This window comes from Tabrizicola sp. T74 (assembly GCF_057219935.1).
Genome location: NZ_JBXVVT010000008.1, coordinates 1 through 54,003 on the forward strand (window position 1 = coordinate 1; position 54,003 = coordinate 54,003).

The 54,003-nt window shown below is 67.1% G+C and carries 58 protein-coding genes, 1 tRNA gene and 2 riboswitches (1 of these 61 only partly in view); of the genes, 36 read left to right on the forward strand and 23 right to left on the reverse strand.

Annotated elements, in window-relative coordinates:
- Window positions 1-283 (forward strand): Hint domain-containing protein (locus tag AC2EAL_RS19985; protein WP_484725999.1); only part of this gene is annotated, 283 nt, incomplete at its 5' end.
- Window positions 284-316: 33 nt separating this feature from the next.
- Here the strand turns inward: AC2EAL_RS19985 and AC2EAL_RS19990 are convergent.
- Complete coding sequence (locus AC2EAL_RS19990; protein WP_484726000.1) at window positions 317-748, reverse strand: hypothetical protein; 432 nt, start codon at window positions 746-748, stop codon at window positions 317-319.
- A 112-nt stretch (window positions 749-860) separates the two neighbouring features.
- Window positions 861-951: riboswitch (glycine riboswitch) on the forward strand.
- Between the two features lie 158 nt (window positions 952-1,109).
- Here AC2EAL_RS19990 and gcvT point away from each other — a divergent pair.
- From gcvT to gcvP, 3 genes are all read left to right on the forward strand, one after another.
- Window positions 1,110-2,231: a glycine cleavage system aminomethyltransferase GcvT gene (gene gcvT, locus AC2EAL_RS19995; protein ID WP_484726001.1), complete on the forward strand. Its 1,122-nt coding sequence runs from the start codon at window positions 1,110-1,112 to the stop codon at window positions 2,229-2,231.
- A gap of 9 nt (window positions 2,232-2,240) precedes the next feature.
- Window positions 2,241-2,600: a glycine cleavage system protein GcvH gene (gene gcvH / locus AC2EAL_RS20000; RefSeq protein ID WP_484726002.1), complete on the forward strand. Its 360-nt coding sequence runs from the start codon at window positions 2,241-2,243 to the stop codon at window positions 2,598-2,600.
- A 103-nt stretch (window positions 2,601-2,703) separates the two neighbouring features.
- Window positions 2,704-5,571, forward strand: coding sequence for an aminomethyl-transferring glycine dehydrogenase (gene gcvP, locus AC2EAL_RS20005; protein WP_484726003.1), 2,868 nt, complete (start codon window positions 2,704-2,706; stop codon window positions 5,569-5,571).
- 3 nt (window positions 5,572-5,574) lie between these two features.
- Here the strand turns inward: gcvP and AC2EAL_RS20010 are convergent, their stop codons facing one another.
- Window positions 5,575-6,117 carry a hypothetical protein gene (locus AC2EAL_RS20010; protein ID WP_484726004.1) on the reverse strand — a complete coding sequence of 181 codons (543 nt, stop codon included), beginning with the start codon at window positions 6,115-6,117 and terminating at the stop codon, window positions 5,575-5,577.
- A gap of 112 nt (window positions 6,118-6,229) precedes the next feature.
- Window positions 6,230-6,904 (reverse strand): hypothetical protein, encoded by a 675-nt coding sequence (locus AC2EAL_RS20015; RefSeq protein ID WP_484726005.1) that lies wholly within the window; start codon window positions 6,902-6,904, stop codon window positions 6,230-6,232.
- Between the two features lie 171 nt (window positions 6,905-7,075).
- On the opposite strand from AC2EAL_RS20015, the gene AC2EAL_RS20020 reads away from it, so the two are divergent.
- The 6 genes from AC2EAL_RS20020 to AC2EAL_RS20045 all read left to right on the forward strand — a co-directional run bounded on the left by AC2EAL_RS20020 (window position 7,076) and on the right by AC2EAL_RS20045 (window position 9,999).
- Entirely contained in the window at window positions 7,076-7,738 is a 663-nt protein-coding gene (locus AC2EAL_RS20020) for an AzlC family ABC transporter permease (RefSeq protein ID WP_484726006.1), read from the forward strand.
- Complete coding sequence (locus AC2EAL_RS20025; RefSeq protein WP_484726007.1) at window positions 7,735-8,058, forward strand: AzlD domain-containing protein; 324 nt, start codon at window positions 7,735-7,737, stop codon at window positions 8,056-8,058. Before AC2EAL_RS20020 ends, AC2EAL_RS20025 begins: the two co-directional genes overlap by 4 nt.
- A 65-nt stretch (window positions 8,059-8,123) precedes the next feature.
- Entirely contained in the window at window positions 8,124-8,441 is a 318-nt protein-coding gene (locus tag AC2EAL_RS20030; RefSeq protein ID WP_484726008.1) for a DUF3775 domain-containing protein, read from the forward strand.
- Between the two features lie 63 nt (window positions 8,442-8,504).
- Entirely contained in the window at window positions 8,505-8,948 is a 444-nt protein-coding gene (gene trxC, locus AC2EAL_RS20035; protein ID WP_484726009.1) for a thioredoxin TrxC, read from the forward strand.
- Window positions 8,949-9,007: 59 nt separating this feature from the next.
- Window positions 9,008-9,083: transfer RNA gene (locus tag AC2EAL_RS20040), tRNA-Ala, on the forward strand.
- Window positions 9,084-9,213: 130 nt separating this feature from the next.
- Complete coding sequence (locus tag AC2EAL_RS20045) at window positions 9,214-9,999, forward strand: FkbM family methyltransferase (RefSeq protein WP_484726010.1); 786 nt, start codon at window positions 9,214-9,216, stop codon at window positions 9,997-9,999.
- Window positions 10,000-10,001: 2 nt separating this feature from the next.
- Here the strand turns inward: AC2EAL_RS20045 and AC2EAL_RS20050 are convergent, their stop codons facing one another.
- Genes AC2EAL_RS20050 through AC2EAL_RS20075 form a run of 6 tightly spaced genes read right to left on the reverse strand, consistent with a single transcriptional unit; the run spans window position 10,002 to window position 16,683 of the window.
- Window positions 10,002-10,802, reverse strand: a complete 801-nt coding sequence (locus AC2EAL_RS20050) for an ATP-binding cassette domain-containing protein (RefSeq protein ID WP_484726011.1) — start codon at window positions 10,800-10,802, stop codon at window positions 10,002-10,004.
- Entirely contained in the window at window positions 10,795-11,661 is an 867-nt protein-coding gene (locus AC2EAL_RS20055) for an ABC transporter ATP-binding protein (protein ID WP_484726012.1), read from the reverse strand. The genes AC2EAL_RS20050 and AC2EAL_RS20055 overlap by 8 nt, the downstream gene beginning before the upstream one ends.
- On the reverse strand, window positions 11,658-12,518 hold the full coding sequence (locus tag AC2EAL_RS20060) for an ABC transporter permease (protein ID WP_484726013.1): 861 nt from the start codon (window positions 12,516-12,518) through the stop codon (window positions 11,658-11,660). Before AC2EAL_RS20060 ends, AC2EAL_RS20055 begins: the two co-directional genes overlap by 4 nt.
- Window positions 12,511-13,521 (reverse strand): ABC transporter permease, encoded by a 1,011-nt coding sequence (locus AC2EAL_RS20065; RefSeq protein WP_484726014.1) that lies wholly within the window; start codon window positions 13,519-13,521, stop codon window positions 12,511-12,513. The genes AC2EAL_RS20060 and AC2EAL_RS20065 overlap by 8 nt, the downstream gene beginning before the upstream one ends.
- Before the next feature lie 43 nt (window positions 13,522-13,564).
- Complete coding sequence (locus tag AC2EAL_RS20070; protein ID WP_484726015.1) at window positions 13,565-15,085, reverse strand: ABC transporter substrate-binding protein; 1,521 nt, start codon at window positions 15,083-15,085, stop codon at window positions 13,565-13,567.
- Between the two features lie 29 nt (window positions 15,086-15,114).
- Window positions 15,115-16,683, reverse strand: coding sequence for a phytoene desaturase family protein (locus AC2EAL_RS20075; RefSeq protein WP_484726016.1), 1,569 nt, complete (start codon window positions 16,681-16,683; stop codon window positions 15,115-15,117).
- 118 nt (window positions 16,684-16,801) lie between these two features.
- Here AC2EAL_RS20075 and AC2EAL_RS20080 point away from each other — a divergent pair, with 118 nt between their 5' ends.
- From AC2EAL_RS20080 to AC2EAL_RS20100, 5 genes are all read left to right on the forward strand, one after another.
- Window positions 16,802-17,590: a cyclase family protein gene (locus AC2EAL_RS20080; protein ID WP_484726017.1), complete on the forward strand. Its 789-nt coding sequence runs from the start codon at window positions 16,802-16,804 to the stop codon at window positions 17,588-17,590.
- Window positions 17,591-17,593: 3 nt separating this feature from the next.
- Window positions 17,594-19,153, forward strand: a complete 1,560-nt coding sequence (locus AC2EAL_RS20085; RefSeq protein WP_484726018.1) for a phytoene desaturase family protein — start codon at window positions 17,594-17,596, stop codon at window positions 19,151-19,153.
- A complete protein-coding gene (locus AC2EAL_RS20090; RefSeq protein ID WP_484726019.1) occupies window positions 19,150-19,620 on the forward strand; it encodes a MarR family winged helix-turn-helix transcriptional regulator in 471 nt (156 codons plus the stop codon). Before AC2EAL_RS20085 ends, AC2EAL_RS20090 begins: the two co-directional genes overlap by 4 nt.
- A gap of 86 nt (window positions 19,621-19,706) precedes the next feature.
- Window positions 19,707-21,854: a thiamine pyrophosphate-dependent enzyme gene (locus tag AC2EAL_RS20095; RefSeq protein WP_484726020.1), complete on the forward strand. Its 2,148-nt coding sequence runs from the start codon at window positions 19,707-19,709 to the stop codon at window positions 21,852-21,854.
- Window positions 21,851-23,377 (forward strand): indolepyruvate oxidoreductase subunit beta family protein, encoded by a 1,527-nt coding sequence (locus AC2EAL_RS20100; RefSeq protein ID WP_484726021.1) that lies wholly within the window; start codon window positions 21,851-21,853, stop codon window positions 23,375-23,377. Before AC2EAL_RS20095 ends, AC2EAL_RS20100 begins: the two co-directional genes overlap by 4 nt.
- Here AC2EAL_RS20100 and AC2EAL_RS20105 read toward each other — a convergent pair.
- Together AC2EAL_RS20105 and AC2EAL_RS20110 are read right to left on the reverse strand one after the other, a co-directional pair.
- The gene (locus AC2EAL_RS20105) at window positions 23,374-23,865 is read right to left on the reverse strand and encodes a flavin reductase family protein (protein WP_484726022.1); all 492 of its coding nucleotides are present in this window, start codon (window positions 23,863-23,865) and stop codon (window positions 23,374-23,376) included. The two genes, AC2EAL_RS20100 and AC2EAL_RS20105, sit on opposite strands and share 4 nt — an antisense overlap.
- 6 nt (window positions 23,866-23,871) lie before the next feature.
- Complete coding sequence (locus AC2EAL_RS20110; RefSeq protein WP_484726023.1) at window positions 23,872-24,963, reverse strand: LLM class flavin-dependent oxidoreductase; 1,092 nt, start codon at window positions 24,961-24,963, stop codon at window positions 23,872-23,874.
- Between the two features lie 114 nt (window positions 24,964-25,077).
- Here AC2EAL_RS20110 and AC2EAL_RS20115 point away from each other — a divergent pair, with 114 nt between their 5' ends.
- Window positions 25,078-25,641 (forward strand): winged helix DNA-binding protein, encoded by a 564-nt coding sequence (locus tag AC2EAL_RS20115; protein ID WP_484726024.1) that lies wholly within the window; start codon window positions 25,078-25,080, stop codon window positions 25,639-25,641.
- Here AC2EAL_RS20115 and AC2EAL_RS20120 read toward each other — a convergent pair.
- Window positions 25,638-27,149 (reverse strand): flavin-containing monooxygenase, encoded by a 1,512-nt coding sequence (locus AC2EAL_RS20120; protein ID WP_484726025.1) that lies wholly within the window; start codon window positions 27,147-27,149, stop codon window positions 25,638-25,640. The genes AC2EAL_RS20115 and AC2EAL_RS20120 overlap by 4 nt on opposite strands.
- Before the next feature lie 14 nt (window positions 27,150-27,163).
- Window positions 27,164-27,937 carry an SDR family oxidoreductase gene (locus AC2EAL_RS20125; RefSeq protein WP_484726026.1) on the reverse strand — a complete coding sequence of 258 codons (774 nt, stop codon included), beginning with the start codon at window positions 27,935-27,937 and terminating at the stop codon, window positions 27,164-27,166.
- Between the two features lie 167 nt (window positions 27,938-28,104).
- On the opposite strand from AC2EAL_RS20125, the gene AC2EAL_RS20130 reads away from it, so the two are divergent.
- The 7 genes from AC2EAL_RS20130 to AC2EAL_RS20160 all read left to right on the forward strand — a co-directional run bounded on the left by AC2EAL_RS20130 (window position 28,105) and on the right by AC2EAL_RS20160 (window position 35,561).
- The gene (locus AC2EAL_RS20130) at window positions 28,105-29,118 is read left to right on the forward strand and encodes an AraC family transcriptional regulator (protein WP_484726027.1); all 1,014 of its coding nucleotides are present in this window, start codon (window positions 28,105-28,107) and stop codon (window positions 29,116-29,118) included.
- A 75-nt stretch (window positions 29,119-29,193) separates the two neighbouring features.
- Window positions 29,194-29,411, forward strand: a riboswitch (cobalamin riboswitch).
- A 30-nt stretch (window positions 29,412-29,441) separates the two neighbouring features.
- Window positions 29,442-29,885 (forward strand): DUF1636 family protein, encoded by a 444-nt coding sequence (locus tag AC2EAL_RS20135; RefSeq protein ID WP_484726028.1) that lies wholly within the window; start codon window positions 29,442-29,444, stop codon window positions 29,883-29,885.
- Entirely contained in the window at window positions 29,882-30,646 is a 765-nt protein-coding gene (locus AC2EAL_RS20140; RefSeq protein ID WP_484726029.1) for an ABC transporter ATP-binding protein, read from the forward strand. Before AC2EAL_RS20135 ends, AC2EAL_RS20140 begins: the two co-directional genes overlap by 4 nt.
- Complete coding sequence (locus tag AC2EAL_RS20145) at window positions 30,647-31,573, forward strand: ABC transporter substrate-binding protein (protein ID WP_484726030.1); 927 nt, start codon at window positions 30,647-30,649, stop codon at window positions 31,571-31,573.
- 25 nt (window positions 31,574-31,598) lie between these two features.
- Window positions 31,599-32,921 carry a flavin monoamine oxidase family protein gene (locus AC2EAL_RS20150; protein ID WP_484726031.1) on the forward strand — a complete coding sequence of 441 codons (1,323 nt, stop codon included), beginning with the start codon at window positions 31,599-31,601 and terminating at the stop codon, window positions 32,919-32,921.
- Between the two features lie 145 nt (window positions 32,922-33,066).
- Window positions 33,067-34,122, forward strand: coding sequence for a FecCD family ABC transporter permease (locus AC2EAL_RS20155; protein ID WP_484726032.1), 1,056 nt, complete (start codon window positions 33,067-33,069; stop codon window positions 34,120-34,122).
- Window positions 34,119-35,561: a cobyric acid synthase gene (locus AC2EAL_RS20160; RefSeq protein WP_484726033.1), complete on the forward strand. Its 1,443-nt coding sequence runs from the start codon at window positions 34,119-34,121 to the stop codon at window positions 35,559-35,561. Before AC2EAL_RS20155 ends, AC2EAL_RS20160 begins: the two co-directional genes overlap by 4 nt.
- A gap of 95 nt (window positions 35,562-35,656) precedes the next feature.
- Here AC2EAL_RS20160 and AC2EAL_RS20165 read toward each other — a convergent pair whose 3' ends face one another.
- Window positions 35,657-36,637: a zinc ABC transporter substrate-binding protein gene (locus AC2EAL_RS20165; protein WP_484726034.1), complete on the reverse strand. Its 981-nt coding sequence runs from the start codon at window positions 36,635-36,637 to the stop codon at window positions 35,657-35,659.
- Between the two features lie 66 nt (window positions 36,638-36,703).
- Here AC2EAL_RS20165 and AC2EAL_RS20170 point away from each other — a divergent pair, with 66 nt between their 5' ends.
- The 4 genes from AC2EAL_RS20170 to AC2EAL_RS20185 all read left to right on the forward strand — a co-directional run bounded on the left by AC2EAL_RS20170 (window position 36,704) and on the right by AC2EAL_RS20185 (window position 40,078).
- Window positions 36,704-37,213, forward strand: a complete 510-nt coding sequence (locus AC2EAL_RS20170; protein ID WP_484726035.1) for a Fur family transcriptional regulator — start codon at window positions 36,704-36,706, stop codon at window positions 37,211-37,213.
- Complete coding sequence (locus tag AC2EAL_RS20175) at window positions 37,210-38,007, forward strand: metal ABC transporter ATP-binding protein (RefSeq protein WP_484726036.1); 798 nt, start codon at window positions 37,210-37,212, stop codon at window positions 38,005-38,007. Before AC2EAL_RS20170 ends, AC2EAL_RS20175 begins: the two co-directional genes overlap by 4 nt.
- Complete coding sequence (locus tag AC2EAL_RS20180) at window positions 38,000-38,782, forward strand: iron chelate uptake ABC transporter family permease subunit (RefSeq protein WP_484726143.1); 783 nt, start codon at window positions 38,000-38,002, stop codon at window positions 38,780-38,782. The genes AC2EAL_RS20175 and AC2EAL_RS20180 overlap by 8 nt, the downstream gene beginning before the upstream one ends.
- Window positions 38,783-38,863: 81 nt before the next feature.
- The gene (locus AC2EAL_RS20185; RefSeq protein WP_484726037.1) at window positions 38,864-40,078 is read left to right on the forward strand and encodes a hypothetical protein; all 1,215 of its coding nucleotides are present in this window, start codon (window positions 38,864-38,866) and stop codon (window positions 40,076-40,078) included.
- On the opposite strand, the gene speB is transcribed toward AC2EAL_RS20185, so the two are convergent.
- Entirely contained in the window at window positions 40,075-41,049 is a 975-nt protein-coding gene (speB, locus tag AC2EAL_RS20190; protein ID WP_484726038.1) for an agmatinase, read from the reverse strand. The genes AC2EAL_RS20185 and speB overlap by 4 nt on opposite strands.
- A 180-nt stretch (window positions 41,050-41,229) precedes the next feature.
- Window positions 41,230-42,519, reverse strand: a complete 1,290-nt coding sequence (locus AC2EAL_RS20195) for a C13 family peptidase (protein WP_484726039.1) — start codon at window positions 42,517-42,519, stop codon at window positions 41,230-41,232.
- 194 nt (window positions 42,520-42,713) lie between these two features.
- Here AC2EAL_RS20195 and AC2EAL_RS20200 point away from each other — a divergent pair, with 194 nt between their 5' ends.
- The 3 genes from AC2EAL_RS20200 (at window position 42,714) to AC2EAL_RS20210 (ending at window position 46,035) form a co-directional block, all read left to right on the forward strand.
- Window positions 42,714-45,212 (forward strand): GcvT family protein, encoded by a 2,499-nt coding sequence (locus AC2EAL_RS20200; protein ID WP_484726040.1) that lies wholly within the window; start codon window positions 42,714-42,716, stop codon window positions 45,210-45,212.
- Window positions 45,213-45,351: 139 nt separating this feature from the next.
- Entirely contained in the window at window positions 45,352-45,669 is a 318-nt protein-coding gene (locus tag AC2EAL_RS20205; protein WP_484726041.1) for a tryptophan synthase subunit beta, read from the forward strand.
- A 57-nt stretch (window positions 45,670-45,726) separates the two neighbouring features.
- On the forward strand, window positions 45,727-46,035 hold the full coding sequence (locus AC2EAL_RS20210) for a hypothetical protein (protein ID WP_484726042.1): 309 nt from the start codon (window positions 45,727-45,729) through the stop codon (window positions 46,033-46,035).
- On the opposite strand, the gene AC2EAL_RS20215 is transcribed toward AC2EAL_RS20210, so the two are convergent.
- The gene (locus tag AC2EAL_RS20215) at window positions 46,032-46,361 is read right to left on the reverse strand and encodes an ArsR/SmtB family transcription factor (RefSeq protein ID WP_484726043.1); all 330 of its coding nucleotides are present in this window, start codon (window positions 46,359-46,361) and stop codon (window positions 46,032-46,034) included. The genes AC2EAL_RS20210 and AC2EAL_RS20215 overlap by 4 nt on opposite strands.
- A 193-nt stretch (window positions 46,362-46,554) precedes the next feature.
- On the opposite strand from AC2EAL_RS20215, the gene AC2EAL_RS20220 reads away from it, so the two are divergent.
- The 5 genes from AC2EAL_RS20220 (at window position 46,555) to AC2EAL_RS20240 (ending at window position 49,068) form a co-directional block, all read left to right on the forward strand.
- Window positions 46,555-46,881: an AtpZ/AtpI family protein gene (locus tag AC2EAL_RS20220; protein WP_484726044.1), complete on the forward strand. Its 327-nt coding sequence runs from the start codon at window positions 46,555-46,557 to the stop codon at window positions 46,879-46,881.
- A gap of 2 nt (window positions 46,882-46,883) precedes the next feature.
- The gene (locus AC2EAL_RS20225; protein WP_484726045.1) at window positions 46,884-47,639 is read left to right on the forward strand and encodes a F0F1 ATP synthase subunit A; all 756 of its coding nucleotides are present in this window, start codon (window positions 46,884-46,886) and stop codon (window positions 47,637-47,639) included.
- Window positions 47,640-47,679: 40 nt separating this feature from the next.
- Entirely contained in the window at window positions 47,680-47,916 is a 237-nt protein-coding gene (locus AC2EAL_RS20230) for a F0F1 ATP synthase subunit C (protein WP_125325857.1), read from the forward strand.
- Window positions 47,917-47,984: 68 nt separating this feature from the next.
- On the forward strand, window positions 47,985-48,509 hold the full coding sequence (locus AC2EAL_RS20235; protein ID WP_484726046.1) for a F0F1 ATP synthase subunit B': 525 nt from the start codon (window positions 47,985-47,987) through the stop codon (window positions 48,507-48,509).
- Window positions 48,510-48,513: 4 nt separating this feature from the next.
- A complete protein-coding gene (locus AC2EAL_RS20240) occupies window positions 48,514-49,068 on the forward strand; it encodes a F0F1 ATP synthase subunit B (protein ID WP_484726047.1) in 555 nt (184 codons plus the stop codon).
- A 148-nt stretch (window positions 49,069-49,216) separates the two neighbouring features.
- On the opposite strand, the gene AC2EAL_RS20245 is transcribed toward AC2EAL_RS20240, so the two are convergent.
- The 5 genes from AC2EAL_RS20245 to dgcA all read right to left on the reverse strand — a co-directional run bounded on the left by AC2EAL_RS20245 (window position 49,217) and on the right by dgcA (window position 52,693).
- Entirely contained in the window at window positions 49,217-49,516 is a 300-nt protein-coding gene (locus tag AC2EAL_RS20245; protein ID WP_484726048.1) for an AzlD family protein, read from the reverse strand.
- Entirely contained in the window at window positions 49,513-50,241 is a 729-nt protein-coding gene (locus AC2EAL_RS20250; RefSeq protein WP_484726049.1) for an AzlC family ABC transporter permease, read from the reverse strand. Before AC2EAL_RS20250 ends, AC2EAL_RS20245 begins: the two co-directional genes overlap by 4 nt.
- Window positions 50,242-50,308: 67 nt before the next feature.
- On the reverse strand, window positions 50,309-50,761 hold the full coding sequence (locus AC2EAL_RS20255) for a YaiI/YqxD family protein (RefSeq protein WP_484726050.1): 453 nt from the start codon (window positions 50,759-50,761) through the stop codon (window positions 50,309-50,311).
- A 102-nt stretch (window positions 50,762-50,863) separates the two neighbouring features.
- Complete coding sequence (locus AC2EAL_RS20260; RefSeq protein ID WP_484726051.1) at window positions 50,864-51,727, reverse strand: D-amino-acid transaminase; 864 nt, start codon at window positions 51,725-51,727, stop codon at window positions 50,864-50,866.
- Window positions 51,728-51,730: 3 nt separating this feature from the next.
- On the reverse strand, window positions 51,731-52,693 hold the full coding sequence (gene dgcA, locus AC2EAL_RS20265) for an N-acetyl-D-Glu racemase DgcA (RefSeq protein WP_484726052.1): 963 nt from the start codon (window positions 52,691-52,693) through the stop codon (window positions 51,731-51,733).
- Between the two features lie 142 nt (window positions 52,694-52,835).
- Here dgcA and AC2EAL_RS20270 point away from each other — a divergent pair, with 142 nt between their 5' ends.
- Entirely contained in the window at window positions 52,836-53,792 is a 957-nt protein-coding gene (locus AC2EAL_RS20270) for an L-malyl-CoA/beta-methylmalyl-CoA lyase (protein WP_484726053.1), read from the forward strand.
- 3 nt (window positions 53,793-53,795) lie between these two features.
- Here AC2EAL_RS20270 and AC2EAL_RS20275 read toward each other — a convergent pair whose 3' ends face one another.
- Window positions 53,796-54,003: the 3' portion of a 2-hydroxyacid dehydrogenase gene (locus tag AC2EAL_RS20275; protein WP_484726144.1), read on the reverse strand. The gene runs 746 nt beyond the window's last position; 208 of the gene's 954 nt are visible here — the last part of the coding sequence; the start codon falls outside the window, past its right edge — the gene reads right to left on this strand; its stop codon occupies window positions 53,796-53,798.

Consider the following 54,003-nt stretch of genomic DNA (forward strand, 5'->3'; position numbering starts at 1 on the left):
GGTGCTGGTCCCCGCGATCCAGATGCTGGGGCGCCGCGGCTTCACCCAAGGGCCGCAGCCGGTGACCTATGTCCACATCATGTTCGACCGCCACCAGATCGTGCGGACCCATGGCATGTGGTCGGAAAGCTTCCAGCCCGGCCCGCGGGTCCTGGACGGCATGCCCGACCCCCAGCGCGACGAACTGCTCCGCCTCTTCCCCGAACTTGCCGCCCCGGATGCCTACCCAGCCGCACGGATGACCCTGAAGGGCTACGAGACGCAGGTTCTGGTGCAGGCCTGAGGGGAACCGCATCGGTCTGCCTTGCGCACCGGGTCAAGCCTCGCCGCGCAGGATCGCCAGCCGGTTCGGCGGGGCGTCGGGCGACAGGAATTCCGGGATCGTCCGGTCTGTGCGGCGGGGTCGCCTCAGGAAGTCGACCGGCCATTCGGTCACCCGTTCGCGGCGGACATGGACATACTGGCCTTCCGCAGGCTCGTCGATGAACTCGCGCTGTAGGATCAGGGCAAGCGGAGCCTCGGCGCCCGAGGTCTGACGGGCGAAGTCCCGAGCCGCGTCATGGTTTGCGAAGGCGTAGTAATAGTCGTTGCCATCGTCCAGGTCCTCGGCCCCGCGTTCAGGGTGACACCAGACCCGATATTCCAGGACCGCATCCCAGACGTAGCCGCCGCCCGACTTGACCGAGGCAGGGTAACTTCCGACCTGGTCAGGGTCGAGCACGGCAGGCGGAGTGAAGTCGAGCGTCATGGCGGAACGATAGCCCCGGGATAGTCCCCGGCCAAGCTGTCGTTCGCGGACGGCATACCGTCGTATTCCGAATTCCTCTTGCTCAACGGGGCGGCTTTGGAGTAGGAAGATTGCGTCAGGTTCGGGAGAATCCGGGTCACACCCCGGTGCCGAAGGAGCAACCGCCCCGGTAAACTCTCAGGCGCAAGGACCGTTTCTGACGACAGACTCTGGAGAGTTCCCGGGAAGCCGGGACGCCGAAGGGATAATGATCTCAGGCGCACGTCAGCGTGCAAGGACAGAGGGGGCATCGCAGGGTGGGGATTGGCCCGCCTGACGGTGCCGGTGCGTTTTCCGGCCAGAGACGATGGGAGGGACGGCGATGGCCGACCTGGAGGAGCCGGAGCTTCTTCATCTGGGGCTGGAGGCCCTGCATGAAGAACTGGGCGGCAAGATGGTGCCCTTCGCGGGCTACCGGATGCCGGTGCAGTATCCCGAAGGGGTGCTGAAGGAACACCTGCACACGCGCAGCGCGGCGGGCCTGTTCGACGTCAGCCACATGGGGCAGGTGATCCTGCGGCCCAGGGGACAGGTGGAAGAGCTGAAGCTTGCCTTCGAGGCACTGATGCCGGTGGATGTGCTGGGTCTGGCCGAGGGTCGGCAGCGCTATGGCCTCTTCACCAACGATGCAGGCGGAATCCTCGATGACCTGATGTTCACCAACCGGGGGGACCACCTGTATGTGGTGGTGAATGCGGCCTGCAAGGCGGCGGACATCGCCCATATGACCGCCGAGATGCCCGGCGTCTCGGTGGAACCGGTGACCGACCGCGCGCTTCTGGCGCTGCAGGGGCCGGGGGCCGAGGCGGCGCTGCAGGCGCTGGTGCCGGGCGTGGCCGCGATGCGGTTCATGGACCATCGGGTCTTCGGCGACATCTGGGTCAGCCGGTCCGGCTATACCGGCGAGGACGGGTTCGAGGTCTCGGTCCCCGAAGCGCAGGCGGACGGGTTCGCCCGGAAGCTCCTGGCGCAACCGGGGGTCGCCCCCATCGGCCTTGGCGCGCGAGATAGCCTGCGGCTGGAAACGGGGCTTTGCCTCTACGGCCATGACATCGACACCACCACAAGCCCGGTCGAGGCGAACCTGGTCTGGGCGATCCAGAAGGCCCGCAAGTCCGGCGGCGCGCGCGAGGGTGGCTTTCCTGGTGCGGCCCGCATCCTGAAGGAACTGGCCGAGGGGCCGGAACGCCTGCGCGTCGGCCTGCGCCCCGAGGGCCGCGCGCCCATGCGCGAGGGGGTGGAATTGTTCGCCGAGGACGGCACGCCCGTCGGCCGGGTGACCTCCGGCGGCTTTGGCCCTTCGGTCAATGCCCCCATCGCGATGGGTTACGTGGCCCGCGCCCATGCTACTGTCGGCACGACTCTGCTGGGCGCGGTGCGCGGCAAGCGCCTGCCCGTGACCGTCGCCGAGATGCCTTTCCAACCGACAACCTACAAGCGCTGAGGACTGACCATGAAATACACCAAGGAACACGAATGGCTGCGCGTCGAGGGTGACCTCGTGGTCGTCGGCATCACCGAACACGCCGCGACCCAGCTGGGCGACGTAGTTTTCGTGGAGCTTCCCGAGACAGACACGATGGTCGCCGAGGGCGACGAGGTATGCGTGATCGAAAGCGTCAAGGCCGCGTCCGACATCCTCGCCCCCATCGACGGCGAGATCGTCGCGGTCAACTCCAAGCTGGTCGACGCACCCGGTCTGGTCAACGAAGACCCGACGGGCGCCGCCTGGTTCTTCAAGCTGAAGGTCGATGACCTGAGCGTGCTCGACCAGTTCATGGACGAGGACGAGTATCAGGAACTCATCGGCTGACCCTCGCGCCCCGGAGTTTTCAAAAACTCCGGACAGTTTTCTTCGAAGAAAATTGCAAATCCCTTGGAAGGGATTTGTTTGCTCCATGCCAGAGGCTTTTGCCATGACCTTCACGCCCACCGACTACAACCCCTACGATTTCGCCAACCGCCGCCATATCGGCCCCTCTCCTTCCGAGATGGAGGAGATGCTGGCCGACGTCGGTGTCCGCTCTCTGGACGAGCTGATCGACCAGACCGTGCCCGCCTCGATCCGCCAGTCGAGGCCCCTGCCCTGGGCGCCCCTGGCCGAGCATGAACTGCTTGCCAAGATGAAGGAGGTCGGCGCGAAGAATTGCGTGATGACCTCGCTTATCGGGCAGGGCTACTACGGCACCGTCACCCCCCCGGCAATCCAGCGGAACATCCTGGAGAACCCGGCCTGGTATACCGCCTACACGCCTTATCAGCCGGAGATCGCGCAGGGTCGGCTGGAGGCCCTTCTGAACTTCCAGACGATGGTCTGCGACCTGACCGGCCTCGACGTGGCGAACGCCTCGCTGCTGGACGAAGCGACGGCGGCGGCGGAAGCCATGACGATGGCCGAACGCGTCGCGAAGTCGAAGGCGAAAGCCTTTTTCGTCGACCGCTTCTGCCACCCCCAGACCATCGCCGTGATCAAGACCCGCGCGCTGCCGCTGGGCATCGAGATCATCGAGGATGACGTCCGCAAGCTGGACCCGAAGACCGTCTTCGGCGCGATCTTCCAGTATCCCTCCAGCTACGGCCACGTGACCGACTTCACCCAGCGCATCGCCAGCCTGCACGCGGCGGGGGCCATTGCGATCATGGCGACGGACCTCCTGGCGCTCTGCATCCTGAAGGAACCGGGCGCGATGGGGGCGGATATTGCCGTCGGCTCCGCGCAGCGCTTCGGGGTGCCGATGGGCTACGGCGGGCCGCACGCCGCCTTCATGGCGGTGAAGGACGCCCACAAGCGGCAGATGCCGGGGCGGATCGTCGGCGTCTCGATCGACGCACAGGGCGGGAAGGCTTACCGGCTGTCGCTGCAGACCCGCGAGCAGCACATCCGGCGCGAGAAGGCGACCTCGAACGTCTGCACGGCGCAGGCCCTGCTGGCCGTCATGGCCTCTATGTACGCCGTCTTCCACGGCCCGAAGGGGCTGCGGGCGATTGCCGAGCGGGTGCATTTCCTGACCCAGCGCCTGGCGCGCGCGCTCAAGGCGGCGGGGGCCAAGGTCGACCCGCGGGCCTTCTTCGACACGATCACGGTCGAGGTCGGCGTGGGGCAGGCAGGTATCCTTGCGGCAGCCCGCAACGAAGGGCTGAACTTCCGCAAGATCGGCAACGACCGGGTCGGGATCAGCCTGGACGAGACGACGGACGAGCGGGTCCTCATCAAGGTCCTCCGCGCCTTCGGCATCGACGGGGTCCCCCCGCACCGCGCGACGCTGGGCTTCCCGGAGGAAATGCTGCGGACCAGTGACTACCTGACCCACCCGGTCTTCCACATGAACCGGGCCGAATCGGAAATGATGCGCTACATGCGCCGGTTGTCGGACCGCGACCTGGCGCTGGATCGGGCGATGATCCCCTTGGGGTCCTGCACGATGAAGCTCAATGCGGCCGCGGAGATGATGCCGATCACCTGGCCGGAGTTCGGCAGCCTTCACCCCTTCGCGCCGCGCGACCAGGCGGCGGGGTATCATGAGGCGATCAATGACCTGAGCCAGAAGCTGTGCGAGATCACCGGCTATGACGCCATGTCGATGCAGCCGAACTCGGGCGCGCAAGGCGAGTACGCGGGGCTTCTGACCATCCTCGCCTATCACCACGCCCGGGGCGACAAGCAGCGCACGGTCTGCCTGATCCCGACCAGCGCCCACGGCACCAACCCGGCCAGTGCCCAGATGGCGGGGATGGAGGTTGTGGTCGTGAAGGCCTCGGCCAACGGCGACGTGGATGTCGAGGACTTCCGCGCCAAGGCCGAAGCGGCTGGGAACCGTCTCGCGGCCTGCATGATCACCTATCCGTCCACGCATGGCGTCTTCGAGGAAACCGTGCGGACAATCTGCCAGATCACCCATGACCACGGGGGCCAGGTCTATATCGACGGGGCGAACATGAACGCTCTCGTCGGGCTGGTGAAACCCGGTGAGATCGGGGGCGACGTGAGCCACCTGAACCTGCACAAGACTTTCGCCATCCCGCATGGCGGTGGCGGGCCGGGCATGGGGCCGATTGGCGTGAAGGCGCACCTCGCACCCCATCTGCCGGGACATCCGGAGACGGACAACCCGGAAGGCGGCGGGCTGAAAAGCACCGATCAAGGGACCGTGTCAGCGGCACCCTACGGTTCAGCCAGCATCCTCCTGATCTCCTGGGCCTACTGCCTGATGATGGGCGGGCCCGGGCTGACGCAGGCGACGCGGGTGGCAATCCTGAACGCGAACTACATCGCGGCGCGCCTTAGCGGCCACTATCCGATCCTCTTCATGGGCAACAAGGGCCGCGTCGCGCATGAGTGCATCCTGGACACCCGGCCCTTCGCCGAAGCGGGAGTCACGGTCGATGACATCGCCAAGCGCCTGATCGACAACGGTTTCCACGCGCCCACGATGTCCTGGCCGGTGGCAGGGACGCTGATGGTGGAGCCGACGGAATCCGAGACCAAGGCCGAGATTGACCGTTTCATCACCGCGCTTCTGTCGATCCGCGAGGAGATCCGGGCGGTGGAGAAGGGCGAGATCACGGCCGAGGACTCGCCGCTCCGCCACGCGCCCCACACCGTTGCGGCGCTGGTCGGCGACTGGGACCGGAAGTATTCGCGCGAGACGGGTTGCTTCCCGCCGGGGTCTTTCCGGGTCGACAAGTACTGGCCGCCGGTGGGCCGGGTCGACAACGTCTATGGCGACCGCAACCTGGTCTGCACCTGCCCGCCGGTGGAAAGCTACATGGAAGCGGCGGAGTAGCGCTTACGGCGCGGGGGCCTGCGTCCCCGCGCCCATCGCAGAATAACGGTCATAGCACGCCAGCACGGCATCCATCGCCGCGCCAGCGTCGGGCGTGTGGAAGATGTCCGGCTGCCGCCCCCCAACTTCGATGCTGACCCGGCCATTCTCTCGAAGGATCGCGGCGATTCCGGCAATTCCGGGCATCGGGATCGCAATCGTGGTCGGGTTGACCACCCGAGCGCGAACCGTGTCGGGGCCGAAGGTCTCTCCCATCATGATCGCCTCGATGACCTCGCCGGTGGGGAAGCTGGCGCCGTCGAGGCTGGCGATCACCACGAAGGCATCATCCGACCGGAGGATGTAGCTGAGCGAGGTCGTCCCGCTATAGTCTATGTTCAGGCTGCAATAGTCGAACCGACCATCCGGCAGGACCGTCGCACCGCCCCACCAGTTGCCGGCAACGGTAAAGCCCGACCCCTCGACCGACGTCTCTTGCGCGGCCACGGGTGCCCAATGGGTGGATGCCCAGACCAGAAGGGCAGCGGTCATTGCCGAGTTTCGCATGGTTCGGTCCTCTCACACGGGTCCGAACATCAGGCGTCAAGATCACATGCCCGGCAAGGCAGGGTTCCCCCACCTCCTGCGGCTGCCACAGGCCGCTGAAGTCGGGCCGTCCCTAGGGCTGCGGCTTCGGTGCCGGGGTTCCAAGCGCCCCGCCCGGTCGCGTGCCAAGTCCGCCACCCGCGCCGATGCCGCTGGTCTTTGGCCGGGTCAGGTCCGGCACCTTGGGCGGCTCTTTCGTCCCGGGGGTGGACCCAAGCACCTTGCCGCCGCCACCGCCCGCACCACTGTGCCGGGCCAGGCAATCCTGCGCCTGCACCAGCGCGGGGCCGACGCCGTCGATGTCGAAGCCGTCGTCAATCCCCATGCCCAGCATCCGCAGGTAGCGCCCGCTGTTCAGGAAATCGACCGTCGCGCCAATGCCGGTGTAGGTGATGCCGGCATAGGCCTCGTCCCAGGCCTCGCCGTTGCCGATGGCGGGCAGCCCGGTTTCCATCATCACCCAGAGCTCGAACTTCTGGCCGGGCTGGAACTTGACGTCCGGCTGCGACAGAAGGATCGACAGGGTGTCATTCGGGTAAAGCCCCAGCCACAGGTTCTGGCCGTTCTGGTAGCCGACCGAGGTGTAGCAGTAGGAGAACGCACCCGAACTGTCGGTATAGGCCCCTCCAACCCAGTTGCCGGCCTCGAACTGGGACCCGGGGATTTCGGCGACCTGAGCGTTGGCGGCAGACAGGCCAGTCGACAGGGCGGTGACAAGCAAGGCAGCGGCAAGGGATGGAAGACGCATGGCTGATCCTGGGAAAGACATCTGGCAGATTTTCCCGGCCAACATGCCGGTCCGTCGCCCGCCGCGCAAGTCAGGCTTTCCACAGCAGCCACCCGGCATTGACCCGATGCGATACGCGGGTTAGCCCTGCCCGACATGACTCCCGCGACACCCCCGACTCCGCCCACCTTCTTGCACGGACTGGCCGCCAGCCTGCCCATCGTCATGGGCTATCTGCCCATCGCCTTTTCCTTCGGCGTCGCCGCAACCCGGGCCGGGTTCAGCGCGACCGAGGCTTTTGCCCTGTCCCTGATCATCTACGCCGGAGCCTCGCAGTTCCTGGCGCTGGCGCTGCTGTCGTCCGGCGCGCCGGTGCTCGTCTCGGCCTTCACCCTGATCGCGATGAACCTGCGCCATGTGCTGTACGGCCCTGCCCTTCTGCGTGAGGCCGGGGACAAAGCCAGCACGCGCCACGCCTGGGCCTGGGCCTGGGGTCTAACCGACGAAGTCTTCGGCCAGGCGCTTGGCGCATTGGCGCGCGGCCAGCGGTTTTCGGAACCCTACATGTTCGGCCTTGGCCTTGGCGCCTATGCCGCCTGGGTCTCGGGCACAGTGATCGGCGCGCTTGCCGGGGGCAGCGCATTGGAAGGCTGGCCCGCCCTCAGTGCCGGGCTGGGCTTCATGCTGCCCGCGCTGTTCCTGGCGCTGCTTCTGTCGATCCTCAGCCGCAGGCAGCTGCCGGTGATCGCGGTCGCGGGCCTGGTCACCGTGGTCGGGACGCTGGCGATCAGCGCGACCAGCGGGATCCTTCTGGGCATGCTGGCCGGGGCCGCGACCGGGCTGGTGCGGCGATGAATGCGGACCTTCTGACCGTGGCCCTTCTGGCCGGTGCGGCGAACTGGGCATTCCGGGCCCTGCCGGTCATCACCCGCAGCGACCGCATGGCCACCGGCGGCTGGCTGGAGCGCTTCCTTTCGGCCACCGGCCCCGCCGCCATCGCCACCCTGTTCGTCGCGGGGATCCTGCCCGCGCTGTCACCCGACATCCGGACGCTGCTGCCAGTGATCGCGGGTATCCTTGCGGTCCTTGCCACCTATGCCGCCCGCCGGTCCGTGGTGCTGGCCACCCTCGCCGGGGCCCTGGCGCACGGGTTGGCGGTCTGGGCGCTCGGCTAGCCGCAGACATCGCTTGCACCGGGGGGCAGCCTGCGCGACCATGAGCCCAGCGACGGAGGTGCGTCATGCTGGAGATCAATCCGCAAAAGGTCGTGCATGTGATCTATCTTGCCCGCGAAGCCGAGATGGGCTCGGCCGAACTGCACGCCTTCATCGACGCGCTGAACGATGACGAAAAGGCGCAGCTGACCGCGGTGGCCTGGGTCGGGCGTGGCGCCTTCGAGCCCGAGGATTTCGACGAAGCCGTCGCCACCGCCACCGCCGAGGCGACGACGCCCACCGCCGACTACCTGATGGGCATGCCGCATCTGGCCGAGAACCTGGAAGGCGGATTGGAAGCGCTGGGGGTGGATGTATCCGGCGAAGAGGAAGATTTCCTCTGACCCCCTCTTGCGGCGGCGCGGGCGGATTTACATCTTCAAGACTTGCTAGATGTGAGGCCCGCAATGCCAGTTGCCGAAGCTCTGAAACTGACCTGCGCCACCTGTGGCCAGGCCAATCGCGTGCCCGCTGCCCGGCTGGGTGACGCTCCGAAATGCGGCGTCTGCGGTGCCGTCCTTGTCGATGGCACCGCCGCCGAACTGGATGCCGCCACCCATGAAAAGGTGACGCGCAACGACGGCCTGCCGGTCCTGGTCGACTACTGGGCACCCTGGTGCGGCCCCTGCCGGATGATGGCCCCCGAATTCGCCAAGGCCGCCAAGACCCTGACCGGCCAGGCCCGGCTGATGAAGCTGAACACCGAGGACCACCCCCAGATCTCGGCCCGCGCCGGCATTCGCGGCATTCCTGCGCTGATCCTCTATCGCAACGGCCGCGAGATCGCCCGCCTCGCCGGTGCCCGCCCCGCGGCCGACATCGTGGCCTTTGTCCGCCAGCATCTCGGCTGACCGCGCGCCGCCCCGGCTTGACTCTCTGCCGGAATTCGGATGAATACAGCCGCGCGGATGGGGCAGTAGCTCAGTTGGGAGAGCGTATCGTTCGCAATGATAAGGTCAGGGGTTCGATCCCCCTCTGCTCCACCAATCCTTCCCGGTTCATCGAACGCCCCCGCGCCCTGCACATTATAGTCCGTGACGCTTGGCCCTTGCGGATGGCTTTGCGGATCGCCCACTATGTCGGGAAAGTCGCAAGACGTCAGGTGCAAGGCAGACGATGCTGACCACGATTACCCTTGGTGAACGGTCGTTCCAGGTCGACCCGCGCCCGCATCATCGTTTCTGGAAGCGGGTGAACAGCGGCGCGTGGGAGCCGGAGACCTATGCCATCTTCGACCGGCATATCGACGACCGGACGCTGTTTCTGGACATCGGCGCCTGGATCGGGTCGACCTCGCTCTACGGGGCGCAGCTGGCGCAGCGTTGCGTGGCGTTCGAACCGGACCCGGTGGCCTTCGCCGAACTGTCCCGCAACGTGGAACAGAACCGCCAGGCCGACTGGATCGGCAAGCTGCAGGTCCACGAACGCGCGATCAACAAGGACGGCCAGTCCTTCACCCTGGGCGGCGTGGGTGAGGGCGCGGATTCCACCTCAAGCGCGCTGTTTCCCGACCGCGACAGCCAGTGGACGGTGAAGGCCCTGCGCTTGCCCGATGTGCTGGCCGAATACCGGGCCGAGGGGCAACCCGTCTTCCTGAAGATCGACATCGAGGGCGGCGAGTATGACCTGATCCCGGCCATCCAGGACATCCTCGTCGACCCCCTGGTCACCGCCTACATCTCGTTCCACCCAAGGATGCTGCGCAAGTCGCTGGCGGCGGGCAGCGAGGATGAGGCCTGGCAGGCGGCCTATGTCGAGCGGCATCGCAGCGTGATGGACAGCCTGCCCTGGTCGCGCTGGATCGGCCTGCCGACCGGCGATCAAGTCACCCGCCCGCAGTTGGACCGCGCCCTGCGTCGGCGCCTGGGCTTCCCCGAGGAACTCCTGATCCGCTCCCCCTGAAGTCAGGGCCAGACCTGATCCGGGTCGGGCAAGGGGATCGCATCCAGGAGGCTACGGGTATACTCGGCCTGCGGTGCCGCGAACAGTTGCGCCGTCGGGGCGTTTTCCACGATCACCCCCTGGTGCAGCACCAGGGTCCGGCTGCACAGACGGCGGATCACCGACAGGTCGTGGCTGATGAAGGCCAGGGTCAGGCCGAGGTCCTTGACCAGCTGCTCCAACAGGCTGAGGACCTGCGCCTGTGAGGACACATCGAGGCCCGAGACGATCTCGTCGGCCAGGATGAAATCCGGCCGCAGCGCGATGGCGCGGGCGATGCCGACCCGCTGGCGCTGGCCACCCGACAGCTCGTGCGGATAGCGGCTGGCAAAGCTTTGCGGCAGGCCGACATGGTCCAAGGCCTCCAGCGCGCGGCGGGCGGGGTTGTCCAGCCGGTGCAGGGCCAGGGGGGCGGCGATCAGGTCCTTCACCCGGTGGCGCGGGTTCAGGGAACTCATCGGGTCCTGGAAGATCATCTGGAACCGGCGCCGCAAAGGGCGGAGCGTCGCCTCATCCAGATGAGTGATGTCGGTGCCGTCGAACCGCAGCACGCCCGACGAAGGCTCCAGCAGCCGCACCAGCGCCCTGCCCAGCGTCGACTTGCCCGACCCCGAGCCACCGACAATCCCCAGGATCTCACCCCGCGGAATGCTGAAGCTCAGACCCTTCAGGATCTCCAGCCGCGGCGCCGGGCCCAGAAGCGGCTTCTTCGTCATGTCGGCCAAGGACAGCCGCAGGTTTTCGACGGTGTAAAGGTCAGCCATGCGACCCCCGGTCAAAGGCCGCCACTTCGGCGCGGACGGCTTCGATTACTGCCTCGGGCACCGGCTTCAGGCTGGACTCCGGGTCGGTGTATTTCGGCGTCGCCGCCAGCAGCGCCCGGGAATAGGCGTGCGCAGGGTGCGAGAAGAACTGCCGGATGTCGGTATCCTCGACCACCATCCCGGCGTACAGCACCGAGAGGCTGCGGCAGACCTTGGACACCACACCAAGGTCATGCGTGACGAAGAGAAGCGCCGTGCCATGCCGGGCCTGCATTTCGGAGATCAGCCGCAGGATCTGTTTCTGCACTGTCACGTCCAGCGCCGTCGTCGGCTCGTCCGCCACGATCAGCTTCGGCTCGGCCGCGAAGGCACTGGCGATCAGGATGCGCTGCCGCATGCCGCCCGACAGCTCATGCGGATAGCTGCGCAACACGCGGTCGGGGTCGGGGATCTGCACCTCGGCCAACAGCTCGGCGGCGCGGGCATTGGCGCGGGTGCGGTCCCAGCCAAGGATGTCGACCAGCCGGTCGGTGATCTGCGGCGCGATCCGGCGCGAGGGGTTCAGCGCGGTCAGCGGGTCCTGCGGGATCAGCGCGCAACTCGCCCCGATCCGGGTGCGGCGGTCCTTCGGGGGCAGCGCCAGCAGATCGACCCCGTCCAAGAGGATGCGCCCACCTGTCACCTCGGCCGCACGGGGCAGGATGCCAAGGATCGCCTTGCCGATCATCGACTTTCCGGCCCCGCTTTCGCCCACCAGCCCGTGCACCTGGCCAGCAGCCACCTGCAGCGACACCCGCCGCAACAGGGGCGGGCCGTTCTTCAGCCGCACCGACAGGTTCTCGACGGTCAGAAAGCTCATCGCAGCACCGGGTCAAAGCGGTCCTTCAGCCCCTCGCCCAGCTGCGAGAACGACAGGACCGTCAGGAACAGCGTGATCAGCGGGAAGACGATCACCCACCAGGCCTGATGGATGCTGGTCCGCCCCTCGGCGATCATCCCGCCCCAGGTCGGATCGTCGGTCGAGATCGACAGGTTCACGAAGGACAGGATCGCCTCGACGATCACCGCGATGCCCATTTCCAGCGTCAGAAGGACGACGATGGTCGGCAGGACGTTGGGCAGGATCTCGCGGACCATGGTCGACAGCCGGGTGCGCCCCGCCACCTGGGCCGAGGCGACATAGTCCATCGCCCCCTGCGCCATGGCTTCGGCCCGGACGACGCGGGCAAAGCGGGTCCAGTCGATCACCACGATGGCCAGGATGATCGACCAGAGGCCCGGCCCAAGGACGGCGATCAAGAGGATGGAGAACAGGACCGGCGGGAAGGCCATCCAGATGTCGATCAGCCGCGAGATCACCACATCGACCCAGCCGCGCAGGAACCCGGCCAGCAGGCCCAGCGTCGCCCCGATCAGGCAGGTCGCCACGCCTGCGACCACCGCCACGAACAGGGCAATCCGCGCGCCATGCAGGATGCGGGACAGCACGTCTCGGCCCAGGCTGTCGGTGCCAAGGAAGTACCCCGGCTCGGCCCCCTGCACCCAGAACGGCGGCAGGCGGCCCAAGAACAGGTCCTGCGCCAAGGGGTCCTTGGGGGCGATCCAGGGGGCCAACAACGCGGCGAGCGTCAGAAGGACCAGCCAGCCCGCCGAGAGCCAAAGCCGCGCCCCGGCCCGGCGCCTGGTGTGCCCGCGGCCATCGGTCAGGTCAGCCATGGCGCAGCCTCGGGTTCAAGAGGGCATAGGTCAGGTCGACGACCAGGTTCACCGCCGTGAAGATCACCGCGAACAGGATCACGATGCCCTGGATCAAGGGCAGGTCGCGGTTGATGACCGCGTCGATGGCCATGTTCCCAAGGCCCTCGTAGGAAAAGAGCCGCTCGATGATGACCGTGCCGCCGATCAGGAAGGTGAACTGCACGCCGACCAGCGTCAGCGTCGGCAGGATAGCGTTCGGCAGCGCCTCGCGGGTGATGACGTGGTTCTCGCCATAGCCCTTGGTGCGGGACAGGGTCACATAGTCGAGGTGCATCGTTTCCTTCAGGCTCTGCTTCAAGAGCTGCCCGATGATCGCCGCCAGCGGGATGGCGAGCGCGAGCGCAGGCATGAACATGTGGCTGACGATGTCCGCCCAAAGGTCGAACCGCAGCCGCACTACGCTTTCGAACAGGTAGAAATCGGTGACGAAGGGCAGGTCCAGGCTGGGCGTCACCCGGCCCGAGATGTGGAAGACAGGCCACAGCACCCCGAACAAGAGGATCAGCACCAGCCCCCACAGGAAATCCGGCACCGACAGCGCCATGCCGTTCGCGATGTCGATCCCGGCTTCCACCTTGGTGCCCCGCGCCCGCGTCCCGGTCAGCGCCGCCGCGCCACCCAGGATCACCGCGATGACCAGCGCCATGATCGACAGCTCCAGCGTGGCGGGCAGGCGGCCCAGCACCAGGTCCAAGACCGGCTGCCGCGCGGTGATCGAGGTGCCGAAATCGCCCTGCAGCACGCCCCCGGCCCAGATCAGGAACTGCTCGGTGATCGACTTGTCCAACCCGTACTGAGCGGTCAGCCTGGCGATGTCGTCATCGGTCGCGCCCGGGGGCAGCATCATCGCGATCGGGTTGCCCGGAACGACGCGGATCACGACGAAGACGATCACCGCAACCCCGATCAGGGTGACGGCGGTGGTCAGTAACCGCAGAAGGAAGGTTCTAAGAAGCTGCATGATGGGACGGGCCACCCCACGGAAGGGGCGGCCCGATCTGTCTTCAGGCCCGCTTCATCAGATGCGGCAACAGCGCACCCGAGGCATGCGGGGTCACCACCACGCCCGGCGCCGACAGGATCGGCTGCACATACTGCAACAGCGGGATGACCAGCGCGTTGTCGGCGATATAGCGGTCGACGGCCTTCCAGCCCTCGATGCGCTTGGCCTCATCTTTCTCGCCCCAGAGGGGGCCGATCATGCCAATCAGGTCCTCGCCATCCCAGACCGAATGCGGGCTGGGGCCGAACATCGCAAACCCGGTCGAGGTCGTCGGATCGCCGACCGAATTGCCCCAGTTGTAGAACGCCGCCGGGGCCAGCGTGTCAGCCGCGCGCAGTTCGTAGTGCTTGGCGATCTCGTAGATCTCGATCTCGGCCTCGATCCCGACCTTGCGCCACAGGCCGACGATGGCCTGGATCATCTCGTAATCCTTGGGCTTGAAGCCCTTGGTGGTCTGGATCTTGAACTTCACCGGATTGTCCGGCCCGAAGCCCGAGGCCGCCAGCAGCTCGATCGCCTTCGCTTCGTCGTAAGGCACGCTGATCGAGGCGTCATAGGCGTCGTATTCCGGGGTCTGCAGCGTGTCAATCTTGACGCCATAGCCGCCCAGAAGCCGGTCGATGATCGCCTGCTTGTCGATGGCATGGGCGGCGGCCTTGCGGACGTTCGGATCGGTCATCACCTCGATGTCGTTCAGGAAGATCATTCCGATGTCGCTGATCGGCGCGGCGACCCCGGTCAGCGAGGCTTTCAGGCGGTCGTATTCCTCGTAGGGCACTTCCAGCGTGACATGGGACGAGCCCGATTCCACCTCGGCCACCCGGGCGGCGGCGTCGGTCACGAACTTGATCGTCACGGTCTTGAACTCGGGCGCGCCGCCCCAATAGCTTTCGTTGGCCTTCAGCCGGACAAAGGCGTTGCGCTCGAACTTCTCGACCATGTAGGGGCCGGTGCCGATGGGCGCGGCTTCAAAGCCCTCGGCCCCGACCTTTTCGTAATAGGCCTTGGGCAGGACATAGCCGGTCAGGAAGTACATCCACTTGAAGATAGTCGGGTCGAACTGCGCGACATCGGCGATCACCCTGTTGCCCTCGACCCGGTGGTTGGCCAGCGTGCCCCAGACGAACTGGATCGGGCTGCCGGTCTCGGGCTTGGCCACGCGGGCCAGCGACCAGGCGACGTCCTCGGCGGTGAAGGGCGACCCGTCGTGCCAGGTCACGCCCTCGCGCACGGTCATCCAGACCTGGGTCTTGTCCTCGTTCCAGCCCCATTCGGTCAAGAGGCCCGGCGCCGGCTTCAGGTCGGGCTGCTGCAGGATGTACTGGTCGAACACCGACTGGTAGATGCCCTGGATCGTCGGGTTCACCGCGCTGGGGCCCACGGTCGGGTCCCAGGCGGGCAGGTTCACGTTCGAGGCGATGACCAGTTCGTCGATCTCCTGGGCAAGGGCGGGAAGGCCCGTACCCGACAGCGCCGCCGAGGCGGCGCCAAGTTTCATGAGCGTGCGGCGTGAGATGTTCATGGTGCTTCCTGTTGGTTGGTCTTGTTCACTTATTTTCCTGCCAGCTTGCGTGCCAGCAGGGTTCCGGCCCCTGCCCCCGTGCCTGCGCCGGGCCAGACGGCCGCCCCGGTCAGGTGGAGGTTCTTCAACGGAGTCGACCCGTCCGCATGGCCGCGCACGGGTCGGAAAAGGAAATTCTGCGCCAGGTGGTGCGACCCGCACAGCTGGTCACCGCCGATGAGGTTCGGGTTGTCGGCTTCCAGCTCGGCCGGCGTGACGATGCGCTGGCCCAGGATCTTGCCCCTGATCCCCGGGGCGTAGCGGTCCAGGATGTCCAGCGCGCGGTTGGCCATGGGTTCGGCAGCCGAAGGCCAGTCGGTGGCCGCGATCTGACCCTTGGCGTCGCCGCGGATCGTGCCCGGCACCATGCGCACCTGCAGCCACAGGACATGCTTGCCCTCCGGCGCGCGACTGGGATCAAAGACCGTGGGCTGGCCCGCCACGATCACCGGCTCGGATGGCAACAGCCCCGCCTGCGCGTCGGCATAGGTGCGCGCCATCTGGTCTAGGCTCGGCGCCAGATGCACATAGGCAAAGCGCTGCAACTCGGGCGAGGCCGCCCAGTCCGGCAGCCCGTCCAGTGCCAGGTGGATCATCATCGTCCCCGGCGCGTGCGAGAACTGCGTCATCGCTCGGTCGAAGGCGGGCGTGGTGCCCCCCGTAAGCTTGGGCAGGGCCGACGGAGCAATCCCCGCGATCACCGCCCGGCTGGCCTCAATCTTGCGGCCATCGGCAAGCTCCACGCCATGGACCTGACGGCCATCATGCAGGATGCGCGCGACCGGAGCATTCGTCTCCACCACCCCGCCCCGCGCGCGGATCGCCCCGGTCAGGGCCTGCGCCAGCCCCGCCGCGCCGCCCTTGCCGATCACCATCCCGAAGGCCTGGCCCGCCATCCCCTCCAGATAGGGAAACAGCGCCCCACCTGTGACATCGGGGCCAAAGTCCAGGTGCAGCCCCCAGGCGCCGAGCATGGCCTGGACCTTGGGGCTCTCAAACGTCCGGCTTAGGAAACTGCGCGGTGATTCCAGCAGGAAGCGGGCAAAATCCAGCGTGCCCGCCGTGCCCTTGGCGCGCCAGGTGCGGAACAGGAAATATGCAAGCGCATTCAACTGCATCTTGCTGCCGAGAAGCCCGAACAGGTGCGGCGCCTCGGCCCCGAAGCCTGCGACCAGCGTGGCCCATGTCTCGGCATCCTTGGGCGAAAGCGCTGCGATCCGCGCCGTCGTCGCGGCCAGATCGGTTGACACGCCGCACCAGGTTCCGTCCGGAAAGGCGCTGGCGAAGGGGTTGGCGATCGGCACGAAGTCCAGCCCGTGCTGCGCCAGTTCCGCTCCATGCTCCTTGTTATGCGGGCCGCCCGCGAAGAGGGACAGGTTCATCGCGGCCCAGTCATGGGTGAAACCCGGCAGGGTGTAGGCTCCGCTTTTCACCGCGCCGCCCGCTTCGCCCGCCTGTTCGAACACCGCCACCCGCCAGCCGCGCGCCGCCAGATGATGCGCCGCCGCAAGGGTGTTCACCCCGGCGCCGACCAGCACGGCATCAAAGCTATCCCCCATGCGGTCAGCCCCCTTTGACGCGATGATATTTGCAAATGCATTTAAATCTGTCTAGGCTGATTCCATCAAAAACACAGGGACCCCGGTCGGGCGGGGCCATGGATCAGGGAGAGCTTGGATGACGACAAACGTGCTAGCCGCGCTTGCGGGTGCCTTGGCTTCGGGACAGGTCGAAGTGGTGGATTGTTCGGGCGTGCTGGGGCCGGAGACGCCGCTGCTGAAACTGCCCCCGGATTTCGCCAAGGACACCCCGCCGATCAAGATCCACCGGATCAGCGAATACGACAAGGACGGCCCGTTCTGGGCCTGGAACTGGCTGGAGCTCGGCGAACACTCCGGCACCCATTTCGACGCGCCGCACCATTGGATCACCGGCAAGGACTACGCCGACGGCTACACCGACACGCTGGATGTGGGTCGCCTGGTCGCCCCGGTGAACGTGCTGGACTTCGCCGCCGAATGCGCCGCGAACCCCGATTTCCTCCTCACCATCGACCATGTGAAGGCCTGGGAGGCCAAGCACGGCGAGATCAAGGCGGGCGAGTGGGTCGTCCTGCGGTCGGACTGGGACAAGCGCGTGCATGACGAGAACCTGTTCCTCAACGCCAACGAGACCGGCCCGCATACCCCCGGCCCGACTGCCGAGGTAATCGACTACCTGATCGCCAAGGGCATCGTCGGCTGGGGCAGCCAGTGCATCGGCACCGACGCGGGCCAGGCCGGCGGCATGAACCCGCCCTTCCCGGCGCACAACCTTTTGCACAAGCACAACCGCTTTGGCCTGGCGAGCCTTGCGAACCTCGACAAGCTGCCGCCGAAGGGGGCGATCCTGATTGCCGCACCCCTGAAGATCAAGAACGGCACGGGATCACCCATCCGCGCCCTGGCGCTGGTGCCCCGGGGGTAAGGGATGGCCGTCGATCACGTCATCATCGGGTCAGGGATCAACGGGCTGGTCGCGGCCAGCCTGTTGGCCCTGAAGGGTGACCGGGTTCTGGTCCTGGAACGCGAGGCGCGCGCTGGCGGCTGCCTGTACAGCGACGAAATCACCCTGCCCGGCTTTACCCATGACGTGATGGCGGCCACTTTCGTTCTGTTCATGACCTCTCCCGCGGGGGCGGCGCTTGGCCCGCACCTCGCGCGGCACGGGTTCGACTATTGCCACACCCCGCACCCGACCGCCGTGCTGCGCCCGGATGGCAGCGCGCTGGTGCTGACGATGGACGCCGCCCAGAACCGCGCGGCGTTCAACGCGCTGGCCCCGGGCGATGGCGACCAGCTCGCCCGCGACACCGGCGGGATCGCCGCCGATGCCCCGTTCCTGTTCGCGCTTCTCGGCGGCAGCCTCTGGTCGTGGCCCACGGCGAAGCTGATGTGGGGCCAGGTCCGCAAGCGCGGCCTGCGCGGTCTTGCGGCCTGGATGGGCACCGCCCTTGCCCCCGCGCGGGGCTGGCTGGAGGCGAACTACCAAAGCCCCCTCGCGCAGGCCTTGTTCGCGCCCTGGGTCCTGCACTGCGGCCTGACCCCCGAAAGCACCTATTCCGCCCAGATGGGCAAGGTCATCGCCTTCGCGCTTGAGGCCGCGGGCGCCCCCGTCGCCAAGGGTGGGGCGGGCAACATCGTCCGCGCCTTCCAGGGCCTGATCGCCGAAAAGGGCGGCGAGATCCGCTGCAACGCCGATGTCGCGCAGATCACCACGCGGGACAGCCGGGTGACCGGAGTCCGCCTTGCCTCGGGCGAAGAGATCGCGTGCAAATCCGTCCTCGCCTCGGTCGCGCCGGGGCAGCTGTACGGGCGGCTGCTGGACGGCGTGAACCTGCCCGACGACCAGGCGGCGACCCGGCAGTTCCGCCACGGGCGCGGCGATTTCCAGCTGCATTACGCGTTGGACAAGCACCCCGAATGGCTGACCCCGGGCCTTGACGACGTGGCGCTGATCCACCTGGCCGACGGGATCGACTCCGTCTCGAAATCCGCCAACGAGGCCGAACGCGGCATGCTACCCGCCACCCCGACGATCTGCGTCGGCCAACCGCACCGGCTCGACCCCTCGCGCTGCCCCGATGGCAAGGCGATCCTCTGGCTGCAGATCCCCGACGCCCCCCGCATGATCAAGGGCGACGCGGCGGGCGAGATCACGGGCACCGACTGGGACATGGTGAAAGAGGGCTTCGCCGACCGGTTAGAGCTGATCCTGTCGCGGCACATCAAGGGCTTTGACAAGATCAAGCTGAAGCGCGTGGCCTATTCGCCCCGCGACCTGGAGCGCATGAACTGCAACCTCGTCGGCGGCGACCCTTACGGCGGCCATTGCGGGATCGACCAATTCTTCATCTGGCGGCCCTTCGCCCATTCCACCAACGGCACCGGCCTTGTGCGCGGCCTGATCCACATCGGCGCCTCGACCCATCCCGGCCCCGGCCTTGGCGGCGGCTCGGGCTTCAACGCGGCAAAGAGGCTGGGCGCATGAAGGACGACGCCTCCGCCCAACCGCGCCTGGGGGAAATCGGGCTCGTGAACTTCGCGCCCTACCTGATGAACCGGATCATGGGCCGCTACAACGCGGGCTTCCGGGACGAGATGGCCAAGATGGGCCTGACCACGCCCAAGGCCCGCGCGCTGGCGGTGCTGACGGTGGTCGAAGGCCCGCTGATCCGCGAGCTGGCGGTCTACACGGTGGTCGAACAGTCGACGCTGTCCCGTGCGCTGGACCAGTTGCAGGCCGAAGGCCTGATCCGGCGCGAGGTCGATGCCGCCGACAGCCGCGCCGTGCGTGTGTTCATCACGGCAGAAGGGCGCGGGGTGTTCGAAGGCCTCTGGCCGCACATGGCGGCGGCGCAGGCGCGGATGTTCCGCGGCATCCCCGAGGACGAAAAGACGGCCTTCGTGGCCACGTTGCAGAAGATGCTGGCGAACATCCGCAAGCACGAAATCTAGGAACAGGCGCGAGGGCCTGGCGCCCCGGCTGGCTGAAGGCCTTTCGGCTGGACGCAGTGGCCCTTGCGACAGGCAGGACGAAGGCGATGGCAGAACGCAGCTTCAAGGCAGAGGTAGAGCACCTGAAACTCGGCGCTGGTGAGGTCTTCACCGGCGAAGGGATTCTGGCCATCACCAAGGCGCTTCTGGAAAGCGGCGTGGGCTATGTCGGCGGCTACCAGGGCGCACCGATCAGCCACCTGATGGACGTGCTGGCCGATGCCGAAGAGCTCTTGACCGAGCTTGGCGTCCGGTTCGAGGCCAACGCGAACGAGGCGGCGGCGGCGGCGATGCTGGCGGCCTCGGTCCACTACCCGATCCGGGGCGCGGTGACCTTCAAGGGGCCGGTCGGGGTGAACGTCGCCTCCGACGCGCTGGCGAACCTGTCGTCCTCGGGCGTCACCGGCGGCGCGCTGGTCATCGTGGGCGAGGATTACGGCGAGGGCTCCAGCATCATGCAGGAACGCAGCCACCCCTTCGCGATGAAGGCGCAGATGTGGCTTCTGGACCCGCGCCCGAACCTGCCGTCCATCGTGCGCGCGGTGAAGGACGGGTTCGACCTGTCCGAAGCCTCGAACACCCCGGTCATGCTGATGGTCCGCATCCGGTCTTGCCATGTGACCGGCAGCTTCGACTGCGCCGACAACCAGCGCCCAAGCCTTACGGTCCGCGACGCGCTTGCCCAACCGCGCAGCGATTTCAACCGGGTCGTCCTGCCACCGATGTCCTATGCGCATGAACAGGACAAGGTGAAAAACCGCTGGCCTGCCGCCGAAAAGTTCATCCGTGACAAGGGGATGAACGAATTCTTCGGCCCCGCGCAGGCCCCCTTGGGGATCGTGGTGCAGGGCGGCATGTTCAACGGCGTGATCCGCGCCCTGCAGCGGCTGGGGCTGGCCGACATCTACGGAAGGTCGGAGATTCCGATCTACGTCCTGAACGTGACCTACCCGCTGATCTCCAGCGAATTCCTCGACTTCTGCGCGGGCAAGGAAAACGTGCTGGTGGTCGAGGAAGGCCAGCCCGAATTCATCGAAACCCAGTTCGGCTCGTTCCTTTACCGCGCCGGATCGACGGTCAAGCTGCACGGCAAGGGCCTGTTCCCGATGGCGGGGGAATACACCGGCGCGGTGATGCTGGACGCGGTCGAAGGCTTCATCCGCCAGGCCGCCCCGGGCCTTTTGCCCGCCGCCGTCCGCGCGCCGAACATGGAACGCCCGGCGATCCCGGACCTGACCAAGACCGTCCCGATCCGCCCGCCTGGATTCTGCACCGGCTGCCCGGAACGCCCGATCTTCGCCGCGATGAAGCTGGTGGAGAAGGAGCTTGGCAAGCACCAGATCGCTGCCGACATCGGCTGCCACCTCTTCGCCTCGCTGCCCCCGTTCGAGATCGGGGGTGCGACCATGGGCTATGGCCTTGGCCCAGCGGCAAACGGCGCCTTTGACGGCGGCGGCGAAAAGCGCCCCGTCGCGATCATTGGCGACGGCGGGTTCTGGCACAACGGCCTCTCGTCCAGCTTCACCAACATGTCCTTCAACAAGTCGGACGGCGTGGCGATCATCGTCGACAACTACTATTCGGCCGCGACCGGCGGGCAGGACCTGATGTCCTCACGCGCCGACAATGCGACCAAGGCCACGAAGAACCCGATCTCGAAGGCCCTGCGCGGCATCGGCATCACCTGGGTCCGCCAGATCGACCGCACCTACGACGTGGCCCGGATGCGGGACACGATACGTGAGGCGCTGACCACCCCGGAGAAGGGGCCGAAGGTCATCGTCGCCTCGTCGGAATGCATGCTGAACAAGCAGCGCCGGGAAAAGCCGCTGGTGGCCCAGGCCATCAAGGATGGCCGCCGGGTCGAGGCCCCGCGCTTCGGCGTCGATGAGGACATCTGCACCGGCGACCATGCCTGCATCCGCCTGTCGGGCTGCCCCTCGCTGTCCCTGAAGCGGCTGGATGATCCCCTGCGCGATGACCCGGTCGCCAGCATCGACCAGTCCTGCGTCGGCTGCGGCAACTGTGGCGAGGTCGCGGATGCCGCCGTCCTTTGCCCCAGCTTCTACCGCGCCGATGTGGTGCATAACCCGGGCCGCCTCGAATCCCGCTGGGCCGCCTTCCGCGCCCGGGTGATCGGCTGGCTGATCCGCCGCCGCGCCGCCCGAAGCCTGTCGTTCGGAGAGACGGCATGACCATGCTCGACCCCCGCCAACCCGACCCCAAGCTTGGCGGCATCATCAAGCTGGCCTGTCTTGCCGTCGGCGGCCAGGGCGGCGGCGTCCTGACCGGCTGGATCGAGGACCTGGCCCGCGCCAATGGCTACGAGGCGCAGGCAACGAGCGTCGCGGGCGTCGCCCAGCGCACCGGCGCCACGGTCTACTATGTCGAGATGGCCCCGAAGGCCGAGGCCAAGCCGATCTTCTCCCTCATGCCCGCCGCGGGCGACGTCGACATCATGATCAGCGCCGAGCTGATGGAGGCAGGCCGCTCGATCATCCGTGGCTTCGTGACCCCGGACCGGACAACGCTCATCACCTCCACCCATCGCGCGCTGGCGGTCAGCGAAAAGATCGTTCCGGGCGACGGCATCGCCAGCAGCGCCGAGGTGATGGCCGCGGCAGAGGTCGCCGCCCGCCGCCTGATCGCCGCCGATTTCGACGCGCTGGCGGTGAACTCTGGCTCGGTGATCTCGGCCTCTCTCTTCGGCGCACTGGCCGCGTCGGGGGCCCTCCCCTTCCCGCGTGAAGCATTCGAGGCCGCGATCCGCGCCTCAGGCAAGGGCGTCGAAGGCTCGCTCCGCGCCTTTGCGGCGGGTTATGCGGCGGCGCAGGGCGACCAGGCAGAACCGCCCGCCACGCCCAAGACCAGCACGCCAATGGTGACCGGCCCCGCGCGCCTCATGGCCGACTGGCAGGCGCTTGAGGCGGAAGTATCGCGGCTTCCCGAACCCGCCCGCGACCTAGCCGCGCTTGGCCTGCGCAAGGTGGTGGAGTTTCAGGACATCGCCTATGGCCGCGACTACCTGACCCGGCTGCAGGCCCTAGCCGCCAAGGACCGCGCGCCCTGGGACTTCACGCGTGAGGCGGCGAAGTACCTGGCCAACGCCATGGCCTATGACGACATCATCCGCGTGGCAGGCGCCAAGACCAGGGCCGGGCGCAACGAACGGATCGCCTCGGAAATGGGGGCGAAGACCGGCAAGCTGATGCAGGTGACCGAATTCCTGCACCCCCGGGCCGAGGAACTGGTCTCGCTCCTCCCCGCCCGGATGGGCGCCCGCTGGGCCGCGAACCCCAGGCGCATGGCGCTGGTTGACCGGCTGTTCAACAAGGGCCGTCGCCTGCGCACCGATTCCCTGCGCGGCTTCCTCATGCTGTACGTCCTGGCGGGCCTGAAGGGCTGGCGGCGCAAGACGCTGCGGCATCACCAGGAAACCCTCCACCGCGAGGCCTGGCTGGCCCGCGCCGAGGCCGCGCTGGCCCAGGACTACGCCCTGGGGGTCGAGGTGATCCGCTGCCGCCGCCTGGTGAAGGGCTATTCCGACACCCTCGCGCGCGGGCTGTCGAAGTTCGACCGGGTCCTCGCGGCCATCGACCTGGTCACGGGGCGCGAAGACGCAGCCGACTGGGCGCGCCGCCTGCGCGAAGCCGCCCTGAAGGACGAGGAAGGCAAGGCGCTCGACGGCGCGATCCAGACGATCCGCAGCTTCGTCTAGCTTAGCGCACGGAAACTGCCGTTCCACCAGACCAGCCCACCCGCGCCCGCCGTCGTGCGGATGGCGCGGACCCGGCCGATCAGGATGGAATGGGTGTCCCGCTCGATCATCTCTTCGACCGTGCAGTCGAACGCCACGGGTGCCCCCTTCAGCAGACGCGCCCCGGTCACGGCGTTCTCCCACTCCGCCCCGTCATAGCGCGCCGGCCCCTTCACCCCGCCAAAGCCCGAGAACCGTTCGGCTACCGCCTGATGCGCGGCCCCGAGCGACGACCAGCCAAAGCGGCCATACCTGACCAACAGCGGGTGGCTCGACGCCGTGCGGCTGATCGAAGCCAGCAACAAGGGCGGGTCAACGGACGGGGCCACGACCGAGGTGACGACCAGACCAGACGCTTCATCCCCATCGCCCACGGTGATGACGCTGATGTTGCCGACAAGAGCGCCCATCGCGGCGCGGAATTCCTTCGCGGTCGGTTCCCCGTCCATCCTGCCCTACCTGATCCCGGCGGCGGCCAGTTTCGGCAGCACCGTGTCGCGGAAATAGGGGAACTCTTCGACGTAATCCACGAAGGACAGCGTGGTCCCGGCAAAGCCCGCCGCATGCAGCCGCAGGATGCCTTCGGCCACCTGGTCCGGTGTGCCGATCAGGGGGTAGCCGCCATGGCCCAACGCAAACAGGTGCTTGATCTGCGCCAGAAGGTCATGCGGAAAGCTGTGCGCATGGGCGAATTGCAGGCGCACCAGGTTGTCCACCGCCTCGGTATCGGCGTTCTGGACGGCGGTGTAATCGGCATAGGCCTTGGCCTCGGCTTCGGTCGGACGGCAGATGACATGGGAGAAGGTCAGCACGTTCACCTCGCGTCCCTTGGCGCGGGCCTGGGCCTTCAGCTCGGCGATCTCGGTCTTCGACCGGTCAAGGTCGATGGCCGGGGTGAACAGGAAGTTCGCGTTGTCGGTGGCGAACTCGCGCCCCTGCGGGCTGCCTGCAGCATTGATGATCGGCACCGATCCGCGCACCAGCTTCGGGTCGCCCTTCACCCGCTTGGCCTTGAAGTACTTGCCGTCCCAGTCGAAATGCGTGTCCGACGCCCACAGCTTGCGCACCAGGTCGAACCATTCCTGCGCATAGCCGTAGCGGGTTTCGTGGTCGTCCGGCAGCGTCAGGCCCAGCGCCTCGTACTCCGGCTTGTTCCAGCCCGCGACGATGTTCAGCCCCGCGCGGCCATGGCTGATGTGGTCGATGGTGGCCATCTGCTTTGCCACCACCACCGGGTGGTTCGCGGCGGTATGGATCGTGGCGAAGACCGCGATGTTCTTCGTCGCTGCCAGCAGGCCCGCGGCCCAGGTCATCGTCTCCAGGACGCCACCGTGGAAATCCGTCTCGCCGCCATAGCCGATCCAGCGCGCGATGGGCAGCATGAAGTCGATCCCGGCCTCATCCAGCATCTGCGCCAGTTTCAGGTTGTTGTCCCAGCTATTCACCCAGCGTTCGGGCACCTTGGTGGGGGTCATCCCCGACGAGCAGTTGGTCGAGAAGGTGCCCAGGCGAAAGCGATCGCCCGACAGCATCGGGTGGTGCGGCATGATGGTATCCCTGTTGCAGTTTTGGTGATATTTTATGTTTGAAAGTCTATCGTAAATTCCATTTGCGTCAACGGCGGCGTGCGGCCAAGGTCGGGACGGGCAAAGGGTGCAGGGATGGCTGGGAAAACGCTTCAACCTCAAAAGGATGGCTCCGAGCCGCCGGTGCCGGGGCTCGACTGGCACTGGCACCTGGCCGAAGGCCCGACCGAGGTCGACACCACGGAACTGGAGTTCGCGCTGATGCGCACGTTCGAGGGATTCGGGCGCTGGCAGTCGGAATGCCTGGCCTCGGTCTGCGACCTTGCGGCGACCGGGCCGGAGAATGCGCTTTTGCACATCATCCGGATGAACGACCGTCCGAAGTCGATCAAGGACCTCGCCCGGCTGACCAACCGCGATGACGTGCCGAACATCCAGTACAGCCTGCGCAAGCTGATCGGCGCAGGTTTGGTCCTGCGCAAGGGGGCCGGGCGGTCCGGAGTGACCTATGAAGTGACGGATGAAGGCCGCCGCGTGACCGACGACTACGGCGCGCTGCGGCGGCGGCTGCTGATCCAGGCCGTGGCGAACGTGCCGGGGTTCAGCGACCGCCTGGCGGATGCGACGCGGACCCTGAACCTGCTCTCTGGCATCTACGAAGAGATCTCGCGCGTCGCCGCCACGCACCGGCGGGGCTAGGCCAGCGCCGGCTTAACCCCCTGGACCTGCGGCCGGTCCAGCCGCCGGTGCAGCGCCTTCGCTACCCGCGCATAGCGGCCCGGCTTCACCGGCATCTGCCATTCCATGAACCGCTGCAGCGGGCCGATCGACAGGTCCATGTCCGCAAGCAGTTCGTCAATCTGGTGCATCGAGAACGGGATGATGTTCGTTCCCCGCGCATGCTTGCCCTCGGTCCGCTCCTCCATCCAGCGCAGGCGCTGGTCGGTGATCGCCAGTTGCTCGGCCTCGGACGGCAGGGTCAGGCCGCCACCCAGATAGGCCGCGATCCACAGCGCGCCCATCTCTGCCGACAGGGGCGAGAAGAACGACGAGTTGTAGCCGTTGAACGCCAGGTTCCGCACGCCCGTCGGCAGGATGCAGCGATAAAGCCGGAAGTTGCCGCGCTTGTCCTGGATGCGGGCCTGCAGGTCTGCGGACAGGAACGGCACCTCCTGCCGCCAGCCGGTGCCGCAGATGACGATGTCCGCCGGGATCTTCTGACCGGACTTCAGCAGCGCAAACCGCCGCCCGCCCTCGACGATCAGCTGCGCGATGGCATCGTCGCGCTTCAGCGCGATCCGCCCCGTGGCCAGCCGGTCGAAGAAGCCGTCGGTCACGAGGCTGACGGTCGACCGGGCGATGCGTTCGAACGACCCGCGCGGCAGGGCGCCCCTTTGCTTCAGCTTCAGCTGCCGGGTGATCACCGACTGGACCGAGCCGACCATCGAATTGCGCACCGGGCGACCCGCGCCATGCAGGAACTTCTCGAACCCCTGCAGGCGGATATAGGGAAACAGCGCCTCGCCCATCCGGGTCAGGAACAGGTACTTGTAGTTCAACACCCCGGCCAGCTTCTTCGGCATCTTCCAGATCAGCTCGCGCGCAACGACCGTCATCGAGGCCGTCACATCCGCCAGCCCCACCGCCACATCGCAGGACGACTTGCCATAGCCGATGACCACCACGTGCTTGCCGCGCGCCTCATCGAGGTTCAGGAATTCCGACGAATGGCAGATCTCCCCCCCCGCCGCGCGGAACGCCTCGGCTCCCGGAAAGTCTGGCACGGCGGGGACCGAGAAGATGCCGTTGCAGACGGTCAGGAAATCGAAGGTCTCGGTCGCCTCTGCCCCGCCTTCGGGCCGGAACGTCACCGCCCAGCGCCCGTCCGCGCCCTGTTCAGCCCGGGTGACCGGGGTCGACAGGCGCAGCATGGGCTTCAGCCCGAACTGGTCGGCATAACTTTCCAGATAGGCCTGAACCTGCTGCCCGCTCGGCCATTCCGGGTAGTCGCGCGGCATCGGGAAATCGGACAGGCAATAGGTGTCCTTGCCGTTCTGGGTGCTGACCCCGGGGTACAGCCGCGTCCGGCTCCAGACCCCGCCCACGTCGGGGACCTTCTCGAACACGGTCACCTCATGGCCGAAGTCGCGCAGGTGACGCGCGGTGGTCAGGCCGGCAAACCCGGCCCCGATGATGGCGATCTTCATGGGGTGGCTCCCTCTCAGGACATCAGTTTCGGGATCGCGGGCTCGGCCTGTTCGGGGCCCATCGCGGTGTAGCCGCCGTCCACGCGGATATCGGTGCCGGTGATGAAGCTCGCCTCGTCCGAACACAGGAACAGGACCGCCGCCGCCACCTCCTCGGGGTTGCCGACCCGGCCCAGCAGGTGGAACGGAGCCGCGACGGCATCGGTCTTGGCCCGGTTCCCGCCGGTCAGCTGGTCCATGATGTTCGACCAGGTCCAGCCCGGGCTCACCGCGTTGACCCGGATGCCATGCGGCGCCAGGTCCATCGCCTGGTTCCGCGTCAGCTGCAGGATCGCGGCCTTCGACACCGGATAGACCCAGCGCCCGGTCTGCGCCACGCGGGAGGAGATCGACCCGAAGTTCACGATCGCACCCTTCGTGGCCTTCAACTCGCCCAGCGCGGCCTCCATCAGCATGACCGACCCGACCAGGTTGATATCCAGCGCCTCCAACCATTCGGCGCGCGTGGTCTCGGCCCCCTTGTCCAGGTAGGAACAGGCGACGTTGACCAGGAAATCCACCCGGCCGAAGCGCGCCTTGGTGGCCTGCACCAGCGCCGCGATCTCGGCATCCGACCGCAGGTCGCAGCGCTGGAACGCCACCGAATCAGACAGCATCCCGGCAGGCGCATCGACGATGTCGGCGACCATCACCCGGACCCCTGCCTCGGCAAACGCCGTCACGACGGCCTGCCCGATCTTGGTGACCCCGCCCGGCACGATCGCCACCTTGCCCTGCAATCCGCGCATCGCTCCCTCCAGTTCCTTGAAACTTGAAAGAGTTTCCGCCCCCCGTACCGTCCGCGCTATCCGCCGGGCGAGGCCACTATCCGGAAAACGAAAAAATCTGCGACAAAGCGTCCGTCCCCGGCCCCGCCATGCTAGCCTGTCGCATCTGGCGACCTGGGATGCGGGCAATGCTGCAAGGCCCCTTGGCACTGAACGGCGCGCGGCCCCTGGCCGCCCATGCGCTGTTTGCCTCGCGCGACCTGGACGAGGCGCGCGACAAGGTCGCCGCCGTCTTCTGCCCGCACCGGCTGGAAACCATCGGCAAGGGCGCAAGGCTGGATGCCCGGCACCACCACCTGGCGGGCGCAGGCCTTAGCCTCAACTACATCGAATACGGCGCGCGCACCCTGATCGCGCCCGGGGCGCTGGAAACCTTCTACCTGGTGCAGATCCCGCTGTCGGGACGGGCCGCCGTGGTCAACGGCAAGGCACAGTACCTGTCTGACCGGGGCCAGGCGGCGGTGCTGAACCCGCACCGCGAAACCACGATGATCTGGGAGGAAGGCACCGGCCAGCTTCTCCTCCAGATCGACCGCCAGGCGCTGATGGCCCATCTTGCCGCCCAGTTTGGTCACCCCGTCGACCGCCCGATCAGCTTTGATGGCCCCCTGGACGTGACCAGCGGGGCTGGGGCCGCCCTCCGCAGGTTGCTCCTCTACCTCGTCGCCGAAGCCGATCAGGGCGCATGTCCCCTAGGGCAGGGCATGCTGGCGCGGCAGGTCGAGGCCACGCTGATGACGGGCCTACTGGAGGCGAGCCACCACGACTATGCCGCCGACCTCGGCCGCAGCCGGGCCCTGCCGCGTCCCCGCCACCTGCGCCTGGCCGAGGGCTACATCGAGGCGCATCTTGCCGACCAGATCACCGTCGAGGACGTGGCCCAGGCGGCGGGCATCTCGGTCCGCGGGTTGCAACTGGCGTTCCGCGATCACCGCGGCACCTCGCCGCTTGGCTTTTGGCGCGACCTGCGGCTGCAGCGTGCGCACCAGGCGCTGGCGGCGGGCGAAGGCTCGGTCACCGAGGTGGCGCTGAAATGGGGCTTTGCGCATTTCGGCCGCTTCTCGCAGGCCTACCGGCAACGCTATGGTCTCTCGCCCAGCCAGACCCTGCGGTCGGCACGCGGGCCGGGCGCATCGGACTAGTCTGGGGCCTCCTCACCGCTGGCGCGGTCATCGGCGAAAGTGTCGCTTTCCGTCTTGCACCAGGGCCCGATCCGGAGCACACAAGGACGTGATGGTTCCCGGCATGACGCAAAGCGTGGCCCGGGTGAAAAGGGAACGGGGTGAGGTGTAGGCATCAGCCGCCAAATCCCCGACTGCCCCCGCAACTGTAAGCGGCGAGCGACCCCTCCGAAGCCACTGGCATTCAGCCGGGAAGGTGGGGGGAGAGCATAGACCCGCGAAGTCAGGAGACCTGCCATCGAAACCAATGACCGCCGGGCGGGGTGCCCCGGAAGGAGTGTTCGATGGACGACCCGCGGCCCAAGGCCCGACCCTATTCCGTAGCGCAATCCGCGCCGCACCAGATCCTTGTCTGCAAGGCCTGCAAGCACAAGGGCGACGCCTGCAAGCCGGGCTTTGACCTTCTGAAACGGCTGCGCGCCGCCATCGCCATGGCCGACCTTGGTGACCAGTTCGAGGTCTCCGGCACCGCCTGCCTTGCGGGTTGCGTGCCCGACCACGGCGAACCCTGCGTCGTCGGCTACCGCGCGACCGAGAAAGCCACCTGGCTTTTCGGCGACATCGACCCCGACCAGCCTTTGGACGACCTCATCGCCTTCGCCCGCAGCTATGCCGCGCTGAACGACGGCTGGATGACCGGCCGCGACCTGCCGCCCAGCCTCTGCGACACCACCCTCGCCCGCATCCCGGCGGCCATGATCGTGACGCGGGAGGGGGCAATCCAATGACCGTCCTCGAACTTCGCAACGTCACCTGGGGGCCAAAGCGCGCCCCTGCCATCCTGCACGACATCTCCTTCACACTGGCCGAGGGCGAGGTCCTGGCGATCTGCGGCGCGAACGGGGCGGGCAAGTCCTCGCTCCTCCGCCTCCTCTACCGCCACCAGGCGCCCCTCTCTGGTACGGTCCTTATCCAGGGCCGCGACCTCTGGCTGACCCCTCCGCGCGAGGCCGCCCGCACTGTCGCCGCCGTCCTGCAGGAACAGCCCACCGACTTTGCGCTGACCACCCGGGACATCGTCGCGCTCGGCCGCCTGCCCCACCGGCAGGGCATGGGGCCAGGCACCCGCGACAAGGCGATCACCGACGCCGCGATGGTCCGCATGGACCTGGCCCACCTCGCCGACCGGCGCTTCGGCACCCTGTCGGGCGGCGAACGCCAGCGCGTCATGGTCGCCCGCGCGCTCGCGCAGGAACCGCGCATCCTGGTGCTGGACGAGCCCACCAACCACCTCGACATCCGCCACCAGCTGGAGCTCCTCGCCCTCCTCCGCGGCCTTGGCCTTGCCGTCGTCTGCACGCTCCACGACCTCACCCTCGCCGCCGACTTCGCCGACCGCGTCCTGATCCTCGACCGGGGTCGCGTGATCGCCGACGCCCCGCCCGATCAGGCCCTGACCGAAGCAACCATCGCCCAGGCCTTCCAGGTCATCCCCCGCATCGACCGCACCAGCGGCGCGCCCCGTTTCTCCTTCCAACTGGACCACTAGATGAAATCCCTCCTCGCCTTCCTCCTCCTTTCCACCCCCGCCCTCGCCTTCCCGGTCACGGTGAAAAGCTGCAACCGCGACGTCACCTTCGACGCCGCCCCGACCCGCGCCATCGCCAACGACGTGAACCTGGTCGAGATGATGCTGGCCCTTGGCCTCCGCGACCGGATGGTCGGTTACACCGGCGTCTCGGGCTGGAAGACGCTGGACGAGGAACTGCGCCAAGGCATCGCCGAACTGCCCGAGCTTTCCGCCCAATACCCCACGCGCGAAGTCCTGGCGGGGGCCGAACCGGACTTCTTCTTTGCCGGCTGGAACTACGGCATGAAGGTCGGCGGCGAGGTCACGCCGGAAACGCTGGAACCCCTCGGCATCAAGACCTATGAACTGACCGAAAGCTGCATCTTCGTCGGCCCCAAGGCCAAGTCCTCGATGCAGGACATGTACAACGATCTCCTCAACCTCGGCACCATCTTCGGTGTCGAGGATCGGGCAAAGGCCCTTGTCGCGGGGTATGAGGCAAGGCTTGCCGAACTCACCGCCCCCGTCGACCGCACGAACCCCCTCCGCGTCTTCGTCTATGACAGTGGCGAGGAAACCCCATTCACCGCCGGGGCCTACGCCATCCCCACCGCGCTGATCGAGGCGGCGGGCGGCCGCAACATCATGGACGACCTCGACAAAAGCTGGGCCACGGTGGCGTGGGAGCCGGTGGTGGAACGGAACCCCGAGGTCATCGTCATCGTGAACTACGGCGACGTGACGGCCGAGCAGAAGATCGCCTTCCTGGAAGCCAACCCCGCCTTTGCGGGCATCGACGCGGTGAAGAACGACCGCTATGTGGTGCTGGAATACGTCGAAGCCACCCCCGGCCCCCGCAACATCCGCGCGGTGGAAAAGCTGGTGGCGGGCTTCTGGGGGAACTGACCACCGGATGAACCGCCGCGCCGCCATGACCCTTCTGCCCGCCGCGCTTCTGGCGTCCCGCGCCCGTGCGCAGTCGCCCCGCCAGGTCCTGGTGATCGGCGCGGGCCTCGCGGGCCTTGCCGCTGCGCGCGACCTGCAGGCGGCGGGGCATCAGGTCACCGTGATCGAGGCGCGCAACCGGATCGGCGGGCGCCTCCGCACCTCGCGCCTCTGGCCGGATCTGCCCATGGACCTCGGCGCCAGCTGGATCCACGGGACCAAGGGCAACCCCCTGTCTGCGCTGGCCGACGAGGCCGGGGCACAGCGCATCGCCACCTCCTACGACCGCAGCCTCTCGCTTGGCGCCGATGGGCAAGAGGCCGACCTCGGGCATGACGCCGCCGAGGCCCTCGTCGAAGACGCTCGCGCCGCCGCCGAGGACCGCTCCAAAGACATCTCCCTGGCCGAAGCTGTCCAGTCCTCCCCCGACTGGGCCGACGCCGACCCCCAGACCCGTCGCAACGTCCGCCACTACATCAACGGCGCTTTCGAACAGGAATACGCGGGCGACTGGACCAAGGCCTCCGCCTGGTCCATTGACGCCGCGGAAGAGTTCGACGGCCCCGATGTCCTCTTCCCCGCCGGCATCGACCAGCTGACCACCCACCTCGCACAAGGCCTGACCATCCGTCTTGGCCAAACCGTCACCGCGCTTTCCCCCACCGCCACCGGCATCACGGCGACCCTGGCCGATGGCACCACCATCGCCGCCGACCAGGCCATCGTCACTCTGACCCTCGGCGTCCTGCAATCCGGGCGGGTCGCCTTTGCCGAACCCCTCGCCCCGGCACGGCAAGCCGCCGTCGACAGCCTCGGCATGGGCCTTCTGAACAAATGCTGGCTGCGCTTCGACCGCATCGCCTGGGACGACAGTGTCGACTGGATGGAGTGGCTTTCCCCAATGGACGGCCACTGGTCGCAGTGGGTCAGCCTTGGCCGGGCACTGAAGGCCCCTGTCCTCCTCGCCTTCCACGCCGGATCGCAGGCCGCCGAAAAGGAAGCCCTCGACGACGCCGCGATGATGGCCGCTGCACATGACGCCCTGAAGGCGATGTTCGGCACCGCCTTCCCCGCCCCCCTTGCGGCCCAAGTCACCAGCTGGTCGCAGGACCCCTTCGCGCTCGGCTCCTACTCCTTCCACGCCACCGGCACCTCGCCCACGACCCGCCGCGCCCTGGCCGGGTCCGACTGGGACGGCCGCCTGGTCTTCGCCGGCGAAGCGACCGAGCCCGACTATTCCGGCACCGCCCACGGCGCCTACCTCTCCGGCCAGACCGCCGCCCGCACGATCCTGGAGCGCGCCGGATGACCCCGTATCGACTCAGCGAGGAGTGCCCGAAGGGCATCGACGAGCGCCCCGTCACCCCGCTCATCGCCCGGCTTCGCCGCTCTTCGCTGACCGCCCCGCGAGGAGAAGCCGAAGGCGCACGACGAGCCATCCCAGGGGAAACGGCATGACCGAAACGCCCCTCACCGCCCCCACTTCCGCCACTCTCCGCCTCACCCGCCGCGCGGGCTTCGCGCTTGGTGGCGGCGGCGTCCTCTTCCTCGCCATCCTCCTCGCCGTCTCCGTGGGCGCGGTCCCCGTCCCCCTTTCCACCGTCTGGGGCGTCCTGGCCAACCACCTGATCCCCGGCCTCGTCACCCCCGACTGGACCGAGGGGCGTGAGGCCATCGTCTGGGACATCCGTTTCCCCCGCGCCCTTCTCGCAGCCTTGGTCGGTGCAGGCCTCGGGATCACCGGCGCGGCCCTGCAATCCGTCACCCGCAACCCCCTCGCCGACCCCCACCTCCTCGGCATCTCCTCGGGCGGGGCCTTCGGCGCCATTGCCGCCCTTCTTCACACCGGCCTCTTCCTCGGCCTTCTTACCGTCCCGCTGATGGCCTTCGGCGGGGCGCTCGCCGCCACCCTCCTCGTCCTCCTCGTCACCCAGGTCACGCAAGCCACCAGCGCCGACCGCCTCGTGCTGGCGGGCGTCGCCGTCAGCTTCATCATTATGGCCGGGGCCAACGTGCTGATCTTCCTTGGCGATCCCAAGGCGACCCATACCGTCGTCTTCTGGATGCTCGGCGGCCTCGGCCTTGCGCAGTGGAGCCACCTGATCTACCCCCTCGCCGTCCTTGTCCCCGCCGGTCTCTGGCTCTGGTCGCAAAGCGGTGCGCTGAACGCCATGTCCCTTGGGGATGAAACCGCCGCCTCCCTCGGCATCCCCGTCGCCCGCTTCCGCCTGTCGGTCTTCGTCGCAGGCGCGCTCATCACCGGCGTGATGGTCGCCTTCTCCGGCCTCATCGGCTTTGTCGGGTTGATGATGCCGCACCTCGTCCGCTTCGCCGTCGGCGGTGACAATGCCCGCGTCCTGCCCCTCTCCGCCCTCCTCGGAGCCATCTTCCTCGTCGCCGCCGACACCGTCGCCCGCGTCGTCATGGCGCCCGAGGACATGCCGATCGGTGTCGTCACCGGCCTTGTTGGCGGCGTCTTCTTCCTCTGGCTGATGGCCCGCAAGTCATGAGGATCATGATCCAGGGCGCAGGCTCGAACGTCGGCAAGTCGCTGCTCGTCGCTGGCCTTTGCCGCCATTTCACGCGTCAGGGACTGACCGTCCGCCCCTTCAAACCGCAGAACATGTCGAACAACGCCGCGGTGGCCCAAGGCGGCGAAATCGGCCGCGCCCAGGCTCTGCAGGCCCGCGCCTGTGGCGTCCAGCCCCATGTCGACATGAACCCCGTCCTCCTGAAACCCGAGTCAGAGACCGGCGCGCAAGTGATCGTCCAGGGCAAACGCCTGACCACCGTCAAGGCCCGCGACTACGCCGCGCTGAAGCCGCAGCTGATGGCCCCGGTGCTGGACAGCTTCCACCGGCTCCAGCGCGAAGCCGACCTCGTGATCGTCGAAGGCGCGGGCAGCCCGGCCGAGGTGAACCTGCGCGCCAACGACATCGCCAACATGGGCTTTGCCATCGCCTCTCAGACCCCGGTGATCCTGACCGGAGACATCGACCGCGGCGGTGTCATCGCGCAACTGGTCGGTACGCAAGCTGTCCTTGACCCCACTGACGCCGCCATGATCCGCGGCTTCCTCATCAACAAGTTCCGCGGCGACCCGCGCCTCTTCGATGACGGCTACTGCCTGATCGAGACCCGCACCGGCTGGCCCGGCCTCGGCGTCATCCCCTGGTTCCCCGACGCCCACAAACTCCCCGCCGAAGACGCCGCCGACCTTGGCGGCACGCGCGGCAGCGGAGACTTCCTGATCGCTGTCCCCCATCTGAACCGCATCGCCAACTTCGACGACCTCGACCCCCTCGCCCAGGAACCAGGGCTAACCCTACGGATCATCAAACCCGGCCAGCCCCTGCCGGTCGAGGCCGACCTCATCATCCTCCCCGGCTCCAAGGCCACCATCGCCGACCTCGCCCACTTCCGCGCGCAAGGCTGGGACATCGACCTCGCCGCCGCCCTGCGCCGGGGCGCGAAAGTTCTCGGCCTCTGCGGCGGCTACCAGATGCTGGGGCGCGAAATTGCCGATCCCGCGGGCATCGAAGGCAAACCGGGCTCCGTCCCCGGCCTCGGCCTTCTGGACCTCACCACCACCATGACACCCGACAAACGCGTGACGGAAACCGAGGCGCTCCACCCCGCCTCAGGCTCGAAGGTCAAGGGCTACGAAATCCACCTCGGCCGCACGGACGGCCCCGACCGCGCGCAGCCGATGTTCACCGTGAACGGCCAGCCCGAAGGCGCCATCCGTGCCGATGGGCGGGTGATGGGCAGCTACCTGCACGGCATGTTCACCGAAGACGCCTTCCGCCGTGCTTTCCTCGCCAGCCTCGGCGCGACACCGGGGAACCAAAGCTACGACCGGACGGTGGAGGAAACCCTCGACGCTCTGGCCGACCACCTTGCCGCGCATGTCGATTGCGCAAGGCTCCTCACCCTGGCGCAAGAGTAGGGTGGGCGACACGCCCACCTACCTTGCCAGATCGTTAACGCCCACAGCTATCGTGTTGATGTTTCAGGGGCCCAGGCACCTGTCCTGCGTGGACATCACCCGCCCGCGCAGTCGGCAATCGTCCGCGCCATCCCACCCAGAAGCGCCGCATAGGCCCCCGGCCCCGCATCCAGCGAGGACCCCACCGGATCCAGCGCCCCGCCGATCCTGACCGTGGTGCCCTCCGCCAACTGCTCGACCAGCGCCGGGTCATGCTGCACCTCCGGGAAGAGGCACACCACACCGCCCGCCTCCAACTCACCCCGCAGTTCCGCCAGCCGCGCCGCGCCGGGCGACGAAGCATCCCCCAGCGCAATACTGCCCGCGAAGTTCAGGCCATAATGGTCGGCAAAGTAGCCATAGGCGTCGTGGAACGTGACGACCGGCTTGTCCTTGACCGGTGCAAGCAACGCCTGCAACTCGGCATCCAGCGCAGCGATCTGCTCGCCCGCCGCCGCCGCATTCGCCGCGTAGGTCGCCGCGTTGCCCGGGTCGAGCTTGCTCAGATCGGCAGCGATCAGCCCCAGCCAGACCTGCGCGTTGCCGGGGTCAAGCCAGGCATGCGGGTCCTCGGACCCATGGTCGTGGCCATGGTCATGCCCCGCCTCTTCCGCATGCTCCTCCTCGTGGGCATGCTCGTCTTCATGGGCATGCTCCTCTTCGTGCCCATGCTCATCCTTGTGCTCGTGGCCCTCCGCTTTCGCCTCGCCATAGGCGCGCCGCATCGTCCCCTCGGCGTCCAGCAGTGCCAAGGCCGCCGCGCCTTCGGGCCGACCTTCCATGGCGCCTTCCAGCCAGGGCGTCAGCTCCGGCCCAATCCACACCACCAGATCCGCATCCGCCACCGCCCCTGCCTGGCTGGGCCGCAGCTGAAAGTCATGCTCGTCCGCGCCCTTGGCCAAAAGGAGCTCCGGCGTCCCGAGGTCCCCCATCACCTGCGCCACCAGCGCATGCACCGGCGGTATGTCGGTCACCACCTTCGGCACCTCGGCCAGGGCGGGGGTGGCAGTCGCAAGAAGAGTGATGATATAACGCATGGGCAGGCTTCCTTTCCCGGTCGCCGATCCATATGTATGTAATATCATAACAGGTCAAGAGCGGCGATGTCCGACCCCCATGACTGCCCCGGATGTGCGGCGCCCGACCTGGCCTTCGCGGCGCACGACCACGCCCATTGCGCGCATGACGCGCTGGAACGGGCCGAGGCGCTGACCGCCGCCACTGGTGCCCGCCTGACCCCGGTCCGCCGCCGGGTGCTGGAGATTCTGTTGGAGGAACACAAGGCGCTTGGCGCCTATGACGTGCTGGCGCGCTTGGCGCAGGACGGCTTCGGCAACCAGCCCCCGGTCGCCTATCGCGCGCTGGAATTCCTTGTGGACCAGGGCCTTGCCCACCGCATCCAGCGGCTGAACGCCTTCACCGCCTGCGCGCACATGGGCGAAGATCACGCCCCCGCCTTCCTGATCTGCCGCAACTGCCACACCGTCGCCGAGGCCGCTGCCACTGCCGCACGCGCCTCGCTTGAGACCGAGGCCGCGAAGGCGGGTTTCCAGGTCGAACGCACCACCATCGAGGCGCTGGGCCTCTGCCCCGCCTGCCGGGGCAAAGCATGAGCCTGATCTCCGCCGACCATGTGTGCATCCGCTTCGGGGCGGATGAAGTCCTGCACGACATCACCCTGTCGGTCGCACCGGGTGAGATCGTGACGATCCTCGGCCCCAACGGCTCGGGCAAGTCGACGCTGTTGCGCGCCCTTCTGGGGATTGTTCCGGTCGCCGAAGGCCAGATCTCCCGGTCAAGTGACCTTCGCATCGGCTATGTCCCGCAACGGCTGATGATCGACCGGACCATGCCGATGACCGTCCGCCGCTTCCTGTCCTTGCCCAAAAAGGTCGATGACGCCGCGGCCGAATCCGCCCTGGCCCGCGTCGGCATGGCAGGCCATGGTGCTGACCAGATGACCGCCCTGTCCGGCGGGCAGCAGCAGCGCGTCCTGCTGGCCCGCGCGCTTCTGGGGAACCCGCAGCTTCTGATGCTGGATGAGCCGACCCAGGGCCTCGACCAGCCAGGCGAAGCGAGCTTTTACCAGCTGATCGAAGAGGTCCGGAACCAGACCGGCGCGGCCATCCTGATGGTCAGCCACGACCTGCATGTGGTGATGGCCGCAAGCGACCGGGTGATCTGCCTGAACGGCCATATCTGCTGCGAAGGCACGCCCCGCGTCGTGTCCACTGCGCCGGAATACCGGGCGCTGTTCGGTCTTGGCACGCAGGGCGCGCTGGCCTTGTACCGGCACGAACATGACCACGGTCACGACGACGGCCCGGCGCACCACCACCACGATCATCATCACGACCACCACGATCACGGGCATCCGCACCCCAAGCACGAGCATGACCATGCTTGACGACTTCCTGGTCCGTGCCGGTCTTGCCGCCGTCGGCCTGTCGCTGGCGACCGGCCCGCTGGGGTCTTTCGTGATCTGGCGGCGCATGGCCTATTTCGGCGATGCCACCGCCCATGCCGCCGTCTTGGGCGTGGCCCTGGCACTGGCGACGGACCTGCCCATCGGCCTTGGCACCCTCACCGTCGCACTGGCCATGGCCGTCACTGTCGCAGGCCTGTCGGCGCGCGGCTGGGCGATGGATACCACGCTCGGGGTCCTTGCCCATTCCGCGCTCGCTTTCGGGCTCGTTGCGATCAGCTTTTTCCCCGCCGTCCGCACCGACCTGTCGAGCTATCTCTTCGGCGACATCCTCGCTGTCTCGCGGTCAGAACTCGCGCTGGTCTGGCTGGGCGCGCTCGCGGTGCTGGCGCTTCTGGCCTGGCGCTGGCAGCAGCTTCTGACCACCACGCTCAGCGAAGACCTGGCCCATGCCGCCGGCATCCGCCCCGACCGCGAGCGGCTGATCCTGGTGATCGCCCTTGCCCTGGTCGTCGCAGTCGCGCTCAAGATCGTGGGCGCGCTTCTCATCGCCGCCATGCTGATCATCCCCGCCGCGACCGCCCGCAGCCTGGCCCGCACGCCCGAGGCGATGGCGCTGATGTCAATCGCGATCGGCGCGGCTTCCGGGCTTGGCGGGCTTGGCCTGTCGCTTTGGCAGGACACGCCCACCGGCCCCTCGATCATTGTTGTCGCCGCGCTGCTTTTCGCGCTTTCTTCACTGCGGCGACCTGCCTAGGCGCAAATTTCTTCGCGCTTGCCCGAACCTTGCCAAAATTCCCGGCTATCCGCGTCCACGCGGGCATCGAAGGACGGGCGCATGATACGGATTCTTGGCACATTCCTGCTTATGGCCACCACGGCGGGCGGCTACATGTTCTACGACTTCAAGATGTCCGCGCGCCTGGCCGGGGGCGATGGCGCCGACAGCCTGACCTTCCCCGAATACCTCTCCGGCCTCTCCGGTCGAATTGCCGGCCTGACCGGCGGCGCGGCTCGTGCGGATGGCCTGCCGACCAAGCTTGCCGACATGCTGCCCCGCGCCCCCGAAGGATGGAAAATCCGCGCCGTCGCCGCGACCGATATCGAGCCCTTCCTGCCCAAGGAATCGAAAAAGGCCGACAAGGCCGCCGTGTCCGCTCTGAACACACTGGTCAAGACCGACTCGGGCGAAGGCACCGAAACCGCGACCGTTGTCTACGAAAAGGGCGACCGTACCGTGCTGGTTCAGGCGGTGCGCTACCCGAACCAGATCTTCACCGGCGCGACGGCGCTGCAGCAGCGCCAGGAGCTGCAGGAAAGATCCGCCCAGTTCCGCGGGACCGAATTCATGACGGTCCGCGGCCTGGATGTGACCGAAGACCTTCTGCCCGAGGGCTTCCGCGGTCGCCTGTTCCTGGCCGATGTCGGCGCGCAGATCCATCTGCGGGTGCTCGCCCCCAAGCGGATGAAGGACGCCGAACTGCTGGCCTTCTTCGAGACCCTGCATGTCGAGGCGATGAATGCCAGCGTGATCGACACGGTCGAAGGCCTGGGCAAGGTCCCGGTCATCGTGCTGGTCTCGGCCCTGGGCGATGCCGACCGCGAAACCTACCTCGCCGACCGCGCCTCGCGCGAGGCCGACAAGGCCAGCCGCGAGGAAGCCGGCCGCATTGCCGCCCTTGTCGAACATACCGCCGAGGCGACGAAGGCACCGACCGAAGGATCGATTTTCGGTGCCTTGCGACAGGCGATCCTTGGCGGGGATGAGCCCGCGGTCGCTGTCAACCCGGCGCTGTCCGAGGAACAGCGCAAGGCCCATCAGGACGGATTGATCGCCGCCGCCAAGTCCGGCGACGCCGCCTCGGCCGCCGCGCATTCCGCAGCGCTCTACGGCGCCATCGCCGACGAACTTGGCAAGACCGAGGCGAAGATGGGTTCTGGCTCGGGAAGGCCGGGAAGCGTACCCAACAACGCCAAGATCGAGGTCGGCGTCGGCACTTGCATTACCGAAGGCGGCCGAAAGACCTGCTTGGTCGAGGGCGCTGCGGACTAGAACGCCAGCCCGGAAAAGCGCGACGGGTTCAGCGGCACGCCGGGCAGGACGCACAGCATCTCGTACAGGAAATTCGCCGCGATCAGCGCGGTGTTGCCCGACGGGTCATAGGGCGGTGACACCTCCACAAGGTCGCAGCCCACCAGGTTCAGCCCGGCGCAGCCCCGGATGATCTCCAGCCCCTGCCAGGTGGACAGCCCGCCGGGTTCCACCGTCCCGGTCCCCGGCGCAAAGGCGGAATCCAGGCTGTCGATGTCATAGGTCAGGTAGACCGGCGCATCGCCGATCCTTTGCCGGATGATCTGCATCAAGGGCGTCAGCGACTTGTGCCAGCACTCCTCAGCCTGCACCACCGTCCAGCCCTTGTCGCGGCCCCAGTTGAAATCGTCCGCCGCATAGCCCGTGGCCCGCAGACCGATCTGGAACACCTTGTCGTTCTGCAGACAGCCATCCTCCCACGCGCGGCGGAAGGGGCAGCCGTGGGCGACCTTCTCACCGAACATGGTGTCGTTGATGTCGGCATGGGCATCGACATGGATCAGCGCGACGGGTCCATGTCGCTCCTTGATCGCCCGCAGGATCGGCCAGGTCAGCGTGTGATCGCCGCCGAGCGTCAACGGGATCACCCCTTCCGCCAGCACCCCCCGGTAATGTGCGGTGATGATATCCACCGTCTTCTTCAGATCGAAGGTGTTGATCGCCACATCGCCCAGGTCCGCGACCTGCAGATGCTCGAAGGGCGCGGCACCGGTGGCCATGTTGTAGGGCCGGATCATCCGGCTCTCGTCCCTGATCTGCCGCGGCCCCAGCCGCGTGCCCGGGCGGTTGGAGGTCCCGTGGTCCATCGGAATCCCGATGAAGGCCGCATCCAGCCCCTTTGCGCTGGTCGCCGCCGGCAGCCGCATCATCGTCGCCGGTCCGCCAAAACGCGGCATCTCGTTGCCGCCGAGGGGTTGGTTGAAACGGGTCATCTGGGGCGCTCCTCATGCTCCGCGCCAACCTTGCGCAGAACCGGGCCGACCACAAGAACCCCTCCTCGTTCGACTTCGTCTCCTCGTCGGCAGCGCGGCCCCTGCGAGGAGCGACGAAGTCGACGACGAGCGGTCTATGCCCCAGCGAGGAGAAGCCGAAGGCGCACGACGAGCGGCCCGTCAGCGCGCCAGCAGCCGGTCCAGCACCGCGCCGATCTCGGCGCCTTCGGAAATCTGCGGCAGGCTCGGCGTCAGGTCGTCCGCCAGTTCCTTGCGTGTAACATCCTCGACCGCAACCGGAAACGCCTTGCGCGGGTCCGCCTCGCCCCGCAAGGCCCGGTCAAAGAACGACTCGCCGAACTCCGTCCACTCTGCCCCGTCGCGGCAGCCGAACGACGTCCGATCCCCCCGCGCCGCTGTTATCACCAGCCGGTCCGGCGCCTCGATATCGTCGATGAATGACCCCGAATGGCAGGCCGACACCACGATGACCGCCGCACCGATCCCGCTGTCGTCCAGCATCTGCGCGAACTCTGCGGCTGTCAGGTCACTTGTTCCCGCCTCGTAGAAGTCCAGCGAGAACAGGTCCTCCTTCCCGTGCGAGGTCAGGAACAGGAAGGCCAGGTCCTCGGCCCCCTGCCGCGCCCCGATTTCCTTCAGCGCGCGGGCCAGGTTGGACTTGTTCGCCATAGGATAGCGCGTCGGATGGTCATGGCTGTTGGCGAGCTTCAGCGTCCGGTTGCCCGAGCCATACTGCGCGTCAAGAATGGCCGAGACACTCTCCACCTCGGTCAGGAAGACAGACTGATCCTCGGTCCCGCCCAGGGCCAAGGCCAAGACATCCGTCTGTCCCGGCACCTGCGGCGCAAGACCCGCGACCTGTTCGCCCATCAGCCGGTCCTGCGCGGCATACAAACCCTCGACATCGACGACGATGTACTCGTCGGAAGCTGCTGCAAGCGGGAAGACGTAAAGCTCTTCGACGCTGAACCAGCGCAGCGCTACCTCCTTCGTCCCCATGAACACCACCGCCATCACCAGCCCCGCCCGCAGCCATTGGCGCAAGGGCGCGCGCAGCAGCCAGACCAGAAGTGCTACCTGCACCAGAAGGACGACCGCGCGGATCGCCTCGACCCGCCCTTGCGTCTCGTAGAGCTGCGGCATCTCCCGATACAGCGTCCACAGCGCCAGGTTGATCACCCCGATCAGCAGGAACAGCAGCGTCACCATCCGCGCCAGAAGGTCCATCCGCCCCACCAGCGCCAGCCCGATCACGAGGCCCGTGACCACCACCGCGCTTTGCGCGACGGCCAGCTGCACGCCCCAGAGCGACAACTCGCCCCCCGGCCCAGAATAGCCGACCTGCGCCGCATATTCCGCGAGCCAGGACAGCACGATGGCCGCCAGCGCGATCAGTGCGGGCCGGGCTGGGGTTACCGGCGGAGATGTAAACGATTCTGCCTTTTCCATGTGCCCTGTTGAAATTCAAGAAACAGGCAAGACTACGGCAAAGCAGTGAAATGCCCTTGCCTTCCGATGTGAGGCAGAGCGCAGGGGGTTCAATACGACATCATGTCGTTTTCTGACGCCAAAGGTCGGGTGGACTTGCCCGCTTTCGCCCCGCTCTGGCAGATAGGGGCAAACCTTTTGCGGAGTGCCCTTCCATGAAAACCCACGTCAAGGCCCTCGTCGTCGGCGGCGGAGCCGTCGGAACCGGCATCGCCTATCACCTGGCGAAAGCGGGCTGGGACACCATGCTGGTCGAGCGGGACGAGCTGACAGCAGGCTCCACCTGGCACGCCGCCGGTCTGCTGCCGCTCTTCAACATGTCCTACGCGACGACCCACATCCACAAGTACTCGGTCGACTTCTACAAGGGGCTGGAGGCGGAAACCGGCCTCAACCCCGGCTTCTACGTCGTCGGCAACCTGCGGATGGCGCAGCACCAGCAGCGGATGGACGAGTACATGCTCTACTCCTCCGTCGCCGAAACCGCCGGGGTGTACCACGAATTCCTGACGCCGAAAGAGATCAAGGACCGCTGGCCGCTCGTCCGGACCGAGGACCTGATCGGCGCGCTCTACCACCCGCAGGACGGCTACATCAACCCGGCCGACGTGACGCAAGCCATGGCCAAGGGCGCACGGCAACTGGGCGCTACCATCGAACGGAAAGTGCAGGTCGACGGCTACCGCTGGACCGGGTCGGAGTGGATCGTCTCTTGCACAAGGCTTGAGGAAAAGGGCGGCATGCTCGTCGCCACCGACGACACCTTCGACATCACTGCCGAACATGTCGTCACCGCCACCGGCAACCACGCGCAGCGGACCGCGAAACTCCTCGGCATCAAGACCCCCGCCGTCGTCGTCGAACACCAGTACATCGTGACCGAGCCCGACCCGGCCCTCGTCGAATGGCGCAAGACCAACCCGCAGCACCCGGTCCTGAGGGACGCCGACGCCAAGTGGTACGTCCGTGAGGAACGCGGCGGCTGGATCCTTGGCCCCTACGAAAAGGGCGCCCCCGCGCGCTTCCAGTACGGCGTCCCCGACAGCTTCCGCGCCGACCTCTTCCCGCTCGACCTAGAACGGATCGAGCAGGAGTACATGTCCTTCATCCACCGGATTCCGTCTTCGGAAACCGTGGGCCTCAAGGACGATTACAACGGCCCGATCTGTTACACCCCCGACGGCAACCCGCTGGTCGGCCCGGCCCCGGGCCTGCGCAACATGTGGCTGGCCGAGGGCTTCTCCTTCGGCATCACCGCCGCTGGCGGCACCGGCTACTACCTCGCCCAGCTGATGACCCAGGGCGAGGCCGAGATCGACATGGCCAGCCTCGACCCCAAGCGCTTCGGCGGCTGGATGACGACGGAATACGCCTCCCGCAAGAACGAGGAGTGCTACGACCACGTCTTCATCCTGCACCACCCGGACGAGGAACGCGAAGCCTGCCGTCCGCTGCGCACCGCCCCTGCCTATGACCGCCAGAAGGAAATGGGCGCGCAGTTCGGCCAGGTGAACGGCTGGGAACGCCCGAACTACTATGGCCCGAAGGACGCCCCCGCCGACTTCGACCACAACGGGCGCAGCTTCCGTCGTGGCACCTGGTGGCCCTACGCCAAGGCCGAGGCAGAAGCGGTGCGCAACACCGTCGGCATCATCGACGCCTCGGCCTTCACCAAGCACCTGGTGCGCGGCCCGGGGGCGACGGCCTTCCTCGACCACTTCACCTGCAACAAGCTGCCGAACGTGGGCCGGATCAACCTGACCTATGCGCTCACCGACCACGGCACCACGCGGACCGAATACACCATCGTCCGCCTGAAGCAGGACGAATACTACCTGATCTCTGCCGGCGCCTGGACGGCCTATGACTACGACTTCCTGCAGAAATGTGCGGATGACTGGATGGCCGAAGGCAAGGGCCACATCGACATCCACGACGTCACCACCCAATGGGGCGTCTATGCCCTTGCCGGCCCGAATGCCCGCGCGCTCCTCAAGGACATCGTCAAGGACGCCGACCCAGACACCGTCCTTGGGAACAAGCGCTTCCCCTGGCTCTCCTACCGCGACATCGAGCTTGGCATGTGCCCCGTCCGCGCCGTCCGCGTGGCCTATACGGGCGAGCTTGGGTGGGAGCTTCACTACCCGATCGAATTCGGTCGCTACCTCTGGGACCTGATATGGTCGGTGGGCGAAAAGCACGGCCTGAAGGGTGTAGGAGCCCGCGCCCAGAACTGGCTGCGGCAGGAAAAATCCTACCGCGCCTTCGGGAGCGAGCTTGGCCGCGACGCAACCCCGCTGGAGGCCGCGCTCGACCGCTTCGTGGACCTGACGAAGAACTTCCGCGGCAAGGAGAAGATGCTGGCGACCGGCATCCGCGCGAAATGCGTCACCCTGCTGATCGACGGCCCCTCGGACACGGACCCCTGGGGCAAGGAAGCCATCCTCCATGACGGGATCAAGGTCGGTCGCCTGACCTCGGGCGGCTATTCGGTCGCCTTCGGCAAGCAGATCGGCATGGGCTATGTCCCCGCCGCCTTGGCCGAGCCGGGCCAGAAGCTGAAGGTCAAGATCCAGCTGAAAGAGTGGGACGCCGTCGTGACCGAGGACAGCCCCTTCGACCCGACAAACGCCCGCATCCGGATCGACGGGTAAGCGATTTCTTCGAAGAAATCGTGCCGGAGCCTGCAAAGGCTCCGGTCCGACGTCTTCGAAGATTTCGGCGCCCGGCGGATTGCGGCTGCACTGATTGCTGGCAACTTGAAGCCGCGCCCGCCACACCCATCTTAACGCGATGGCTGCCAAACAAAGACGGGAACGCAGGTTCCAACGACAGTTCGACGCGCTGGAGCGGTTGATCCCGCCGCTTCGGGGCCCGATGTCCACGCTGCGTCGCGACAGCTGGTTCCCCATCCGCTTCCCGGTCGCGCTGTTGCTGATTGCGGGCGGGGTGTTCTCGTTCCTGCCGGTCCTCGGCATCTGGATGCTGCCCCTGGGCCTCCTCCTCCTTGCCGTCGACCTGCCGATCCTGCGCGGTCCGATCTCGGTGTTCGTCATCCGGGCACGACGCAAGGGCCGGGTCCTGGCGCATCGCTGGAAACGCAAGCACTAAGAGCCGTCGCATCCCTGTCATGCCACCGTGCTACGCGCCCTCGCAAAGGACGCGGGCATGTCGTCACGGCGCGAACGCAGGTTTCATCGGCAGTTCCAGGCGCTGGAACGCCTTGTCCCGCCGTTGCGCGGGCCCCTCACACTCATCCGACGGGGCCACTGGTTTCCGATCCGCTTTCCCCTCGCCGTCCTCCTGACCATCGGCGGCCTGTTCTGGTTCCTGCCGGTCCTCGGGCTCTGGATGCTGCCGGCGGGGCTCCTGCTTCTGGCCATCGACCTGCCGCATCTGCGTGGCCCGATCTCGGCGGCGGTGATCCGGGGCCGCCGCTCACTGCAACGCTGGCTGCGGCGCTGGCGTCGGCCCTAGTCCTCTTCGGTCAACTCCTGCTCAAGGAACCGCTCGAAAGCGTCAAGGTCCAGGGGGTCCACCTGCCCGAAGGCCCGCATCCAGACCGAAGCCTCGCGCATTGCCTCGGGTTCCAGCTTGCACCAGATTACCCGCCCCCGCTTTTCCCGGCTGATCAGGCCCGCGTCGGACAGGACCGTGAGGTGCTTGGAAATGGCGGCCAGGCTCATGGCGAAGGGCTCGGCCACGTCGGTGACCGCCATGTCGTCTTCCAGCAGCATGGAAAGGATCGCCCGCCGGGTCGGATCAGCAAGCGCGGCAAAGACGGCATCCAGTCGGTCTGTCATCGCGCGACTATTTCGCGGCCCCCGGCAATCGTCAACCGAAGGGTTGAATATGGGAAAGCGCACAAATGCGGCAATCCGACCCATACTGCGGCGGCGAAACGACGTGATTCCAGATACTTAAACGCCGTTCTGCGCCCTTGACTCCTTACCCCCCGCTCCGTAGAACCGCGACGACCGTGAAAGGACCTGTCCGATGGTGTCCGAACCCGATCCCGACCGCCTGAAAGCGCTTGAAGAAAAGCTGCGACAGGTCAAGGGAAAGGAACCGCCGCCGCAGACCAACACGGCCAAGGGTTTCTCGCAGGGCGAGGTGGCCTGGAGGATGGTGATCGAGCTGGCGACCGGCATCATGCTGGGATCGGCCATCGGTTACGGGCTCGACGTGCTGTTCGGCACGCTGCCGGTCTTCCTGGTGATCTTCTCGCTCTTCGGCTTCGCGGCGGGCATCAAGACGATGCTGGGGTCCGCGAAGGAACTGGGACGAAAGGCGGAAGCAGCCGCCAAGAAGGAAGGGAACTGACGATGGCGACGGAAGAACACGGCAGCGGGCTGCAGATCCACCCGATGGATCAGTTCGTGGTCAAGCCGCTGTTCGGCGACGGCCCCGTCGAGTGGTACACCCCCACCAACGTCACCCTCTGGATGGGTATCGCCATCCTCGCGATGATCGCGCTTCTGGTCCTGTCCACCCGCCGCCGGGCCATCGTCCCCTCGCGCGGGCAGTCGGTGGCCGAGATGTTCTACGGCTTCATTCACAAGATGGTCGAGGATGTCGCGGGCCACGAAGGCCTGAAGTTCTTCCCCTACATCATGACGCTCTTCATGTTCGTCTTCCTGTCGAACATCCTGGGCCTGATCCCGATGTCCTTCACCACCACCTCGCACATCGCCGTCACGGCGGTCCTGGCGCTCCTGGTGTTCCTGACCGTCACGGTCGTCGGCTTCTACCGCAAGGGCATCGGCTTCCTGTCGATGTTCTGGGTCTCCTCGGCCCCCCTGGCCCTGCGTCCGATCCTTGCCGTGATCGAGCTCATCTCCTACTTCGTGCGCCCGCTTTCGCACTCCATCCGTCTTGGCGGCAACCTGATGGCCGGTCACGCCGTCATCAAGGTCTTCGCGGGCTTTGCGGGTGCGATGGGCGTGGCCTCGGTCGTCCCGATCGCCGCCATCGTCGCGATCTACGGGCTTGAGGTGCTGGTCGCCTCGGTCCAGGCCTACGTCTTCACCATTCTGACCTGTGTGTACCTGCGCGACGCCGTCGGCGACGCCCATCACTAAGGTCCGGACAACAACCTCAGCATTCCAAAGGAGAGACATCATGGAAGGCGATATCGCAGAAATGGGCAAGTTCATCGGCGCCGGTCTGGCAACGATGGGTCTCGGCGGCGCCGGCATCGGCGTGGGCCACATTGCCGGCAACTTCCTGGCGGGCGCGCTGCGCAACCCGTCGGCTGCCCCCGGCCAGATGGCCAACCTCTTCGTCGGCATCGCCTTCGCGGAAGCGCTCGGGATCTTCTCGTTCCTGATCGCTCTGCTGCTGATGTTCGCCGTCTGATCCTTTTGGGCTGACATCCGGGCCGGGCACTCGTCCGGCCCTGGTTCCAAAAGTTCAGGAGAGGCCACATGGCAACCGAAGCAACAGGCGAGGCGGGAAAGGCTGTCGGCATGCCGCAGCTCGACTTCTCGACCTGGCCGAACCAGATCTTCTGGCTTCTGGTCACGCTGGTCGTGATCTACCTCGTGCTGTCGAAGATCGCCCTGCCGCGCATCGGTGCGGTGCTGGCGGATCGGAAAAGCACGATCACCAACGACCTTGCTGCGGCTGAAGAGCTGAAGCAGAAGGCCGTCGACGCCGAGAAGGCCTATAACGAGGCGCTGGCCAACGCCCGCTCCGAGGCGGCCAAGATCGTCGCCCAGGCCCGGGCCGAGATCCAGAAGGACCTCGATGCCGCCACCGCCAAGGCCGACGCCGAAATCGCTGCCAAGGCGGCGGAATCGGAAAAGACCATCGCCGCGATCCGCGACGGTGCCGCAGCGGCAGTTGCCGAAGTGGCCAAGGACGTGGCAGGCGAACTGGTGGCGGCTCTGGGTGGCAAGGCCGATGCGGCCACCGTCACCGCGGCTGTCTCCGCACGGCTGAAAGGGTAAGGCGATGAAGAAGCTCTCCATCCTCCTGACCCTTCTGGCCTCGCCCGCGATGGCGGCCAAGGGGCCGTTCTTCTCGCTGCAGAACACCGACTTCGTGGTGCTGCTGGGCTTTCTGTCCTTTGTCGCCCTTCTGGTCTACCTGAAGGTTCCGGCCAAGCTCATGGGCATGCTCGACGCCCGTGCCGCGACGATCAAGGCCGACCTCGACGAGGCCCGCGCGCTCCGCGAAGAGGCCAAGTCGATCCTGGCGACCTATGAGCGTCGGCAGAAGGAAGTCCAGGAACAGGCCGACCGTATCGTCAGCTCGGCCCGGGAAGAGGCGCTAGCCGCCGCCGCCCAGGCGAAAGAGGACCTCAAGGCCTCGATCGCGCGCCGTCTGGCCTCGGCGACCGAACAGATCGCCTCGGCCGAAGCTGCCGCGATCCGTCAGGTCCGCGAACAGGCCGTCTCGGTGGCTGTTGCCGCTGCGGGCGAGGTGCTGTCCAAGCAGATGACGGCAGACGCCGCCTCGGCCTCGATCGACGATGCCATCGCCCAGGTCGAAGCCCGGCTGCACTAAGCCGCTCTGGTCAAGAAACGCAAACCGGCGGTCCCGCAAAGGCCGCCGGTTTTGCATTGTGCCGCCGCTCGTCGTGGGCCTCTCCGGCCCCTCCTCGCTGGGACGCCCCCTCACGACGAGAAGCCGAAGGCGCACGAGGAGCCGTCCCCTAAAGCCCCACCCAGCGCAGCGCCGCCACGACGACCACTCCCAGCAAGGCCGCCGCCACGTCACTGCGCAACACCAATGTCAGCCCCACGACGGACGCCAGCGCCAGCCCCTCGGCCAGCCCACCTCCCTGCACCGCCAGCGCCGTGATCCCGGCCATCACCGCCAAGGGCGTGGCCCGCAATGCCGCCTCCACCCGCGGCGACACCGGCACAAACCGCATCAGTGTGAAGCCCGCCACCCGGCACAGGAAGGCCGCCGCCGCCATCACCGCCAGCAGGACCGGAAAGCTTTCGGTCATCGCTCCTCCCGATGCACCAGCGCCGCGACAGCGGCCCCGGCCAGCCCCGCCCCGATGATCGCTGCGGCCGGGCCAAGCAGATGGAAGATCACCAGCGCCGACCCCGCCCCGACGGCAACGGGCATCAGGTCGACCCGCGTCTTCACCATTGCGGTCACCATCCCTGCCGCAAAGCAGGCGAGCATCAGGTCAAAGCCCAGTGCCTCTGGCCGTGGCAGCACGCTCACCGCTCCCGCCCCCAGTGCCGTCCCTGCCAGCCAGCCCACCGTGATCGGCGTGCCCGTTCCAGCCAGATAGGCCCGGTCAGCCTCCCCTTCCCGGATCTTTCGCATCGTCATCATCCAGTTGGCATCGCCAAGCAGGAGAAGGCTGCCATAGGCCCTGACCGGCCCGGCCTGCCACAACCAGGGCTGCAACGTTGCTCCGAACAGAAGATACCGCGCGTTGATGACCAGGATCGTGGCGAACAGCGCCCACAACGTGGCCTCGCCGGTCTGGAGCAGGTTCACCGCCGCCAGCTGCGCCGAGCCGGAATAGATCGCCGCACTGGTCGCCACGGCCTTGCCCACCCCAAACCCGGCCTGCGCCGCCACCAGCCCGAACCCCACCCCATAGGCAAAGATCGACACCGCCAGCGGCACCCCATCCCGCGCCCCGCGCCGGAACCCGTCGAAGGAGAACAGCGCCCGCGTCATCCGCGCGTAGGGTGCGCATTCATGGCGCACCTCCCCCACCGTGCAAAACGCTCCACCGCAACCCCATCGTAGGGTGCGCTACAGCGCACCGTCCGCATCAACCAGCCCGCCCTGCCGCCCGCAAGACCCGGTCCAGCACATCCAGAAACCGGCTCCGGTCCGCCTTCCCGAACATCTTGCCCCCGCCCTGCCGGAACGGGTCCGCTGACCGCAAGTCCTGCATCAGGTCCCGCGTTGCCAGCGCCATCCCGACATTGGCCGCCGTCAGCTCCTCGCCATTGTGCTTCACCACCCGCGCCCCCGCCGCCACGCATTTCGCAGCCAGCGGGATGTCTCCGGTCACGACCACATCCCCCGGCCCGCAAGCCTCGGCGATCCACTTGTCCGCCTCATCCGGCCCGCTGCCGACAAAGACGCTTTCGACGAAAGGGTTCTGTGAGGGCCGAATGCCCCCGTTCGACACCACCACCATCCGCACCTTGTGCCGGGTGGCGACCGTCTCCGCCTCGCCCTTCACCGGGCAGGCATCGGCATCGATATACAGCGTCATGCGGCCCCCAGACGCCTGCGGACAGAAGTTAAGAAACCCCTAACAGAAAATCGCAAGCCCTTGATCCCAAAGGAAACGCCGCGATTGTCCACCGTGGACACCTCAGATCGCCGCCTTCCGCATCTCGTCCAGGTAAATCTCCCGCAGCCGCGTCGCCACCGGCCCCGGCTTGCCGGATCCCACCGGCTTCCCGTCCACCTCCACCACCGGCATCACGAAGATCGACGCCGCCGTCGAGAAGGCCTCATCCGCCCCCTGAGCCTCCGCCGGAGTGAAGGCCCGCTCCTCCACCTCGAACTGAGCCTCCGCCGCGAACCGAAGGACGGCCGCCCGCGTGATCCCGTGCAGGATATCGTTCCCCAGCGCACGGGTGATGATCCGGTTCCCCTTCACGATGTAGGCGTTGTTCGAGGTGCCCTCGGTCACCGCCCCCGCCTCGTCGGTGAACCAGCTGTCATCCACCCCCGCCTTCTTCGCCGCCATCTTCCCCATCGAGGGGTAGAGGAGCTGCACCGTCTTGATATCGACCCGAGACCACCGCAGGTCCGGGATCGTGATCACCTTGAACCCCGTCTTCGCTGCAGGGGCATCCGCCAGGTTCGGGATGTTCTGGGTGAAGGCCACGATGGTCCCCGGCAGATCAGCAGCCGGGAACAGGAACGACCGGTCCCCCGGATTTCCCCGCGTGACCTGCAGATAGATCATCCCCTGGTCTATCCCGTTCAGCCGGACCAGCTCGCGGTGCATCGCCAGCAGTTCCTCCGAGGAAACCGGGCAGGTCATCTCCAGCTCCTTCAACGACCGCTCCAGCCGCCGGATGTGGCCCTCGAAGTCGATCAGCTTGCCGTCCAGCACCGAGGTCACCTCGTAGACCCCGTCGGCCATCAGGAACCCCCGGTCGAAGATCGACACCTTGGCCTCGCCCTCGGGCAGGTAGTCGCCATTCACATAGACGGTGCGGGTCATTCTCTATCCCCAAAGCTGCGGCAGGGCCGGATGGATGTGGCGGTCGTCGTATCGGACCGGATGTTCGCGGTCCTGCGCCATGTCGGCGGGGCCGTCAAGGTCCGACCAGTCCGCCCCCTGCGCGACCAGGATCGCCGGGGCCATCGACAGCGAGGTCGAGATCATGCAGCCGACCATCACCTTCAAGCCCAGCCGCTGCGCCTCATCCCGCGCGCGCAGGGCCTCGGTCAGGCCCCCGGTCTTGTCGAGCTTCAGGTTGACCACGTCATACTTGCCGATCAGCCCGGGCAAGGAGGCCGTATCATGCGCACTTTCGTCCGCGCAGACCGGCAGCGGGCGGGCGATCTCCCCCAGCATGTCGTCGGCCCCCTGCGGCAGGGGCTGCTCCACCATCTCCACCCCCAGACGGATCAGGTGAGGGGCGAGGTCGGTGTAGACCTCGGGCGTCCAGCCCTCGTTGGCATCGACGATCAGGCGGACCTTGGGGGAACCGGCGCGGACCGCCTCGATCCGCGGCATGTCGGAGGGCGTGCCGAGCTTGACCTTGAGGACAGCTCTGTGAGCATTCCGGGCCGCCGCCTCCCGCATCTTCTCTGGCGTGTCGAGTGAGAGCGTGAAGGCGATCTCCACCGGCTTCGGCGCGGCCAAGCCAGCCAACTGCCAGACCGGCCGACCCGACGCCTTCGCCTCCAAATCCCACAGCGCGCAGTCCACGGCGTTCCGCGCCGCGCCGGGCTTCATCGCCTGTTGCAGAACGGCCCGGGTGATCCCCTCCGGCAGCGCCTGGATCGCCGCCACCGCTTCCTCCACCGTCTCGCCATAGCGCGGATAGGGCAGACCCTCGCCCCAGCCGCGATGGCCGCCGCGGGTGACGGTACAGGTCACCACCCGCGCCTCGGTCTTGGACCCGCGCGAGATGGTGAAGGGGTTGCGAAGAGGGAAGGTCTCGGCCTGTGCAGTGATCATGGGCGGGACTTTAGGAGCCCGGGCCGGGATTGGGAAGGCACGAGACTTGCTGCGCGCGCAAAAGGAATGTTGCACTGCGGCGCGCAACAATATAACCGTGATCGTGAACCACGCGTAATATCCTTGCCCACAGGACTTCCCGATGAGCTTCCGCCTGCAACCCCCCGCCCCCGCCCGCCCGAACCGTTGCCAGCTTTTCGGCCCGGGCTCGCGGCCCGAGTTGTTCGCCAAGATGGCGGCATCTGCGGCGGATGTGATCAACCTGGACCTTGAGGATTCCGTCGCCCCGGCGGACAAGCCGCAAGCGCGGGCGAACATCATCAAGGCCATCTCGGAGGTCGACTGGGGCCGCAAGACGCTGTCGGTGCGGATCAACGGGCTGGATACTCCGTTCTGGTACCGCGATGTGGTGGACCTTCTGGAACAGGCCGCGGAACGGCTGGACCAGATCATGATCCCCAAGGTCGGCTGCGCGGCGGATGTCTATGCAGTCGACGCGCTGGTCACGGCCTGCGAGGCGGCTGCGGGGCGGCAAAAGCGGATCAGCCTGGAGGTCATCATCGAGACTGCGGCGGGGATCGCCCATGTCGAGGAGATTGCGGCCTCCTCCCCCCGCCTGCAGGCGATGAGCCTGGGCGCGGCGGACTTTGCGGCCTCGATGGGGATGCAGACGACGGGCATCGGGGGGACGCAGGAGAACTACTACATGCACCGCGAGGGGCAGAAGTACTGGTCCGACCCCTGGCACTGGGCGCAGGCGGCGATCGTGGCGGCCTGCCGGACGCATGGCGTCTTGCCGGTGGACGGGCCGTTCGGGGATTTCAGCGACGAGGAAGGGTTCAAGGCCCAGGCGCGGCGGTCTGCGACCTTGGGGATGGTCGGGAAATGGGCGATCCATCCCAAGCAGGTGGCGCTGGCGAACGAGGTCTTCACGCCGTCCGAGGCCGCAGTGACCGAGGCGCGCGAGATCCTCGCGGCGATGGAGGCGGCGAAGGCCGCAGGCCAGGGGGCGGCGGTCTACAAGGGGCGGCTCGTCGACATCGCGTCCATGCGCCAGGCCGAGGTGATCGTACGGCAGGCGGAGCTGATCGGGGTCTGACCCTTACGGATTGACCAGGTTCGGCGGCACGCGGCCCTCGGCCCAGGCGACCAGGTTGGCGACGGCCATCATCCCCATGTTCTCCCGCACCTCCAGGCAGGCGGTGCCGAGATGGGGGAGGAGCGTGACATTCTCCATCGCCATCAGCGCCGCCGGGACCTTCGGTTCGAACTCGTAGACGTCGAGACCCGCCCCGGCGATCCGGCCCTGT

Excerpts from the sequence above, each read along its gene's own strand:
- AC2EAL_RS19990 (WP_484726000.1), bottom strand. The coding sequence starts at position 748 with ATGACGCTCGACTTCACTCCGCCTGCCGTGCTCGACCCTGACCAGGTC.
- gcvT (WP_484726001.1), top strand. The coding sequence starts at position 1,110 with ATGGCCGACCTGGAGGAGCCGGAGCTTCTTCATCTGGGGCTGGAGGCC.
- gcvH (WP_484726002.1), top strand. The coding sequence starts at position 2,241 with ATGAAATACACCAAGGAACACGAATGGCTGCGCGTCGAGGGTGACCTC.
- gcvP (WP_484726003.1), top strand. The coding sequence starts at position 2,704 with ATGACCTTCACGCCCACCGACTACAACCCCTACGATTTCGCCAACCGC.
- AC2EAL_RS20010 (WP_484726004.1), bottom strand. The coding sequence starts at position 6,117 with ATGCGAAACTCGGCAATGACCGCTGCCCTTCTGGTCTGGGCATCCACC.
- AC2EAL_RS20015 (WP_484726005.1), bottom strand. The coding sequence starts at position 6,904 with ATGCGTCTTCCATCCCTTGCCGCTGCCTTGCTTGTCACCGCCCTGTCG.
- AC2EAL_RS20025 (WP_484726007.1), top strand. The coding sequence starts at position 7,735 with ATGAATGCGGACCTTCTGACCGTGGCCCTTCTGGCCGGTGCGGCGAAC.
- AC2EAL_RS20030 (WP_484726008.1), top strand. The coding sequence starts at position 8,124 with ATGCTGGAGATCAATCCGCAAAAGGTCGTGCATGTGATCTATCTTGCC.
- trxC (WP_484726009.1), top strand. The coding sequence starts at position 8,505 with ATGCCAGTTGCCGAAGCTCTGAAACTGACCTGCGCCACCTGTGGCCAG.
- AC2EAL_RS20045 (WP_484726010.1), top strand. The coding sequence starts at position 9,214 with ATGCTGACCACGATTACCCTTGGTGAACGGTCGTTCCAGGTCGACCCG.
- AC2EAL_RS20050 (WP_484726011.1), bottom strand. The coding sequence starts at position 10,802 with ATGGCTGACCTTTACACCGTCGAAAACCTGCGGCTGTCCTTGGCCGAC.
- AC2EAL_RS20055 (WP_484726012.1), bottom strand. The coding sequence starts at position 11,661 with ATGAGCTTTCTGACCGTCGAGAACCTGTCGGTGCGGCTGAAGAACGGC.
- AC2EAL_RS20060 (WP_484726013.1), bottom strand. The coding sequence starts at position 12,518 with ATGGCTGACCTGACCGATGGCCGCGGGCACACCAGGCGCCGGGCCGGG.
- AC2EAL_RS20065 (WP_484726014.1), bottom strand. The coding sequence starts at position 13,521 with ATGCAGCTTCTTAGAACCTTCCTTCTGCGGTTACTGACCACCGCCGTC.
- AC2EAL_RS20070 (WP_484726015.1), bottom strand. The coding sequence starts at position 15,085 with ATGAACATCTCACGCCGCACGCTCATGAAACTTGGCGCCGCCTCGGCG.
- AC2EAL_RS20075 (WP_484726016.1), bottom strand. The coding sequence starts at position 16,683 with ATGGGGGATAGCTTTGATGCCGTGCTGGTCGGCGCCGGGGTGAACACC.
- AC2EAL_RS20080 (WP_484726017.1), top strand. The coding sequence starts at position 16,802 with ATGACGACAAACGTGCTAGCCGCGCTTGCGGGTGCCTTGGCTTCGGGA.
- AC2EAL_RS20085 (WP_484726018.1), top strand. The coding sequence starts at position 17,594 with ATGGCCGTCGATCACGTCATCATCGGGTCAGGGATCAACGGGCTGGTC.
- AC2EAL_RS20090 (WP_484726019.1), top strand. The coding sequence starts at position 19,150 with ATGAAGGACGACGCCTCCGCCCAACCGCGCCTGGGGGAAATCGGGCTC.
- AC2EAL_RS20095 (WP_484726020.1), top strand. The coding sequence starts at position 19,707 with ATGGCAGAACGCAGCTTCAAGGCAGAGGTAGAGCACCTGAAACTCGGC.
- AC2EAL_RS20100 (WP_484726021.1), top strand. The coding sequence starts at position 21,851 with ATGACCATGCTCGACCCCCGCCAACCCGACCCCAAGCTTGGCGGCATC.
- AC2EAL_RS20105 (WP_484726022.1), bottom strand. The coding sequence starts at position 23,865 with ATGGACGGGGAACCGACCGCGAAGGAATTCCGCGCCGCGATGGGCGCT.
- AC2EAL_RS20110 (WP_484726023.1), bottom strand. The coding sequence starts at position 24,963 with ATGCCGCACCACCCGATGCTGTCGGGCGATCGCTTTCGCCTGGGCACC.
- AC2EAL_RS20115 (WP_484726024.1), top strand. The coding sequence starts at position 25,078 with ATGGCTGGGAAAACGCTTCAACCTCAAAAGGATGGCTCCGAGCCGCCG.
- AC2EAL_RS20120 (WP_484726025.1), bottom strand. The coding sequence starts at position 27,149 with ATGAAGATCGCCATCATCGGGGCCGGGTTTGCCGGCCTGACCACCGCG.
- AC2EAL_RS20125 (WP_484726026.1), bottom strand. The coding sequence starts at position 27,937 with ATGCGCGGATTGCAGGGCAAGGTGGCGATCGTGCCGGGCGGGGTCACC.
- AC2EAL_RS20130 (WP_484726027.1), top strand. The coding sequence starts at position 28,105 with ATGCTGCAAGGCCCCTTGGCACTGAACGGCGCGCGGCCCCTGGCCGCC.
- AC2EAL_RS20135 (WP_484726028.1), top strand. The coding sequence starts at position 29,442 with ATGGACGACCCGCGGCCCAAGGCCCGACCCTATTCCGTAGCGCAATCC.
- AC2EAL_RS20140 (WP_484726029.1), top strand. The coding sequence starts at position 29,882 with ATGACCGTCCTCGAACTTCGCAACGTCACCTGGGGGCCAAAGCGCGCC.
- AC2EAL_RS20145 (WP_484726030.1), top strand. The coding sequence starts at position 30,647 with ATGAAATCCCTCCTCGCCTTCCTCCTCCTTTCCACCCCCGCCCTCGCC.
- AC2EAL_RS20150 (WP_484726031.1), top strand. The coding sequence starts at position 31,599 with ATGACCCTTCTGCCCGCCGCGCTTCTGGCGTCCCGCGCCCGTGCGCAG.
- AC2EAL_RS20155 (WP_484726032.1), top strand. The coding sequence starts at position 33,067 with ATGACCGAAACGCCCCTCACCGCCCCCACTTCCGCCACTCTCCGCCTC.
- AC2EAL_RS20160 (WP_484726033.1), top strand. The coding sequence starts at position 34,119 with ATGAGGATCATGATCCAGGGCGCAGGCTCGAACGTCGGCAAGTCGCTG.
- AC2EAL_RS20165 (WP_484726034.1), bottom strand. The coding sequence starts at position 36,637 with ATGCGTTATATCATCACTCTTCTTGCGACTGCCACCCCCGCCCTGGCC.
- AC2EAL_RS20170 (WP_484726035.1), top strand. The coding sequence starts at position 36,704 with ATGTCCGACCCCCATGACTGCCCCGGATGTGCGGCGCCCGACCTGGCC.
- AC2EAL_RS20175 (WP_484726036.1), top strand. The coding sequence starts at position 37,210 with ATGAGCCTGATCTCCGCCGACCATGTGTGCATCCGCTTCGGGGCGGAT.
- AC2EAL_RS20180 (WP_484726143.1), top strand. The coding sequence starts at position 38,000 with ATGCTTGACGACTTCCTGGTCCGTGCCGGTCTTGCCGCCGTCGGCCTG.
- AC2EAL_RS20185 (WP_484726037.1), top strand. The coding sequence starts at position 38,864 with ATGATACGGATTCTTGGCACATTCCTGCTTATGGCCACCACGGCGGGC.
- speB (WP_484726038.1), bottom strand. The coding sequence starts at position 41,049 with ATGACCCGTTTCAACCAACCCCTCGGCGGCAACGAGATGCCGCGTTTT.
- AC2EAL_RS20195 (WP_484726039.1), bottom strand. The coding sequence starts at position 42,519 with ATGGAAAAGGCAGAATCGTTTACATCTCCGCCGGTAACCCCAGCCCGG.
- AC2EAL_RS20200 (WP_484726040.1), top strand. The coding sequence starts at position 42,714 with ATGAAAACCCACGTCAAGGCCCTCGTCGTCGGCGGCGGAGCCGTCGGA.
- AC2EAL_RS20205 (WP_484726041.1), top strand. The coding sequence starts at position 45,352 with ATGGCTGCCAAACAAAGACGGGAACGCAGGTTCCAACGACAGTTCGAC.
- AC2EAL_RS20210 (WP_484726042.1), top strand. The coding sequence starts at position 45,727 with ATGTCGTCACGGCGCGAACGCAGGTTTCATCGGCAGTTCCAGGCGCTG.
- AC2EAL_RS20215 (WP_484726043.1), bottom strand. The coding sequence starts at position 46,361 with ATGACAGACCGACTGGATGCCGTCTTTGCCGCGCTTGCTGATCCGACC.
- AC2EAL_RS20220 (WP_484726044.1), top strand. The coding sequence starts at position 46,555 with ATGGTGTCCGAACCCGATCCCGACCGCCTGAAAGCGCTTGAAGAAAAG.
- AC2EAL_RS20225 (WP_484726045.1), top strand. The coding sequence starts at position 46,884 with ATGGCGACGGAAGAACACGGCAGCGGGCTGCAGATCCACCCGATGGAT.
- AC2EAL_RS20230 (WP_125325857.1), top strand. The coding sequence starts at position 47,680 with ATGGAAGGCGATATCGCAGAAATGGGCAAGTTCATCGGCGCCGGTCTG.
- AC2EAL_RS20235 (WP_484726046.1), top strand. The coding sequence starts at position 47,985 with ATGGCAACCGAAGCAACAGGCGAGGCGGGAAAGGCTGTCGGCATGCCG.
- AC2EAL_RS20240 (WP_484726047.1), top strand. The coding sequence starts at position 48,514 with ATGAAGAAGCTCTCCATCCTCCTGACCCTTCTGGCCTCGCCCGCGATG.
- AC2EAL_RS20245 (WP_484726048.1), bottom strand. The coding sequence starts at position 49,516 with ATGACCGAAAGCTTTCCGGTCCTGCTGGCGGTGATGGCGGCGGCGGCC.
- AC2EAL_RS20255 (WP_484726050.1), bottom strand. The coding sequence starts at position 50,761 with ATGACGCTGTATATCGATGCCGATGCCTGCCCGGTGAAGGGCGAGGCG.
- AC2EAL_RS20260 (WP_484726051.1), bottom strand. The coding sequence starts at position 51,727 with ATGACCCGCACCGTCTATGTGAATGGCGACTACCTGCCCGAGGGCGAG.
- dgcA (WP_484726052.1), bottom strand. The coding sequence starts at position 52,693 with ATGATCACTGCACAGGCCGAGACCTTCCCTCTTCGCAACCCCTTCACC.
- AC2EAL_RS20270 (WP_484726053.1), top strand. The coding sequence starts at position 52,836 with ATGAGCTTCCGCCTGCAACCCCCCGCCCCCGCCCGCCCGAACCGTTGC.